The organism is Streptomyces sp. NPDC102283, assembly GCF_044766265.1.
GTDB lineage: Bacteria > Actinomycetota > Actinomycetes > Streptomycetales > Streptomycetaceae > Streptomyces.
This window is the reverse complement of the sequence record NZ_JBIWLQ010000017.1, coordinates 110,643-165,337: the sequence shown is the minus strand read 5'-3', so window position 1 is coordinate 165,337 and position 54,695 is coordinate 110,643. Positions and strand designations below refer to the sequence as shown.

Genomic DNA, 54,695 nt, shown 5'->3' with positions numbered 1-54,695 from the left:
TTGATGCTGTGAGTGATCCGGTGGGTGTGCGCGGACCTGGTCGCGCGCTGCTGACCCGGCCTCGGGGCCGGCGGGGCGGGTGAGCATCAGGTTCTGTCCAGGCCGCCGTGCAGCGGGAACTCCCGATGTGGGCCGACCCGACCGGCGCGCAGCTGACCTTCTCCTCGCCCGGAACGGACCCGAGTCGTCTCTCGGTCCCGCTGCGCGAGAAGTGATCACCGACTGCTGCCGGGCGGGCAGGACCCGGCTACTGCCCTCCCGGCAGCAGCGTCCCCGGTTCGGCCGGGGCCACCCCCACCGCCCTCGTCCTCGGATTGCGCCGCTGACGACGGGCCACCCACGTGGCGAACCACGAGAGCAGCATGCACATCCCGATGTAGATCGGAGAGATCACCATCACGACGGGGATGAAGGGAAGATCGTAGTCGAGATTCGACGCGATCAGCTTTCCGGCGTGGAGGAATTCCTCGTAGGTGATCAGATAGCCCAGTGAGGTGTCCTTGAGCGCGACCACCAGCTGACTGATGATGGTCGGCAGCATCGCGCGTACGGCCTGGGGAGCCAGGACGAACGTGGTGACCTGTGTCTTGCGCATCCCGAGCGCGTACGCCGCCTCGCGCTGGCCCCGGTCCACGGAGTTGATCCCGGTGCGGAACACCTCCGCGAGGACGGAGCCGTTGTAGAGCGTCAGCCCGGCGACCAGGGCGGGCAGCGGCTGGACCTTCAGCGCCACGAAGATGAAGAAGATCATCACCAGCACCGGCATGGCCCGGAAGAACTCGACGAGCAGCGTGGAGATCCAGCGCAGCACCCGGTGTTCGGAGAGCCGGCCCACCGCGAGGATCGCGCCCAGGACGAGTGAGAGGACCGCGGCGTACGCGAACGCCTTGAGGGTGTTGCCGAGGCCGCGCAGCAGCAGTTCCTGGATGCCCTTGTACGCGAAGGGCGTCCACTTCTCGGCGGTGAACTGGTCGGTGTCGAAGAGCAGATAGACGATCCAGCCGAACAGCGCCAGGATCACCACCGTCGAGGCGATCCCGTACATCAGGTGCCGCTTGCGGGTCACCGGGCCGGGGACGTCGTAGAGCGCGGTGGCGGCGGGCAGTGTGGGCCTGCGGTTGAGGGTCTTGGTCATCGTGCCACTCCCCAGCGTTTCTCCATCACGTTGAACACCGCGCTGATGGTCAGGGTGATGATCAGGTAGCCGACGGCGATCCAGATGAAGGACCAGATGATGCTGTAGCCCAACTCGTTGAGCGTCTTGTAGGTGCCGAGGAGTTCGGTGACGCTGAACGCCCCGGCGATCGCGGAGTTCTTCGCCAGCGCGATGAGTGTCGAGCCGACCGGCGGGATCACCGACCGGAACGCCTGCGGCAGCACCACGGTGCTCAGGGTCTGGCCGAAGTTCATGCCGAGGCTGCGCGCGGCCTCGCCCTGTCCCCTGGGCACGGTGTTGATGCCGGAGCGCAGCACCTCGCAGATGAAGGCCGAGGTGTAGCAGCCGAGCGCCAGCACGGCGAAGACCTGGAACGGCAGGACGAGCCCGAAGCGGGGCAGGCCGAGCAGGACCGCGAAGAACAGCAGCGTCAGCGGGGTGTTGCGGAGCACGGTGACCCAGACCGTGCCCAGCACCCGGAAGGAGCCGACGGGCGCGACCCGGAAGGACGCCATCAGGAAGCCGAGGACGAGCGCCAGCGCGGAGGCGTAGACGGTCAGCTCGACGGTGCCGAGGAAGCCCTTGCCGTAGAGGGAGAAGTTCTCTGTCAGTACGTCCATGGGTGGGGCCGTCCCCTCAGTTCGCCGGGTAGCGGTCGATGGGCGGCGGGGTAGGCGCGGGTGCTCCGGAGAGGCCCAGCGTCGCTTCGTACGCCTTCTTCCAGTTGCCGTCCTTCTCGTTGGCCTCCAGTGCGTCGTTGAGCGCGTCGCGCAGCGCGTTGTCGCTACGCGGCACTCCGATGCCGTACGGCTCCTCGGAGAAGGGCTTGCCGACGACCTTCATCTCGTCGGGCGCCTTGGCCGCGAAGCCCAGCAGGATCGCGTCGTCGGTGGTGACGGCGTCGACCTGGAAGGTGAGGAGGTTGTCGACGCAGATCGAGTAGGTGTCGTACGCGACGAGCGTCGCCTTGGGGTAGTCGGCGGCGATGCGCTGGTAGGGCGTGGAGCCGGCCGCCGAGCAGACCGTCCTGCCCGCCAGGTCCTGCGGCCCGTCGACGTCGTTCTCGTCGGTGCGCACCAGCAGGCCCTGGCCCGCCATGTAGTACGGGCCGGCGAAGCCGACGAGCTTCTTGCGCATGTCGTTGATGGTGTAGGTGCCGACGTAGTAGTCGATCTGGCCGTTCTGCAGGGCAGTCTCGCGGTTGGCGGAGGCGATCGTGCGGAAGCGGATCGTCTTCGGGTCGAAGCCGAGCGAGGCCGACATCATGCGGGCGATCTCGATGTCGAACCCGGAGTAGATCCCGCTCGCCGGGTCCTTCTCCCCCAGGTACGGCTGGTCCTCCTTGGCGCCGACCACCAGATAGCCGCGCTTCTTCGCCTTGGTCCAGGTGCGGGAGTCGGGCAGTTCGAAGCCGGTGTCGACCTGGTACACCGGCAGCGCCTCGGCCTTCGGCCCCTTGACCGGCGGGCTGCCCTCCTTGCCGCAGCCCGCGGCGAGCGCGGCGAGCAGGAGACCGGCCACGAGGGCGACCGCCCCGCCCGTACGCGTGTTCCTCGTACGCAACATGGAATGCCTCCCCTCAGTGCTTGAGGATCTTGGACAGGAAGTCCTTGGCGCGGTCGCTCGAAGGGTTCGTGAAGAAGTCCTCCGGGGTGCGGTCCTCGACGACGCAGCCGTCGGACATGAACACGACGCGGTTGGCCGCGGAGCGGGCGAAGCCCATCTCATGGGTGACCACGACCATGGTCATGCCGTCCCGGGCCAGCTGCTGCATGACCTCCAGGACCTCGTTGATCATCTCCGGGTCGAGCGCCGAGGTGGGCTCGTCGAAGAGGAGCGCCTTGGGGTCCATGGCCAGGGCGCGGGCGATGGCCACGCGCTGCTGCTGGCCGCCGGAGAGCTGGGCGGGGAACTTGTCGGCGTGGGCGACCAGGCCGACGCGCTCCAGCAGTTCGCGGGAGCGCCGGTCGGCCTCGTCCTTCTTGCGCTTGCGGACCTTGAGCTGGGCCAGCGAGACGTTGTCCAGCACGGTCTTGTGGGCGAAGAGGTTGAACGACTGGAAGACCATGCCGACTTCGGCACGGAGCTGGGCCAGGCCCTTGCCCTCCTCGGGGAGGGGTCTGCCGTCGATCGTGATGCTGCCGGACTCGATCGTCTCCAGCCGGTTGATCGCCCGGCACAGGGTGGATTTCCCTGAGCCGGAGGGGCCGATGACCACCACCACCTCCCCGCGGCCGACGGTGAGATTGATGTCCTGAAGTACGTGCAACTCTCCGAAGTGTTTGTTGACGTCCCTCAGTTCGATCAACGGATCGACGGCCATGCGCTGCCCTACCCACTTGTCGCTGTGTCGAGGTCAGCGCAAACTATCCATCGCGAAAAGGGACTTCGCACCCGACACGCGTAAATGGCGCATAAGGCTTTTTAACTGGATTAGGTGAGGAGAGCGGGCTCCCGCGGGGTTCCCGGCTCAGTTTTCCGCGGACTCCGCGTACACCTGGGAGAGCTCGGGGCTGCCCGCCATCGCCCAGTCGAGTCCGGCCGCGACGACGTCGATCTCCCGCCCGGACTCCAGCCGCACCACGGGCTGACCGCTCGGCCAGACGTCCCAGGCGGCGCCCGGAACGGTCCGCACGATCACGGTGCCGAGGTAGAGACCGGCGTCGTTGCCGAGCCAGGGAAGCTCCTCGGGGTCGTCGCGCCAGCGGGGCGGCAGCTGGTCGAGCGCGGCCAACGAGGCGGGTGTGTCGTCGAGTTCGAGTCCGTGCTGCCCCGCCCTGACGCGCAGCAGTTCGCATTCGGCGAGCAGTTCGGCCACGCCGTCGGGGTCTGCCTCGACGGCGGCGGCGAGTGCGCCTGAACGCGTACCACCCTGACGCTTACGCCAGTTGTCCAAGAAAGGGATGTTCATACCACTAGGGTCCCATCCCGGCCGGGTTCCGCACCACAGGGCGCGCGGCGTTCACCGATCCCCCACCCCGCCCCGGCCGGGATCCGAGCAGATATCTAAAGTACGCACATGAGTGCACACGCCTACGTTTCGGAACTGTTCTCGCTGGAAGGCCGGGTGGCGGTGGTCACCGGTGGCAGCTCCGGCATCGGCCGGGCGATCACCGGCGCCCTGGCCCGGGCCGGCGCGGGCGTCGTCGTGGTGGCCCGCCGGGAGGCCGAGCTGAGCGCGACCGTGGACGAGCTGACCGCCGAGGGCTGCCGGGCCACCTGGGTGAGCGCGGACCTGAGCACCGCCGAGGGAGTGCGCGTGGGTGCGGACGAGGCCGTGCGGGCGTTCGGGGAGCCGGACATCCTGGTGAACTGCGCCGGGATCAATCTGCGCCCGCCGATGACCGAGCTCGGCGAGGACGTCTGGGACGCCACGATGGCGGTGAACCTGAAGGCGCCGTTCCTGCTGGGGCAGCGCTTCGGGCCCGGCATGGCCGAGCGCGGCCACGGGCGGATCATTCACGTCACCTCGCAGCAGGCGCACCGGGCCTTCGTGAACAGCGGCGCCTACGGGGTGTCCAAGGGTGGTCTGGAGTCCCTGGCCCGCTCCCAGGCCGAGGCGTGGTCCCCGCACGGCGTCACCGTGAACACCCTGGTGCCCGGGTTCGTGCTGACGCCGCTGAACGAGCGGCTCGCCTCGGACCCGGAGAAGGTGGCGTCGCTCGCCGCGCGGACCCTGGTCGGCCGCAACGGCCTCGCGGAGGACTTCGCGGGGGCCGCGGTGTTCCTGGCGGGGCGCTCCTCGGCGTACGTCACCGGGCAGTCGGTGTTCGTGGACGGCGGGTTCTCGGTGCACTGAGGACCCGCCGCCCACACCCCGGGGCCTGTCAGGTCAGGACTCCTGCCGCCACAGGGCGGCGGCCGCTTCGGTCACCGCCGCCTCGACGGACGCCGAGGCGGCGTCCTTCTCCACGCCGAGGCCGCTCAGCACGCCGGAGCCGTCCTCGAACTCCAGCAGGGCCAACAGGATGTGCTCGGTGCCGACGTAGTTGTGCCCGAGCCGGAGCGCCTCACGGAAGGTCAGCTCCAGGACCTTGCGGGAGTCGGCGTCGTACGGGATCAGCTCGGGCACCTCTTCGGATGCCGGCGGCAGCGCGGCGGTCGCCGCCGTACGGAGGGCGTCCGGGGTGACCTCCGGGCCGAGGAGGACCCCGGCCGCGATGGATTCGGGCTCGGCGAGCAGGCCGAGCACCAGGTGAGCCGGGAGGATCTCGGCGTGCCGGCCGGCCTGGGCCTCGTTGTGGGCGGCCATGACGACGTTACGGGCGCGCTGGGTGAAGCGGCCGAAGCCCTGGCTCGGGTCGAGGTCGGAGGCGCTGTCGCCCTTCTTGGGCACGAAGCGCTTCTGGGCCGCCTGGCGGGTGACCCCCATGCTCCGGCCGATGTCCGTCCAGGAGGCGCCGGAGCGGCGCGCCTGGTCCACGAAGTGGCCGATCAGATGGTCGGCCACGTCGCCGAGGTGGTCGGCGGCGATGACCGCGCCGGAGAGCTGCTCCAGGGCATCGGTGTTGGACTTCTTGATGGCCTCGATCAGGTCGTCGAGGCGCACGGACGGCGTGGCGGGAAGGGGCTGCGTCATACGTCAACCTTAGGTTGACATCCACGGGGTGTCAACCTTGGGTTGTCAGTGCGACGCGGCCTCCACCCCGTGGAACGCGGCTCAGAGGTCGAGGTCGACGACCACCGGGGCGTGGTCCGAGGCGCCCTTGCCCTTGCGCTCCTCGCGGTCGACGTAGCTGTCCTTGACGGCGGCGGTGAACGGGGCGTTGCCGAAGGTGAGGTCGATCCGCATGCCCTTGTTCTTGGGGAACCTCAGCTCGCGGTAGTCCCAGAAGGTGTAGGCGCGGTCGTACTTGAGGGGGCGGGGCAGGACCTCGCTCAGGCCCTCCGCCTCCAGGGCCGCGAGGGCGGCCCGCTCGGCGGGCGTCACATGCGTGGCGCCGGCGAACAGCGCCGGGTCCCAGACGTCCTCGTCGGTCGGGGCCACGTTGAAGTCGCCGAGGACCGCGAACGGCAGGGCCTTCGCGGCGTCCGCCGCCACGGCCTTCCGCAGTGCCTCCAGCCAGCGCAGCTTGTACGCGTAGTGCTCGTGCGCGACCTCGCGGCCGTTGGGCACGTACACCGACCAGAGGCGCAGCGGGCCGCACGTCGCCGAGATCGCGCGCGGCTCCTGCACCCCCTCGTAGTCGGGGCCGTCGGGCAGCCCGGTGACGACGTCGCAGAGGCCGACGCGGGAGAGCAGCGCGACCCCGTTCCACCGGCCGGTGGCGTTGACCGCGGACTCGTAACCCAGCTCGGCGAGCGCGGCGGTGGGGAACTGCTCCGCCGTGCACTTGGTCTCCTGGATGCACAGCACATCGGTGCCGCTGCTCTCCAGCCAGGCCAGAAGCCTCGGCAGCCGGGCGGTGATCGAATTGACGTTATAGGTGGCGATGCGCATGGCAGCCAACCTAGCGGCTCCCGCTGACAGTCGCCGGAGGGCTCACAGCTCGGTGACGCCGCCCGGGGCCAGCCGAGAGTGGTCCGCGCCGCCCAGGGCCCCGATCTGGTTGTCGTAGATCGGCCGGGCCAGATCGGTCAGCAGGGCGTCGTGGACGTCGATGGCGCGTCGCGGCTTGACCTCGCGCACGTAGTCGATGACCTCGGAGATCTTGTTCCAGGGGGCCATGACCGGCAGCAGGAGGGTGTCGACGGGACGGTCGGGAACGGTGAGCGCGTCGCCGGGGTGGAAGACCGAGCCGTCGACCAGGAAGCCGACGTTGGTGACCCTCGGGATGTCGGGGTGGATCACCGCGTGCAGCTCGCCGTGCACGGTGACCTCGAATCCGGCGGCGGCGAACGCGTCCCCGTCGCCCACGGTGTGCACCCGCCCGGGGAACGCGGCCGAGAGCTGCTCGGCCACGCTGCGCAGCGTCCAGATCTCGGCTGCGGGATTCGCCTCCAGGCCCGCCCGCAGCCGCGCCTCGTTGAAGTGGTCCGGGTGCTCGTGCGTCACCAGGACGACGTCGGCGCCGAGTGCCGCGTCGTCCTCGGAGAAGCCGCCGGGGTCGATGACCAGGACCCGGCCGTCCTTCTCGACGCGGACGCAGGAGTGGGTCTTCTTGGTGAGGGTGAGAGCCCCGGGCGATGCGTTCATGGCCCCATCCTGCTACGCGGGCGGCGTGGTTTCCTCCTGGATCACCTTCTGCGCGACGGCGAAGGCGGCGCCGGCGGCCGGGAGTCCGCAGTAGACGGCGGTCTGGAGCAGGACTTCCTTGATCTCAGCGGGCGTCAGGCCGTTGCGCAGAGCGGCGCGGGTGTGCGCGGCCAGGCCCTCCAGATGGCCGGAGGCGACGAGCGCGGTGAGCGTGATGCAGCTGCGGGTACGGCGGTCGAGGCCGTCCCGGCTCCAGACCTCGCCCCAGGCGTACCGGGTGACCAGCTCCTGGAAGTCCTCGGTGAAGCCGTCGGCCGAGGCGTTCACCGCGTCGACATGGGCGTCCCCCAGCACCTCCCGGCGTACCTTCGTGCCCTGCTCGTGCCGGGCGTCCGGTGTCGGAGCGGACGTCTCGGGCGTCGGGGCGGCCGGGGCGATCTCGGCCACCGGGGCGAACGGGGCGGCGGGCGTCGCGGGCCCGGGGACGATCGGCAGCACGGGGATCGCGGCCGAGGTGTCCTGCTGCCAGGCGGTGGAGAAGTGCATCAGCAGCAGGTCGCTGACGGCGGCGGGCTGCTCGACCGGCGCGAGGTGCGAGGCCCCGGGAACGAGCGCCAGGCGGGCGTCCGGTATGCCGGCGACCAGTGTGCGGGCCTCGGCGGGCCCGGTGACCTGGTCCTCCGCCCCGACCAGCACCAGGGTGGGAGCCCCGATCCGGCCCAGCGCGCCGCGGATGTCGAACGCCGCGAGCGCCTCGCAGGCGGCGATGTAGCACCCGGGATCGGTGGTGCGGACCATTTGTACGGCCCATTCGACGATGGCGGGCTGCGCGGCGGCGAAGCCGGGAGTGAACCAGCGCTCCGGCGCGGTGCGGGCGATCGGCTCCAGGCCGTTGGTGCGGACGATCACGCCGCGCTGGCGGAACTCGTCCGCCGTGCCGAACCGGGGCGAGGAGGCGACGAGCGCCAGCGAGGCGACCCGGTGCGGATGTCTCAGCGCCAGGTCCGCGCCGATCGCCCCGCCGATCGAACAGCCCGCGTAGCCGAAACGCTGGATGCCGAGCCCGTCCAGCGTCGCGAGCAGCCGGTCGGCCAGATCGGCGACGGAGGCGGCGGCGTGCGCGGGCGCGCCACCGTGGCCGGGCAGGTCGTAGCGGAAGACTCGCCAGTGCTGGGACAGCTCGGGTATCTGGCGGTCCCACATGTGCCAGGTCGTGCCCAGCGAAGGACCTATGACCAGGACCGGAGCGTCTTCCGGCCCGTCGACGCAGTATTTGAGGGTGTTCCGTGGTGTCTCGCTCACCCGCTCGACCCTCTCATCCCGCGACCGCCTCCCCCAACTCAGGGCGTCGCCGCGTCGGGGAGCCGGCCGTCCCGGTGACGGGAGGAGCGGTGGTGCGGCGGGGCACACCGTGACGCTTCACACGACGGTGAGGACGTCGGCGACCGGCCTGCCCGGCGCGGAGCCGGTCGGCGGGGCCGTCCGTCTCCGTGCCGAGCACCGCCCGCCGAGGGTGCTGGCCGGCCATGGGCCGGGCGCTGTCAGACGCGGTCGGCGGCGATGAGGAGGTACTGGAAGGACCCGTCCCGGTAGGAGTTGATGAACGCGTCCTCGATCCCCGTGACCAGCGAGGACGTGGCCCGCAGCTCCCAGTAGGGCAGGGTGTCCGGGGTGAGGTCGATGACGGCCTGCGGCACGAGGCGGTTGTCGGCCATGGCCCGCAGATACTCCCGGCGCGAGTGGATGTTGCACTCGAAGTGCGCGTTGATCTGCGAGACCCACTTCGAGGGCTGTCCGTAGCGCGGGTTCCAGCAGCCGGTGATGGTCACGTAGCGGCCGCCCACCTTCAGGACGCGGGAGTGCTCGGCGAAGAGGTCGTCCAGGTCCACGTACATGCTCGACTCGTTGTTCCACGACGCCGCGGCGGAACCGGTCGCGAAGGGCGTGGAGAGCATGTTGCAGACGCGGGCACGGACGTGGTCCCCGATGCCCAGCTCCGCGGCGCGCCCATTGGCGAAGTCGGCCTGCTTGGCCGACAGGGTCACGCCTTCCACCGAGCAGCCGAAGCGCTGGTGCGCCATCACCATCGAGCCGCCCCGGCCACAACCCGCGTCCACCAGGGTGTCGTCGCGACCGATGTCACCGAGGTGCCCCAGCAGGAAATCGGCCTGCGCCGACTCCAGCCGGTGGAGCTCGGTGATGAGCTTCTTCTCGCTCTCGCTGTCCTCGGCGGTGCCGAGCGAGGCGGTGTCGACCTCACCGATGCCGTAGTGGTGGTGGTAGAGGCCGTCGACGTCACCGAGGCGCAGATTCACGGGCCGGGCCTCCCCGTCCCAGTAGCGGGCGATGTCTGACTGGTAGGGAGTCGCGGGGCCGGGGATGCGCAGGGCGGGGGCGGTGGTGAGTTCAGCGTTGGTCACGGACGATTCCCATCTCTTGCCGGAAGTCGGGGCCTACCAGAAGTCGGGCAGGCTGTAGCGGTAGGTGTTCGATTGGTGCCAGTGGTGATTGCCGTCGACCCAGGCGGCGACGCCCCGCAGGAAGCGCTGCACGGCGGGGACGGGGCAGGCGACGGCCAGTGCCGCGGCCTCGGTCTCGAAGGCGTGCATCAGCTCGTTGTGGATCTCGACCGATTTCAGGTAGGCGTCCTGGTCGGACAGCCCCTCGCGTTCGGCGATCACGACGGGCAGGTTCAGGTGCCGGCCCGGAGCGGCGAGCTCCTTGGTGTACGAGTAGAGGTCGTTCACGATCGTCGTGGCGTTGGAGGCGAGGGCGATGACCTTCTGCATGTCGGCCCGGGCGTGCAGGTCCGCCGGGAGTTCGTAGCCGCCCACGGTGTCGGTGATGGTGGGGCAGGGCCGGAAGTTGTTGAACTGGCGCATCGCCAGGTACTCCCAGACCTCCGGGACCTGGTCCTGCTGGGCCCAGGCCGCTTCGGCCAGATACCCCAGGTGCAGTCGCGCCATGTCGTGGCGGAGCCGGTCCGCCTGGGAGGGGCCGGCCGCGCGGACGAAGTAGTCCATGGCGGAGCGGTAGGCGCGCCGGGGGGCGTCCTCGTGGAGCGAGGCCGCCCACCCCGGCTGGTACTCCCGCGCGGTGTACAGGGGGTCGAGCGCGGTGTGCGCGAGCAGAAGCCGCTCTCCGAGGCCGATGGGCGAGCCGCCGTGGTCCTCGCAGTAGCAGTCGTCCACCGCGTTCTCGGCGACCATCAGGCGGGTGGCGAGCATCAGGTGGTCGACGGTGGGCGCGTCCGGATGGCATCCGACCATGTAGCGGCCCACGGAGAAGCCGTCGAACTGCTCCTCCCACTCCTCGGGATACAGGGAGACCTCGTCCAGCGCCCAGGCCTTGATCCTTCGGCTGACCTCGTCGACGCGCCCCTCGTCGGGCTCGGGGACGGGGTGGTGGTACAGCCCCGGAATCGGCCGGCCTTCCTGGGTGGCCGCCGGTACGGGCCGCTCCTCCAGGAGTGTCAGCCGCAGGCCGTCCGTGCCCAGGCCGTGAGGCCCGCCCAGCAGCCGTGCCGGCCCGACACCCTGCCCCGGCACGTCGGGCACCGGTACGGCGGCCGGCAAAATCGCGGGCGACGGCCGGCGGAAGGACAGCCCGGTGGGCGGTGACGGCAGGAGACGCCCGCCGTACGGTCCGCCGACGGCTGTTTCGCTGTCATGGGCGCGAGCCGCGACCGCGCCGTACGCGGTCGCCCCGAAGCGGGTGACGGCCTCCGGCAGGCTCGACCGCGGAGGTGGCAGCTCGGGCACGGGCATGCGTGGCTCCTTGATGGGGTGTGGGGGTGTTCGACGGCGTCCGGGCACGGCGGCCTGCCACGCGGGGCCGGGCGGCGGCGGCTACCTGGGCCAGTGGGCGATCTGCACGTTCTCCAGCACGCCGACCGCGTCGGGCACGAGGATCGCGGCGGAGTAGTAGGTGCTGACGAGGTAGGAGATGATCGCCTTCTCGTCGATGTTCATGAAGCGGACCGAGAGGCCCGGTTCGTACTCGTCCGGCAGGCCGGTCTGCCGCAGACCGATGACGCCCTGGTTCTCCTCACCCGTACGCAGGGCGAGGATCGAGCTGGTCCTCTCCGGAGTGATGGGGATCTTGCCGCAGGGCAGGATCGGCACACCGCGCCAGGCGGGAACCTGCTGGCCACCGAGGTCGGTGTGGTCCGGGTAGAGGCCGCGCGCGTTGAACTCGCGCCCCATCGCCGCGATCGCCCGGGGGTGCGCGAGGAAGAACTTGGTACCCCGGCGGCGGCTGAGCAGCTCGTCCAGGTCGTCCGGGGTCGGCGGGCCGGAATGCGTCTGGATGCGCTGCTTGAAGTCGGCGTTGTGGAGCAGGCCGAACTCCCGGTTGTTGATCAGCTCGTGCTCCTGGCGCTCCCGCAGCGCCTCGATGGTGAGCCTGAGCTGTTCCTCGGTCTGGTTCATCGGGCCGTTGTAGAGGTCGGCGACCCTGGTGTGGACCCGCAGAATGGTCTGGGCGACCGAGAGTTCGTATTCGCGCGGCTTCGGTTCGTAGTCGGCGAACGCCCCGGGCAGCTCGTGCTCGCCGACGTGGCCGGCCGACATCGCGATCTCCGCCTCACCGCGGTGGTTCTGCCGCTGCTCGGAGCGCGCGGTGAACGCGGCGAGGTGGGCCCGGAGGGCTGCCGAGTTCGACACGATGGACGCGAAGTCGGCGCGGGACAGGGTGAGCAGCGTGCCGGCGGTCTCGGCGGTGGCGGTCCGCGTCCATCGGGCGTCGTCGTCCAGCAGGGCGTGCTCGCCGAAGCGGTCGCCGTCAGCCAGGACCTCCAGGGTGGCCTCGTCGCCGTAGTTGCCGGCGGAGGTCTGACCGATCCGGCCGTGCGCGATCAGATGGAGCTGGTCCGCGGCCGTGCCCCGCTCGACCAGCGTCTCCCCCGCCCGGAAGTCACGCTGGACGCACCGGTCGGCGATGGCCGTCAGCACCTCGGCGTCGTCGAAGTCCCGCAGCAGGGCCAGTTCGCCCAGCTCCTGAGGGATGACCCGGACCGCGGCCCCGTCCTGAACGAACTCCACCCGCCCGTCGCCCACCGTGAAGGTCAGCCGCCGGTTGACCCGGTAGGCGCCGCCCTTGGTCTCGACCCAGGGAAGCATCCGCAGCAGCCAGCGGGAGGTGATCTCCTGCATCTGCGGGGCGGACTTCGTCGTGCTGGCGAGGTTGCGGGCGGCGGCCGTCCCCAGGCTGGACTGCCGGGGCACTTCCAGCCGCGCTTCCGAGCTCGAGTCAACAGTCATCGGGCAGGCTCTCCTTGGTCGGGGCGGGGCGCGCATAACAGATGTGAACGCCCGAAAGCATGAAATAAAGCAGGTAAAGGAGTGATATGGAGGGGAACCCCTTCCAGATCCAGGGGAACACTAAGGGCCCCTTCGCCCCCCGGACCAAGGAAATCTGCCGACATTAGCTCGATACGATGATCGCGCCCGCGGGATGTTTGCCCCCGCGCCGATGGATTTCAGCCATGATCGGGCAGGGCGTTCGGCAGTCTTCCGGGGCTCATACGGCTCGGAGCCGCGGAAGCGCGGCGAAATCCGGCCGGTCGAGGCAGGCGGACGGTGCTATTGACGCGCGGCACGCGGTAGAGCGCCCGCGAACGGCACAGCACGCGGACACACGTCGGCCCCGGCGGTGGGTCACCGCCGGGGCCGACACGCGCGCCGGCCACCGGGTCGATGCGCTCGGTGGCGGTGCGGCGTACCCGGTGCGCCGGGCCGACGTACTCAGAGGCTCCCGGTCACGGGGTCGCCGCCGATACGACATAGACGACCGGAGCCGCCGGGTCGGTCATATTGACCGTGATGTTCTGGGTGGGGCGCGGCTTCTTGTTGCTGTGCGTGGTGCTGGCCCAGTCCTCGCCCGGCCCGAAGGACCAGCCGGTGATCTTGATGTCCCGGGGGTTGATGTCGATCGTGTCGGGCTCCAGCGCCGCGCGTCCGGTGCCCACCCCGGTCAGGAAGCGGTCGAGACCGGCGGAGGTCGTCCGGAACTTCGCGTACATCCGGCTGGCTTTCCAGTTGTTCGTCTCGTAGTACTGGACGCCGAGCCCGTTGCCAGGGATCGGGATCTCGAAGATGCGGCGCTGCATCTTGGAGGGCCAGCCCTCCCGGAGGCCCACGGCGGCCGCCTCGGCCTCCTTGTCCTGGCCCGAGCGGCGGCTCTGGCCGGCCGAGATCAGCAGGTAGCCGGCCGGGATGCCGATCAGCAGCACGATGGTCGTCGCGGTGATGAATCGCCGCTTGAACACATGCCGCGGGTCCTCGGGCGGCTTGCCCTCGCCGTCGCCCGGAGACTCCGACTGGTGCGGCACCACGGGGTGCTCGGCTGCGATCATGATCAGGTGGTCCCTAAGGTGCTGCGGTGACGGCGTACTGAAGGGTGGACGCCGGAACGGGCGGCTGCGGTTCAGTCAGCGGTGCGGGTGGACCGCGTGTTGCGGATGGTGCTCGCCGCCTGGTCGTAGATCTGGGCGTACCGCTCGTACCGCTCGACGCGCCGCCGGTTGGCCCGGCGGAATCGGCGGGCGACCAGCCGGGCCAGGTCCGCGGCGCCGACCATACCCGCCTCGGGGCCGAGCTGCGCCTTCGCGATCCGGGCCTCGGGGCGGTAGCCGCGGCCGGTGAGGTGACGCTTGAAGGCGTCCCTGGCGGGGTTGATCAGCAGGTCGTCGGCGGCGCTGACGCCGCCTCCGATCACGAAGCAGGAGGGGTCGAGCGCCGCGGCCAGATTGGCGATGCCGATGCCGAGCCACTGGCCGATGTCCTGGAGCAGCTCGATGCACATCGCGTCGCCCTCGCGGGCCAGTTCGGTGATGAGGGGCCCGGTGATGTCGGCGACGTTCCCCTTCACCCGGTCCAGCAGGTAGTGCGCCACCGGGGAGTCGGCGGCGGCCAGCTCCCTGGCCTCGCGGACCAGGGCGTTGCCGGAGCTGTACTGCTCCCAGCAGCCCCGGTTGCCGCAGGGGCAGCGGTGGCCCGAGGGCACGACCTGCATGTGGCCGAACTCACCGGCCACGCCGTACTTGCCGCGCTTGACCTGGCCGTCCTCCAGGATCGCGCCGCCGATGCCCGTACCGAGGGTGATCATGACGAGGTGGTCCTCGCCGCGGCCCGCTCCGAAGCGCCATTCCGCCCAGGCGGCGGTGTTGGCGTCGTTGTCGACCATGACGGGGACGACGAGGCGGGAGGCGATCGCGTCGCGCAGGGGTTCGTCGCGCCAGGCGAGGTGCGGGGCGAACAGCACCTTGGAGCGGTCGGCGTCCACCCAGCCCGCCGCGCCGATGCCCACGGCGTGGACGTCGTGGCGGTCGGAGAGGTCCAGGACCAGCTCGACGATGGTGTCCTCGACGACCTTGGGGCTCTTGGACTTGTCGGGCGTCTCGGTGCGGAGCTGTTCCAGGATGTTGCCGTCGGCGTCGACGACGCCCGCCATCACCTTGGTGCCGCCGATGTCGATCCCGACCGTGGGGACCCGGGGGGCGGTGAGGTGCGAGCGGCGTTCCTTGGTGCCGACGGTCTTGAGGACGGTGGCGCGGGCGGAGCCGCGGTGTGCGAAGTCGCGGTACGTGCTCATCGTCCCTGCGGGGTCTGGGGGGCCGGGCCGCTGTCGCGGCCGGCGGCGGACGGCGCCCGCCGGGCTCGATTCTGCCACTGCCCGGCCCCGGGGGGCCGGTGGGCGGGGTCGGCCGCGCCGGGGCGGTCGCCGCTCAGGGGGTCCAGGGGCGGGACAGCCCTCAGTCCTTCGTGCCGTGGACGCCCGGGAGGGTGGGGGTCGGGGTGCGTTCCAGCTCGTGGCTGAGCTCCTCCAGCTCACTGCCGCCCGCCATCTGCCGGGTCAGCTCGTCCAGCGTGACGTCGTCCTTGGTGTGGCTGCCGGACATCGCGCCGCGCTTGAGGAGGATGAAGCGGTCTCCGACGAGGTGGGCGTGGTGCGGGTTGTGCGTGATGAGGACCACGCCGAGGCCCGCGTCGCGGGCGGCCGCCACGTACTTGAGGACCACGCCGGACTGCTTGACGCCGAGGGCGGCGGTCGGCTCGTCCAGGACCAGGACCTTCGCGCCGAAGTAGACGGCGCGGGCGATGGCCACGCACTGGCGCTCGCCGCCGGACAGGGTGCCGATGGGCTGGTCGACGTCGCGCAGGTCGATGCCCATGCGCAGCAGTTCGGTACGGGTGCTCTCGCGCATCCTGCGGACGTCGAGGCGCTTGAAGGGGCCGAAGCCGACGGTGGGCTCGGAGCCGAGGAAGAAGTTGCGCCAGACCGGCATCAGCGGGACGACGGCGAGGTCCTGGTAGACGGTGGCGATGCCCCGGTCCAGGGCGTCGCGCGGGTTGGCGAGGGTCGTCTCCTCGCCGTCGATCAGGAAGCGTCCGGCGTCGTGCCGGTGCAGCCCCGCGATGATCTTGATGAGGGTGGACTTGCCGGCGCCGTTGTCCCCGAGCACGCAGGTGATCCCGCCAGCGTGGACCTCCAGCGAGACATGCTCCAGGGCCTTGATGTTGCCGTAGAACTTGGACACGTCGTCCAGCTCGACCAGCGGTCCCGCGGCCGCTCCAGCGGTGTCTTCAGGGGTGGCCGTCATGACGTCGCCTCCGCGCGCTTGCGCACCCACGCGTTGAGCAGGGTGGCCAGGAGCAGCATCGCTCCCAGGAAGAATTTGAACCAGTCCGGGTTCCACTCGGCGTACACGATGCCCTTGCTGGTCATGCCGAAGATGAAGGCGCCGACGGCCGAGCCGATCGCGGAGCCGTAGCCGCCGGTGATCAGGCAGCCGCCGATGACGGCCGCGATGATGTACGTCAGCTCGTTGCCGACGCCCTCGCCGGACTGGACGACGTCGTAGCTGAACAGCAGGTGCTGGCCGGAGACCCAGGCGGCGAAGGCGACGCCCAGATAGAGCCCGATCTTGGTGCGGATGACGGGGACGCCGACCGCGCGGGCCGCGTCGGCCTCGCCGCCGACGGCGAAGATCCAGTTTCCGAAGCGGGTACGGAGGAGGATCCAGGTGGCCACGCCGACGAGCGCCGCCCACCACAGGATCGTCACCTTGAACTCGACGCCGCCGAGGGTGAGCGTCGAGGCGAACAGCGCGCGGGCCGAGTCGAAGCCCTCCATGTCGCCGATGGCCTTGGTCGAGACGGTGCCGCTGATGAGCTTGGTGAAGCCGAGGTTCAGACCGGTCAGCATCAGGAACGTGCCGAGCGTGATGATGAAGCTCGGCAGTTTGGTGCGGGTCAGCATGAAGCCGTTGAACGCGCCGATAGCGAGCGTGACCAGCAGCGACACGAGGACGCCGACCCAGACGTTGGCCGTCATCTGGTAGCTGAACATCGAGGAGATCAGCGCGGAGCTGGTCACCATGACCCCGGCGGAGAGGTCGAACTCGCCGCCGATCATCAGCAGCGCGACCGGCGCGGCCATGATGCCGAGGACCGAGGCCGCGTACAGCACGGTGCCGAGGCTGGAGGCCTGGAGGAAGCTGTCGGCGACGATCGCGAAGAAGAGGAAGACGGCCGCCGCGCCGACGACCGAGCCGAGCTCGGGGCGGCCGAGCAGCTTGCGCAGCGGTGAGGTGCGTACCAGCCGCTCGTCCGCCTTCGCCGGCGTCCGGGGCGCGGCGGTGGAGCCGCTCATCGGGTTCCCCGCTTGGTGAAGTCGGCCAGGGCGTCGGCGTCGTCCTTGGTGATGATCTGCGGGCCGGTGAGGACGGGCAGGCCGCCGCCGAGGACGTTGCGGTTGTAGCGGTAGAGCCAGAGCAGGTCGACGGCCTCATAGCCCTGGAGGTAGGGCTGCTGGTCGACGGCGAAGCCGAGCTTGTCGCTCTGGAGGCCGGTGGCGACCTTGGCGTTGAGGTCGAAGGTGTCGATCTCGGCCTTGCTGCCGGCCGTCTGCTTGGCCTGGACGGCCGCGTCGGCGAAGGGGGCGCCGAGGGTGACGACCGCGTCGATGCTCTTGTCCGACTGGAGCTTGGCCTCGATGGACGCGGTGACGTCGGGCATGTTGGTGCCGTCGACGTACAGGTTCTGCATCGTGCCGTCGAAGCTCTTCTTCGCCCCGGCGCAGCGCTGCTCGTGGCCCACGTTGCCCTGTTCGTGCAGGACGCAGAGGGCCTTCTTGCGGTCCCGGCCGTTCAGCTCGTCGCCGACGGCCTCGCCGGCGATCGACTCGTCCTGGCCGATGTGGGTCAGCGCGCCGAACTCCTTGGACTCCGCGGAGCCCGAGTTCACGGTGACGACCGGGATGCCGGCCTTGACGGCCTTGGCGACCACGGCCTTCATCGCGTCCGGCTTGGCCAGCGAGACGATCAGCCCGTCGACCTTCTTGTCGATCGCGGTCTGGACGAGCTGGGCCTGCTGGTTGGCCTCGTCGTTGTGCGAGTAGAGGAAGTTGATGTTGTCCTTGACGGCCGCCTGCTCGGCGCCCTTCTGGACGATGTCCCAGAAGGTGTCGCCGTCGCCCGAGTGGGTGACCATGGCGAAGGTCCAGCGCGGTGTGTTCACCGCGGCCCGTCCCTCGGCCGCGGCGGCCGCGCGCTCCTCGGCGCGCTTGCCGCCGGTGCTGCTGCATCCCGCGAGGGAGGCGCCCAGCACCACTGCCAGCACGGCGCCCATAGCGCGTACCCCTGTCCGAACCCTTGCCACGACGCCGTGCCCTTCTACCGCTGCTCGCTGTGCTGCTTGACGGGGCCGGGGACTGTACGGTCCCGGCCCGGCTGCCCAAGTATCCCCGAGCCCCGCCCGCTCCCGCCCGGCAGGGCCGGTGGGGGCGCGTCCTTCGGTGCAGCGAGTTCTAGTCGTGCTACATGTCCACGTCAACCGTTTGTCCGAACATGCCTACGCGGCGGCCGGTGCGGTACCCACCCGCTCAGCCCGTCCGGGGGCCGGCTGCCGCGCGCACCTCTCAGGGTGGCTCAGGCGCGCACCAGGAGCTGGAACTCGAAGGCGTACCGCTCCGCCCGGTAGACGTGCGAGCCGAACTCGACCACCCGGCCGGTGTCGTCGTACGTCGTGCGCTCCATCGTCAGCAGCGGCGCGCCCACGGGCTCCAGGAGGACCCGCGCCTGCCGGTCGTCCGCGGCGCGGGCGCCGACGGTCTGGCGGGCGCTGTGCAGGGTGACGCCGGAGGCCCGCATCAGCCGGTAGAGGCCGGTGGCCTCCAGTTCCTCGGTGAGCAGGGGCAGCAGGCCCGGGGGCAGGTGGTTGCGCAGGAGGGCCATCGGTTCGCCGTGGGCGCTGCGGAGCCGCTCCACGAGGTGGACCTCGCTGCCCTCGGCGACGCCGAGCGCGGCGGCGACCTCGGCGGTGGCCGGTTCCGTGGTGTTGCGCAGGACGCCGGTGGCGGGGCGCTGACCGGCCGCCTCCAGGTCGTCGTAGAGCGAGCTGAGCTCCAGCGGGCGGCGGACCTTGCTGTGGACGACCTGGGTGCCGACTCCCCGGCGGCGGACCATCAGGCCCTTGTCGACGAGCGACTGGATGGCCTGGCGGACGGTCGGCCGGGACAGGCCGAGGCGGGCGGCGAGGTCGATCTCGTTCCCGAGGAGGGCGCCGGGGGCCAGCCGGCCCTGCTCCACGGCGGCCTCCAGCTGCTGTGCCAGCTGGAAGTAGAGCGGCACCGGGCTGGTGCGGTCCACGCTCAGCGGCAGCGGCCGGTCGGATCCATGTGCGGTCACGGGGCGAGCGTAGTTCGCTTGTCCGGACAAAGCCATGGCGTACCGGGGCGGGGAGCGGCCGGTCGATGCGGCGGCCATTTGTCAGGACAAACGCTTGACATGACGACCGGGCGAACGCCACCTTGGGGATCATGCGCATCGGACTGATCGGAACGGGACGGATCGGCACATTCCATGCGGAGGCGCTGAGCCGTCACCCCGTCGTGGACGCCCTGCTGCTGGCGGACGCGGACCCGGAGCGGGCGGCCGGAGCCGCGGCGCGGACCGGGGCGGCGGCCGTCCCGGTGGATGGCCTGTTCACCGGGGAGGGCGCGGCCGGGGGCCCGCCCGACGCCGTGGTGATCTGTTCCGCGACCTCGGCCCACGCCGGCCTCATCGCACGGGCCGCCCGCGCCGGGCTGCCCGTCTTCTGCGAGAAGCCGATCGCCCTGGACCTGCCGGGCACGCTCGCCGCGCTCGCGGAGGTCGAGGCGGCGGGCAGCGTCCTCCAGCTCGGCTTCATGCGGCGCTTCGACGCCGGGTACGGCGAGGCCAGGGCCGCCGTACGCGAGGGCAGGCTCGGCCGGCTGCACACCGTGCGGGCGGTCACCTCCGACCCGGCCCCGCCGCCCGCCGCCTACCTCCCGCTCTCCGGCGGGCTGTACCGCGACTGCCTGGTCCACGACTTCGACATCCTGCGCTGGGTGACGGGCCGCGAGGTGAGCGAGGTGTACGCCATCGGCTCGGACGCCGGACCCGCGATGTTCCGGGAGGCCGGGGACGTGGACACGGCCGCCGCTCTGCTCACGCTCGACGACGGCACGCTCGCCACCGCCACCGCGACCCGCTGCAACGGCGCCGGGTACGACGTACGGATGGAGCTGGCCGGCGAACGGGACCAGATCGCCGTCGGCCTGGACGACCGTACGCCGCTGACGTCGGCCGAGCCCGCTGGTTCGGGCGCTCCGGCGAAGCCCTGGCCGGGATTCCTGGAACGGTTCGCCCCGGCGTACGAGGCGGAACTGGACGCGTTCCTGCGGGTGGCCCGCGGTGAGCTGGCCAATCCGTGCGACGGGCGGGAGGCCCTGCACGCCCTGCGGATCGCCGAGGCGTGCGAGGTCTCCCGCCGCGAACGCCGGCCGGTGGCGATGACGGAGATCCCCGGAGGCTGAACCGGGTCCGGGCCTCTCGGCCGCTACCAGGCGACCGGGAGGCTCAGCGGCCCCCGCATCAGCATCCCGGTACGCCAGGCGAGCGTCGCCGGGTCCGCGGTCAGCCGCAGGTCCGGGCAGCGCTCCAGCAGCGACCGGATGGCGATCCTGGCCTCGATGCGGGCCAGCGGCGCGCCCAGGCAGTAGTGGATGCCGTGCCCGAACGCGATGTGGCCCCGGGCGTCGCGGGTGATGTCGAAGCGGGACCCGTCGGGGTAGCGGACGGGGTCGCGGTTGGCGTCCGACATCGCGACGAGAACCAGCTCGCCGCCGCCCGGGATCACCGTCCCGCCGACCTCGATCGGATCGACCGTGAAGCGGTAGGTGGGGGTCTCCACCGGCCCCTCGAAGCGCAGGATCTCCTCGACCGCGTTGTCGATCAGCGTGAAGTCGTTCCGCAGGGCCGCCAGTTGATCGGGGTGCGCGAGGAGGTTGTGCACGCCGTTGGTGATGAGGTTGACGGTGGTCTCGTGTCCGGCGACCAGCAGCAGCCAGGCCATGCCGACGAGTTCGTCGCCGGAGAGCCGGTCGCCGTCCTCGTCGGAGGTGTGGATCAGCGCGCTCAGCAGGTCCTCGCCCGGTTGCTCGCGCTTGTCGGCGAGCAGGCCTGCGATGTACGCGGTCATCGCCTGCGTGGAGGAGGCGCGCAGGGACGGGTCGACGGAGGAGACCGCTTGGCCGGACCAGGTGCGGAAGGCCTCGCGGTCCAGGGACGGGACGCCGAGCAGTTCGCAGATCACCGACATGGGCAGCGGGAAGGACAGCGCCTCGACCAGGTCCGCCGCACGGTCCGGGGCCGCGAGCATCGCGTTCAGCAGCTCGTCGGTCATCTCCTGGACGCGAGGGGCCAGTTGCTCCATGCGGCGCGGGGTGAACTCCCGGGCGACCAGCTTGCGCATCCGGGTGTGGTCGGGAGCGTCGGAGCCGAGCATCGAGGACCCGGCGGACACCTTGCTGACGCCGAGCGACGGCGAGGCCCGGCTCCAGTGCTTGGAGAGCCGCTGGTCGGCGAGGAGGGCGCGGCCCGCCTCGTATCCGACGACGAGCCAGGCGTCCGCGCCCTCGGGGATCCGCACCCGGTGGACCGGGCCCTTCGCGCGCAGGGCGGCGTAGGCGGGATAGGGGTCACGGGTGAACTGTTCGCCGAGCGCGGCGAGATCGACCAGGGGTTCGGTGGTCAACTCGGTTCCCTTCGAGGGGGGTTCACTGTGCGGAAGATGGGGCCGGGTGCGGAGGAGGGGTTGAGTGCGGAAGGAGGGGCCGGGTGCGGAAAGAGGGGTCGGGTGTGGGTGAGAGGTTGAGTGCGGGTGAGAGGTTGAGTGCGGACGAGGGGTCGGTGCGGACGAAGGGTCGGGGGCGGGCCGGGCCTCACCAGCGCACCGGCAGCCCCCGCGCGCCGCGCATCAGCAGACCGGGCAGCCAGTCCAGCTCGCCGCCGGACGGGTCGCGGGCGAGGTCGGGACAGCGTTCCAGCAGGGCGGCTATCGCGATGCGGGCCTCCATCCGGGCGAGCGGCGCGCCCAGGCAGTAGTGCGCGCCGTGGCCGAAGCCCAGGTGCCCCTGGGGATCGCGGCGGATGTCGAAGGTGTCCGGTTCGGAGAAGCGGCCGGGGTCGCGGTCGGCGGAGGCCAGGGCGACGAGGACCGGCTCGTCGGCCGGGATCACGGTGTCGCCGATCGTCACCGGCTCGCGGGTGAAGCGGAAGGTCGCGGTCTCCACCGGTCCGTCGTAGCGCAGCATCTCCTCGACCGCATTGTCGAGCAGCCCCGGATCGGCGCGCAACAGGGCGAGCTGGTCGGGGTGGTCGAGCAGGGCCCGGACCCCGTTGGCGATCAGGTTGACGGTGGTCTCATGGCCGGCGACCAGCAACAGGAATGCCATGCCGACCAGTTCGGCGGAGGAGAGCGAGTCGCCGCCCTCGTCCCGGGTCCGGATCAGCGCGCTCAGCAGGTCGTCGCCGGGCGAACGGCGTTTGTCCTCGATCAGTTGGACGAGGTAGGCGCCCATCGCACCGGCCGGGTCGGCTTCCCGTTGCTCCGGGGTGGGGGTGACGATGCCGCTGGAGAGCGTCCGGAAGGTGTCCCGGTCGATGTCCGGGACGCCGAGGAGTTCGCAGATCACGGTCATCGGCAGCGGGAAGGCCAGCGCGTCCACCAGGTCCGCGGAGCCCAGGGGCACCATGGCGTCGAGCAGGGCGTCGGTGATCTCGGTGACACGGGGGCGCAGCGCCTCGATGCGCCGGGCGGTGAACTCACGGATGACCAGCCGGCGCAGCCGGGTGTGGTGCGGGGCGTCCAGCTCCAGCATGTTGGCGCTCAGCATCGCTTCGGACGCCTCCCAGCGTCCGGTGGTCCGCCATTCCTTGCCGAGCCGCTGGTCGGCGAGAGCGGCGCGGGCCTCCTCGTAACCGACGACCAGCCAGGTCCGCTCCATCTCCTCGGTGCGCACGGCGTGCACCGGTCCCTCGGCCCGCAGCTTCGCGTAGTACGGATAGGGATCCGCGGTGAAGTCCGGCAGGTCGCGCAGATCGAGCACAGCCATCGTGGTCAGCCCCTCTTCCGTTCCGGCCTGTTCCGGCCCGTTCCGGTCAGCGTAGGCCGCCCCCGTCCTCCCCGTCCGTGTCGAGGAGTCCCGCGTCATGGACCAACAGCGCGATCTGGACGCGGTTGTTGAGTTCGAGTTTGGCGAGAATCCGTGAGACGTGCGTCTTGACGGTCGCGACGCTGAGGTAGAGGGAGCCCGCGATCTCCGCGTTGGACCCGCCGCGCCCGACGGCGACGGCGACTTCCCTCTCCCGCTCGGCGAGTTGGTCGAAACGCCTGCGTGCGCGGTCGGCCCGGCCGGCCCGGTCGTCGCCCGTGCCGCCGGCGGCACGGGCCATCAACTGGCGTGTGACGGCGGGCGAGAGCACCGGGTCCCCCGCGGCGACCCGGCGGACCGAATCGACGATCCGGGCCGGCGGGGTGTCTTTCAGGACGAATCCGGCTGCCCCGGCCCGGATGGCCCGGAGCACCTGTTCGTCCGCGTGGAAGGTGGTGAGGACGACGACTTCGGGAGCCCCGGGCCGGCGGCGCAGTCGTTCGGTCGCGGTGAGTCCGTCCATGACCGGCATCCGGATGTCCATCAGGACGACGTCGGGGCGCAGCCGTTCGACCAGTTCCTCGACCTCGTCGCCGTCCGCGCCCTCCCCCACGATGTCGATGCCCTCGTCGCCGCCGAGCATCAGGGTCAGCCCGGCCCGGACCAGCGGGTCGTCGTCGACGATCAGCAGCCGGACGGGCGGGGGCGTGGGTGAGGCCGGGGGTGTCGGGGGCGCCGGGGTGTTCATGACGGCCACCGTAGCCAGCCGGTGAGCGGGCCCCGTACGGCGGGCGTCGCGGTCCCGGTCCTCCGGGCGGGCGTCGTCGCGGTCCCTGTCCTCCTGCCAGGGCCCGTCGCGGTCCCTGTCCCGGTTCTCGTGCGGGGCGTCGCGCCCCGGAACGTCACGCGGCGGGCCACGGCAGCCGGGCCCGGACCACGAAGCCACCGTCCTTCGTCGGACCGTGCTCCAGCCCGCCGCCGGCGAGCGTGGCGCGTTCGGTGAGGCCGATGAGCCCTTGGCCCGAGCCGGGGACCCGCTCGAAGGGTTCGGTGGGGGCGGGGTTCTCCACCTCGATGGTGAGCCCGTCGCCGGGGCCGCCCGTCACCGTGAGGGAGACCTCGGTGCCGGGCGCGTGCTTGCGGGCGTTGGTCAGGCACTCCTGGGCGATCCGGTAGACCGTGCGGCCGGTGGCGGCGGGAGCGTCCTGAGGGTCCGTGACCCGGTTGTCGACGGCGACCTTCATGCCCGCGAGCCGGGACTCGGCGATGAGGGCGTCCAGGGTGGCGAGGGTGGGCTGCGGCCGGTCGCCCTCGTCGGTGTCGCCGGGCCCGCGCAGGACGCCGATGATCTCGCGGAGGTCCTGGAGGGCCTCGTGGGCGCTGTCCCGGATGACCCCGGCGGCCCGGCCGACCTCGGCGGCGGGGGCGTCCGGCCGGAATTCGAGGGCCCCGGCGTGCACGCTGAGCAGCGTCAGCCGGTGGGCCAGGACGTCGTGCATCTCGCGGGCGATGGCCTCCCGGGCCAGCCGCTGGGCCTGTTCGGCACGCAGCTCCGCCTCGGCCTCGGCACGGCGGGCCCGTTCGCGGAGGCTGAGGACGAGCTGCCGCCGCGAACGTACGACCATGCCCCAGCTGAGCACGAGCAGGACGAGCAGGATCCCGAAGATGACCGAGGCGAGGAAGGTCGTCGCGGGGTCGGGGCGCAGGAGGGGTTGCAGGGGGGCCACGATCAGCGCGCCCGCGCCAACGATCGCCACCGGCTTGAAGGGGCGGTGCACGGCCAGGCTGAAGAGGGCCACCATCAGCGCCCCGGCGGCCACCGGTTCGACGATGCAGAGGACGGTCAGCGCGGCGGCGAGCCCCACGGGCCAGCGCCGCCGGAGCCAGAGCGCGCAGCAGGCCACCGCGCCGATCACCGAGTCGACGAGGACGAAGACGTCCGCCGTGGTGTCGTCGGCGTCGATCGCGGCGAGCGCCAGCAGGCCGATGCCCGCGGCGCAGAGGAAGACCGTGATGTCGACGGCCCAGTCCCGCACGGTGCGCCTCGTCCGGGCCCGGTCGCCGGGCAGCTCGGGATCGGCCATCGCCGAGGGGAGCAGCCAGCGGTACTCGGTGCGCGTCATATCGACAAAGTTACGCAGCCGGGCGGCCCGAGAGGCCCCGCGCGGCGAGGGAGCGACCAAAGTCGCGGGAGCGGCTACTTTCGGCGCGGCGGACGGGACCGGTGGCCGACGCGGCGGGCACGGGGCGGGCGGGAGGCTCGGCCCATGAAGAAAATCGTCGAGACGATCGGGTTCCTCGTCTTCGCCCAGGGCGCCGGCGGGCTGCTGTACGAGTGGACTGGCTGGTTCCGGCTGTGGACGGTGGTGCGGCGGATCGACTTCCTCAGCGACCGCGGGCTGTTCGTCAACATCGTGCTGATCGTGGTGGGGGCGGCCGTGATGATCGCCGCGGACTCGATCAAGTCCTGACAGCGGCGATCGAGTCCTGACGGTGGCGATCAAGTCCTTGCGGCGGTGAAGCAAGTCACCCCTGCGGCGGTGGACAAGTCCTTGCGGCGGCGATCAGACCCGGTCCGCGCCGCGCCGCCCCCAAGCGGTGCCCGCCAGGACGAGGACCGCGCCCGCCGCGCCGAGCAGCCCGAGCCGTTCCCCGCCGAGGCTGACGCCGACGGCGGCGGCCCACAGCGGTTCCGTGCCGAGCAGCAGGCTGACCCGGGACGGCGAGGTGCGGCGTACGGACCACATCTGCACGAAGAACGCGAACAGCGTGCAGAAGACCGAGAGGAAGACCAGGCCCGCCCACTCCCGGGCGCCGAAGTCCGCCGCCGCGCTCCACGGCGAGGCGCCGGTGCCGGGGACGGCGGCGAGCACGGCGAAGACGGCGACCGCGGCCCCGAGCTGGACGGTCGTCAAAGAGAGCGAGTCGGCGTCCCGGACCGCCTTGATCCTGGCCATCGCCAGGACGTGGACGGTCCGGGCGAGAGCGGCGAGGAGCATCAGGAGGTCGCCGCCCGAGGGGCTGGTGAACCCGCCGCCCTGGGTCAGCAGGATCACTCCGGCGACGGAGAGCCCGGCCGCCGCGACGAATCCGGCCGACGGGCGCACGCGGGTCACCGCGGCCTCGGCCAGCGGCGTGAAGATCATGGTGAGGCTGATGATCAGCCCCGCGTTGGTGGCGGAGGTGTGCACCACCCCGTACGTCTCCAGCAGGAAGATCCCGCTCAGCACCAGGCCCAGCATCCCGGCGCCCCGCCACTGCGCTCCGGTCAGCGCCCGCAGCCTGCGCCATCCGGTCGCGACGAGCACCGGCAGCACGATCGCGAAGCGCAGGACGAGGACGGCGATGACGGTGTGGGCGGTGGTGATGCCCTTGGCCGCGAGGTAGCTGGCACCCCAGACGACGGCGACCGCCAGCACGGGAAGATCGGTGGCCCAGGCGCGGCGCGGGGGTGCGAGGGCGGGCACGACGGCAGCGGACAACGGGTTCTCCTGGATCTCCACGAAATGCGTTGTGGAGACCTCACCGGCTCGCACGCGGAGCGATCACGCTATCCGCCGGGCCCCTGAAAAAGGAACACCTGTCTCACCGCTCGGATCGTCCCGGGGCATCGCCCGTGGTCAGCGGCGGTCGGGCCGTTCTGCCGGGCGGCCGAGGGTCCGTCGGCCGCGCCGCCGCTCCCTAGACTGACGCCTCGATAACTCTGAGGCACGGAGTGGTCACATGACGTCGTTGAGAGCGGACGGGCGAGTCGAGCGGGGGAACCAGACCCGGCAGTTGATCCTGGGGCGGGCGGTGCAGATCGCCTCGGTCGAAGGGCTGGAGGGCCTGTCGCTGGGGCGGCTGGCCACCGAGCTCGGGCTGAGCAAGAGCGGGGTGTTCGCCCTGTTCGGCTCGAAGGAGGGACTCCAGTTGGCCACCGTGCGAGGGGCGGTGGCCATATACGTCGACCATGTGCTGCGCCCCACCCGTTCGGTGCCGCCGGGGCTCGGGCGGGTGTGGCGGCTGTGCGAGGCCTGGATCGCGTACTCCCGCGAGCGCGTGTTCCGGGGCGGTTGCTTCTTCTACGCCGCCACCGCCGAGTTCGACGCGCGCGGTGGCAGGGTGCACGACGCCCTGGCGTCCGCGCAGACGGGCTGGGTCACCTTCGTGGAGCAGACGATCGAGGAGGCCAGGACCGCCGGGGAGCTGGCCGGGGACACCGACGTGTGCCAGCTGGCGTTCGAAGTGATCGCCCTGCTGGAGCTGGCCAACGCCGAGTCGGTGCTCCAGAACAACAACCTCGGATACGACAAGGCGGCGCGCGCCATCCTGGTCCGGCTGCGCGCCGCGGCGACGGATTCCGCGCTGCTGCCTTCGCGGTAGACGGCCCCCTGCGGCGGCGGGCGTCCGATACCCGCCGGTGCGAGGGCCCCGGTGCGCGTTTGCTGGGGGATGTCGTCGGAGCGACGGCGTCCTCCAGCAAAGGAACCGGCCATGTCCAGCACCCTGTCCACCACTGCGCCCACCCCCCTTCCCGCCGGCCTCCCGGCCCGGACCGCCCTGGTCACCGGGGGCAGCCGGGGCATCGGCGCCGCGATCGCGCTGCGGCTCGCCCAGGAGGGCGCGGACGTCGCCGTCACCTATGTCCAGGACGAGGCGGCGGCCCGTGCGGTCGTCGCGAAGATCGAGGGCTTCGGCCGCCGTGGCGTCGCCCTGCGCTGCGACGCGGCGGACGCCGACGCGGCCGCCGACGCCGTGCACCGGGCCGCGGACGCGCTCGGCCGGCTCGACATCCTGGTCAACAACGCGGGCATCGGCGTGCTCGGCCCGATCTCCGGGCTCGCCGGGCCGGAGGTGGACCGGACGCTGGCGGTGAACGTGCGGGCGGTCTTCCTCGCCTGCCGCGCGGCGGCGGAGCGGCTGGCCGACGGTGGCCGTGTCATCTCCGTGGGCTCCGCCCTGAGCCGGTACGCGGGCGGGCCCGGCTCCACCCTCTACGGGCTCAGCAAGTCCGCGCTGACCGGGCTGACCAAGCCGCTCGCCCGGGAGTTGGGGCCACGCGGCATCACGGTGAACGTGATCCAGCCGGGGGCCGTGGACACCGATCTCAACCCGGCCGACGGCCCGTTCGCCGAGGGCCAGCGCGCGGCGAACGCGCTGGGCCGCTTCGGCACGACGGAGGAGATCGCCTCGCTCGTCGCGTACCTGGTGAGCCCGGAGGCGGGCTTCATCACGGGCACGGAGGTCGTCGTGGACGGCGGCCACGCGGCCTGAGCGACCCTCGGGCCCGCGCCCCCCACCGCCCGGCGTGCTTGCCTCCCGTCCGCCGACCGGAGTGCCCGCCCGCCGCTCCCCGGGGCCGCCTCCCGGCGCGCTACCCCGTCGGCCCCGTCCGGCTGCCCCCGTCCCGGCCGCGCCCCTACGCTGGCCGGGACGGGGGCAGCGACGGGAAGGACGGGACCAGCACATGTCCGGCACACCGGTTCAGGCGCTCAACGACGGCACGCGACTCCCCGCGGTGGGGCTCGGCACCTACCCGCTGGACGACGCGGCGGCCGAGGAGGCCGTCGCCGGGGCCCTGGAGCTCGGCTACCGGCTCATCGACACGGCCCTCAACTACGGCAACGAGACCGGCACCGGCCGGGGCATCGCCCGCAGCGGCGTACCCCGCGAGGAGGTCCGCCTCACCACGAAGGTGCCCGGCCGGCACCACGGGTACGAGGAGACGCTCGCCTCGTTCGAGGAGTCGCGGGCCCGCCTGGGCGTCGAGTACGTCGATCTCTATCTGATCCACTGGCCGCTCCCCCGCGTCGACAAGTACGTGGACACCTGGAAGGCGATGATCCGGCTCCGCGAGGACGGTCTCGTCCGCTCGATCGGCGTCTCCAACTTCACCGCAGCGCATCTGGAGCGGCTGGAGCGGGAGACGGGCGTGCTGCCCTCGGTGAACCAGATCGAGATGCATCCGCTGCTCCCGCAGGAGGAACTGCGGGCGGTGCACGCGGCGAAGGGCATCGTCACGGAGAGCTGGAGCCCGCTGGCCCGGGGACGTGAGGTGCTGGAGGATCCCTCGACCGTGGCGATCGCGGAGGACCACGGGGTGAACCCCGGACAGGTGGTACTGCGCTGGCACACCCAGCTGGGCGCGGTACCGATCCCGAAGTCGGCGGACCCGGGCCGGCAGGCCGAGAACCTCGATCTGTTCGGGTTCGAGCTGACGGCGCAGGAGCTGACGACGATCGGGGCCGGGCGGCAGCGGCGGTTCGGCGGCGACCCGGAGTCCCACGAGGAGTTCTAGCGGGACGTGCCGGTGGCTCCGGCGGGACGTCCCGGTCAGCGGTTGCGCGGGGTTACCTCCGCCATCCGGGACCAGCCGGTGCCCTCCACCTCGACGTTGATGATCTCGGGGACCTCGGCCACCAGCTCCGACATCGTCGCGATCGCCGCCTTGAAGTGGTCGGAGTTCACGTGCGCCTCGCCCGCCGCCGCGTCGGCGAAGGCCTCCAGCAGGACGAACTGGTCGGGGTTCTCCACACTGTGCGACCAGTCGAAGAAGAGGTTGCCGGGCTCACGGCGGGTGGCGACGGTGAAGTCGTCCAGCCGGGTGAGCCACTCCTCGGGGTCGAGGGCGGTGAACCTGACGGCGATGAAGATCATGGGGGGGCTCCTGGTCGAGGCGTCGGAAAGTGCGGCTCGCGCGGCCTTCAGGGCCTGCTCACCGCACCTCGACCAGGGTGACACACCCTCACGTAACGGGATCGGCCGGGCGCCCCGCGATCCCCCTGCGACCGCGGTGCGCCAGGTTCCGGGCGCCTTCGTGGATCAGCCGCCGAGCTCCCGGTGACGGGCCGCCAGGGCGGCGGCGCCCTCGTCGGTGAGCGATCCGTACAGCCGGAGCCGGGAGATGCCGCCGTCCGGGTAGATGTCGACGCGTACGTGCGTGGCCCGGACGTTCCCGTCCAGGACGAAGCGGTGGTTGGTGTCGGGCTGGAGCCGGGTCCGGGGAAGGACCTCGGCCCAGTCGCCGTCCTCGCCGTCCCGTACCGAGAGGCTCGCCCAGCCCGCAGAGTTGCCCTTGAGGTAGGCGGTGTCGATCTCGACGGCCCGGATACCGGACTGCGCGGCGAGACGGTAGCTGATCCAGTCGTTGCCCCTGTCGCGCCGGCGGCGGGTCTCCCAGCCGTCGTCCATCTTCCGCGAGCGGCCCGGCTGGATGGTGTTGGTGGCCGGGGAGTAGAAGCGGTCGGAGGCGTCCTCGACCTGCCCGCCGTTCTCCAGCGCCGCGAGGTCGAACGTACCGAGCGCGCCGAGCCAGGCGGGATCGGGGGCGACCTCTCCGTACACGCGGAGCCGGGCGATCCCGCCGTCCGGGTGCTGGTTGACCCGCAGGTGGGTGAAGCGCTGCTCGGCGTCGACGGCGAAGCCGTTGGCCGCGTGGCCGCCGACCGCCGTACGGGGGACGAGCGTCGTCCACTTCACGTCGGGGGCGAGGAGGTCCTCGGGGGACGGCGAGCCGGGCAGCGCGACCGCCTCGACGGAGACCGCCTGCGGGTAGTTGCCGCGGAAGTGGGCGGTGTCCAGGACGATGCCCCGGATGACGCCGGGCGCGCCGAGCCGGACGAGGGCCCAGTCGTGGTCGTCGGCGGTGGGGTGCGGTTCGGCAGCGCTGACACCGCGTCGGCGGCGGGTCTCCCAGCCGTCCATGATCTTGCCCTTGTGCCCGAAGTGCTCCGGGTCGAAGACGGCGGGCCCGGGCTTGAGGAGGTTCTCGCGCTCGGCGAAGAACTCGTCGTTGGCGGCGATGACGCCCGCCCCGAGACGGCGGTCGGCCAGGTCGACGAGGTGGGTGAAGGGGAAGTCGGCGGTGCGGTGGTCGGCGTACGGGTCGCCGCCCGCGTAGGGGCGTGCGTCGCCGGTGAAGCGCGGTATCGCGGCGTCCGTCATGGTCAGGAGTTCCTTTCGGGCACGGTCAGGGGTCGCGTTCGAGGAGCGGACCGGTCAGCTCGGTCGGGGGTGGCGTTCGGGGGCGGCCGGCGAGCGCGTCACCGGTCGCGTTGGAGAAGGCGGCCCGCGGCCTCGGCGAGAACGCCCTCGGAGGCGATGCGGACGCCGCGCAGCCAGCTGGAGCGGACCACGCCGTGCAGGGTCTTCCCGGCGTAGGCGGTGACCTGGTTGCGGTGGAACAGCTCGGCGGGGTCGACGGTGAAGGTCGCGTCGGGGGCGAGGACCGCGAAGTCGGCGTCGCGTCCGGCCTCGATGGCGCCCTTGCGGGTCAGCCCGGCCAGCGCCGCGGGGGCGGCGGACATCCAGCGGGCGACCTCGTCGAGGGAGTGGCCGCGCCTGCGGGCCTCGGTCCAGATGGCGGGCAGGCCGAGTTGGAGGGAGGAGATGCCGCCCCAGGCGGAGGCGAAGTCCGGGGTCTTCAGGTCGGTGGTGCACGGCGAGTGGTCGCTGACGATGCAGTCGATGGTGCCGTCCGCGAGCCCTGCCCAGAGCGCGTCCTGGTTGGCGGCCTCGCGGATCGGCGGGCAGCACTTGAACTCCGTCGCCCCGTCCGGCACCTCCTCGGCGGTGAGCGTCAGGAAGTGCGGGCAGGACTCGACGGTGACGCGGACGCCCTCGCGCTTGGCGGCGGCGATCAGCGGCAGGGCGTCGCCGGAGGAGAGGTGCAGGACGTGGACGCGGGCGTTCAGCCGCTTGGCGTGGGCGATGAGCCCTTCGATCGCGGTGTTCTCGGCGTCGCGCGGGCGGGAGGCGAGGAAGTCGGCGTAGGCGGGCCCGGAGCGCTGCGGGGCCTCGGCCAGGTGGTGCGGGTCCTCGGCGTGCACGATGAGCAGCCCGCCGAATCCGGCGATCTCCGCCATGGAGCGGGCCAGCTGCTCCTGGTCCAGCTCCGGGAACTCCTCGACGCCGGAGGGCGACAGGAAGCACTTGAAGCCGAAGACCCCGGCTTCGTACAGCGGGCGCAGGTCCTTGACGTTGGACGGGACCGCCCCGCCCCAGAAGCCGGTGTCGACGTGCGCCTTGGGGGCCGCTACCTGCTGCTTGATCCGCAGGTGTTCGACGGTGGTGGTCGGCGGGAGGGAGTTGAGGGGCATGTCCAGGAGCGTGGTGATCCCGCCGGCGGCGGCCGCGCGGGTGGCGGTGTAGAAGCCTTCCCACTCGGTGCGGCCGGGATCGTTCACATGGACGTGGGTGTCGACCAGGCCGGGCAGCAGGACGTCGTCGCCGAAGTCCTCCAGGCGGGCGCCCACGGGCGTCCCGGTGTCGTACGGCAGGACCGCGTCGATCGTCCCGCCCGCGACGGCGACCGCCGCCGGGCGGGTCCCCTCGGGGGTGACGACGCGCGTCGAGCGCAGTATCAGGTTCACGTCCGGACCGGACACCTGTGCTCCTTCACTCCAGCAATGACCACAACAGGAATTCAACGAACTGTTGAAACTTTCGATGGAGTCTTCACTCGGGAATCGCCCTCGTCAAGACCCCACCTTCCGCCACGGGAGCCCGGCCGGCCACCCCCACCGCTCGACTGGAGGTTTCCACAAAGTAAAAGTCATATTTCGAACTGCGGAACGTAGCATGGGCCAGGAGAGGCGGCGCCGAGCCGCCCGCACCGACCGTCGGCACCCGGACAAAACAGCCCCTGACCGGCACGGACGCCGACCGGGGAGCTGTGGGCCGATCAGGAACCGCCCGGTAGGCTGCTGCCTTGCCTTCCGCTTCGAAAGGACCGTTGACGTGCCGCCGTCCCACGCCAGCACAGCCGACTCCAAGCCCTCCGGTTCCAGCGGTGGGGTGCAGTCCCTTGAGCGCGCCTTCGATCTGCTGGAGCGGATGGCCGACGCCGGGGGCGAGGTCGGACTGAGCGAGCTGTCCGCGAGCAGCGGTCTGCCCCTGCCGACCATCCACCGGCTGATGCGCACCCTGGTCGTCTGCGGATACGTGCGCCAGCAGCCCAACCGCCGCTACGCGCTGGGCCCCCGGCTGATCCGCCTCGGCGAGTCCGCCTCCCGGCTGCTGGGCACCTGGGCCCGCCCCTACCTCAGCCGACTGGTGGAGGAGACCGGCGAGACGGCGAACATGGCGCTGCTGGACGGGGACGAGATCGTGTACGTCGCCCAGGTGCCGTCCAAGCACTCCATGCGGATGTTCACCGAGGTCGGCCGCCGGGTCCTGCCGCACTCCACCGGTGTGGGCAAGGCACTCCTCGCGCACACCCCCGCCGACGAGGTCCGCGCGCTCCTGGCCCGTACCGGCATGCCCGCCGCCACGGAGAAGACGATCACCACCCCCGAGGGCTTCCTCGACGCCCTGGAGCTGGTGCGCCGCGCCGGGTACGCGGTGGACGACAACGAGCAGGAGATCGGCGTGCGGTGCCTAGCGGTCCCCGTGCCGAACTCCCCCACCTCGGCCGCGATCTCCATCTCGGGCCCGGCCGGACGGGTGACGGAGGCGGCGACGGAGCGGATCGTGCCGATCCTCCAGCAGGTCGCGGGGGAGCTGTCCGAGGCCCTGGCGAGCAACGGCACGAACGGCGGCTGAGCCCGCACGGCCCGGCCGCCCACCGTCAGGGCCGGGGTCGGGCGGGCCGGGGGCAGAGCCTCCGGCCCGGGCCCCGGATCAGACCCCGGCCGGCACGGTCAGGCGCCCGTCGTCCATCGTCACCGTGCGATCCATCCGCTCCAGGTGCGCCAGGTCGTGCGTGACCAGCACCGTGGCGGTGGCACGCTCCCGGGTCAGGGTGACCAGCAGGTCGAGCACGGCCGCGCCGCGCTCGTGGTCGAGCGCGCTGGTCGGCTCGTCGACGAGCAGGACCGCCGGCTCGTTCATCAGGGCCCGAGCGATGTTGATCCGCTGGCGCTGCCCGCCGGAGAGCTGGTGCGGCCGCCGGTCGGCGCGGTCGGCCAGACCGACCGCGTCCAGCAGCTCCAGCGCCCGGCGGCGCGCGCCCCGGGCGGACCCCCCGGACAGGTGGCACATCACCTGGAGCTGTTCGGCTGCGGTCAGCGAGGGCAGCAGGTTGGGCTGCTGGAAGACGATGCCGATGTGTTCCCGGCGCAGGGCCGCCCGTCCGGCCCGGCCGAGTCCGGCCACTGGCGCCCCGGCCACCACCACCTCGCCGGAGTCCGGGGTGACCAGGGTGGCGGCGGCCGCGAGGAGGCTCGACTTGCCCGAGCCGGACGGCCCGACGACGGCGGTGAGCGTGCCCGGGGGAACGTCCAGCGAGACCCGGTCCAGGGCGGTGAGCCGCCCCTCGCCGTCCGGGTAGGTGAGGGTGACGTCGGTCAGGGTGAGCGTCATCGGGCACTCCCGAGTGCGGTGAGCGGGTCGACGGCGGTGATCCGCCGGATGGACAGGGCCGCCCCGAGCGCGCCGAGGGCGATCATCACGGCGGCCGGGACGAGGACGGTCGCCGCGTCCAGGACGAACGGCACGGCTCCCTGGCCGATCAGGGCTCCGGCGCCGGCGGCCAGGGCGGTGCCCAGCCCCGTACCGAGGGCGAGCATCACGACGGCCTGTCCCAGCGCGTCGCGCAGGAGGTACGGGGTCGACGCGCCGAGCGCCTTCAGCACGGCGACGTCGCCGCTGCGCTGGATCGTCCAGACGGTGAAGAACGCCCCGATGACGAGGGCGGAGATCGCGAAGAGGAAGCCGCGCATCAGTTGCAGCGAACCGTTCTCCGACTGGTAGGAGCCGATGGCCGTGAGGGAGTCGTCGAGCGTGAGCGTGCTGGTGCCCGCCGCCTCGTCCCCCGCCGTGAGGTCGACGCCTCCGGTGGTGGTCAGGGCGATCACGGTCGCCTGTTCGGCGGGCCCGGCACCGTCGTGGCCGATCTGCTGCCAGTCGTCGAGCGAGGTCCAGACGACGGGGGTGTGGCTGTACGAGACGTCCGTGGCGACGGCGGCGACCGTGCGCTCGGTCCGGCCGAGCGCGACCCTGTCGCCCGCCGAGGCGTCGAGTTCCGCCGCCGCCTTCTCGGAGAGCACGACCTGCCCCGGGCCGATCCCCTCCGGCCCGAGGGTGCCGTCCGGTTCGACGCCGAAGGCCGAGACGGCGGCGCTCCGGTCACCTGCGGCGGTGGCGTTCAGGGTCCGGATGCCGACCGGCTGCGCGGCCTCGACCCCGGGCCGCCCGGCCCAGGTCCGCCAGTCGTCCTCCCGGACGGTCGAGTTGGTGAACGACTCCGCCTGCCCGTCGGGTGGCGCGGCGAAGGCCAGGTGGTCGGCGTCCAGACCGGTGACGGCCGAGATGTTCTCCCGGGCCAGGCCGGCGGTCAGGCCGGACAGCAGGCCCACGAGCAGCGTGATCAGCACCACGACCGAGCCCATGAGCGCGAACCGGCCCTTGGCGAAGCGGAGGTCTCTCCATGCGACGAACATGGCTCCAGCGTCGTGCGGCGCGGGCGGGAAAACATCGCGCGGCGGACGGGCCCGGGATCAACCTTTCGATTGACTGGGTCCGGGGAGCCCGCGGCTACGCTGGACGGACCATGGATTCGCGTTCGCACACCCACGTCACGGCAGCCCTGCGGCTCTGTCTGCACGCCCTGCTGATGGGGCTGCTGGTCCTGGTGGTGGTCCGCGCGGTGAGCGAGGACGTGCCGCACACAGCGGCGGTCGTGGTGGTGGCGGCGCTGATGGCGGCCCTGTACGCGGCGGGGCCGCTCGCCTCCTCCGTACAGCCGGGAAGCCGGGCGGGGGCCGTGTGGCTGGCGGGGCTCGGCGTCCTGTGGGCCGCGCTGCTGGTCCTGTCGCCGGATGCCCTGTGGGTGGCGTTCCCGCTCTACTTCCTCCAGCTCCACATCCTGCCGATGCGCTGGGCGCTGCCCGCCGTCGTGGTCACCGCGGGCGCCGCGATCACCGGCTTCGTCGTGCACCGGCAGGAGATCGAGCCCGGCGCGTTCATCGGGCCGCTGATCGGCGCGGCGGTCGCCGTCGCCACCGTCCTCGGGTACGACGCGCTCTTCCGGGAGAGCGAACGGAGGCGCGAGCTGATCGTGGAGCTGGTCGCCACCCGCGCGGAGCTGGCCGAGGCCGAACGCACGGCCGGGACCCTCGCCGAGCGCGAGCGCCTCGCCCGGGAGATCCACGACACGCTGGCCCAGGGCCTGTCCAGCATCCAGCTGCTGCTGCGCGCCGCCGAGCGCTCACTGCCCGAGGACGCGCCGGCAGCCGAGCACGTGCGGGCCGCCCGCGAGGCCGCGCAGGCCAATCTCGCCGAGGCCCGGTCCTTCGTCCGCGCGCTGACGCCGCCGGACCTGGAGCACGGTTCGCTGGCCGCGGCGCTGGAGCGGCTCTGCGCCCGGACGACCGCACCGGAGCTGACCGTACGGTTCGCGGTGAGCGGCACCCCGGTGGAGCTGCCGACGCCGTACGAGGTGGCACTGCTGCGGACCGCGCAGTCGGCGCTGGCCAACACGGTGCGCCATGCGCGGGCCGGGCGGGCGGAGATCACCCTGAGCTTCATGGACACCTCGGTGGCGCTGGACGTCGTGGACGACGGGCGGGGCTTCGACCCGTCGGGGGCGCCGGTCCACGAGCGCGGCGACGGCGGCTTCGGACTGCCGGCGATGCGGGCGCGCGCCGGGTCGCTCGGCGGTGCGCTGAGCGTGGAGTCGGCGCCGGGGCAGGGCACGGCGGTGGCCCTCACGCTGCCGCTGCCCGTCGCGGAAGCGGAGCGTGCGGCATGAGCGGGGACGCGATCCGGCTGCTGCTGGCGGACGACCATCCGGTCGTCCGGGCGGGGCTGCGCGCGGTCCTGGACACCGAGCCGGACTTCCGGGTCGCCGGTGAGGCCGCCACCGCGGAGGAGGCCGTCGCCCTGGCCGCGGCGGGCGGCTTCGACGTGGTCCTGATGGACCTCCAGTTCGGCGCGGGCCTGCACGGCTCCGAGGCCACGGCGACGATCACCGCCGCACCGGACGGCCCCCGGGTCCTGATCCTCACCACCTACGACTCCGACGCGGACATCCTGGCGGCGGTCGAGGCGGGGGCGAGCGGCTATCTGCTCAAGGACGCGCCGCCGCAGGAGCTGGCGGCGGCGGTGCGCACGGCGGCGGCGGGCCGCTCCGCGCTCGCGCCGTCGGTGGCGCACCGGCTGATGGACCGGATGCGCACACCGGCGGAGGCGCTGACCCGGCGGGAGCTGGAGGTGCTCCAGCTGGTCGGGGAGGGCCTGTCGAACCTGCAGATCAGCAAGCGGCTGTTCCTGAGCCAGGCGACGGTCAAGTCACACCTGGTGCACATCTACGCCAAGCTGGGCGTCGACTCCCGTACGTCGGCGGTCGCGGCGGCCACGGCCCGCAGGCTCATCCGTCGCTGAAGCCGGGCTCGCGCACCGCGGGTCAGCCGCGCGGGGGGCTCCGCTCCGCGTTTCACGCGCGCGGGGGCTCCCCGAAGAGGTCGACCGCGTTGCGCACCTCGCGCAGGGCTGCCGCCACCGCGCTCACCGAGCCGATCGCCCCCGCGATCAGCAGCAGGGAGCGGCGCATACGGGGAATCTCCGGCACACCGCTGACGGCCATCGAGGCCAGGGCCGCCAGCTCGTCCTCGGCGATCGGCCGGTCCGGGAATTCGGTCCGGAGCCCGGCCAGTTCACGGCGGAGCCGGGAGACGGCCATCCGCAGCTCGGCCACCCTCGGGTCCTCGTCGCTGCCGGTCAGGCGCTTCTGCCCCACGCTTCGCAACACAGCACTCCCCCTCGCACGTCCCTGTGCCGGTGTGACCCCCGTACCCGGGCTGTGGCCAAGTCTCCGGGTGTGCCCGCAAGTTAACGCCATGACAGGCAGTGCGCGCCAGCCCACGGAAAGAAATCGGGGTGACCCCTGAGGGTGACATGCGTGTCGCGTGTGCGAAGCGCTCAGTGGTATCCAGGCCCCATGGTCACGGACACGAGGACAGGCACGGCTACGGAGAGGACCGCGGACATGGCTTCCGCCGCGAAGAACCCCGAGGTCGCGGGGGTACTGCTGGCCGCCGGCGGAGGCCGCCGGCTCGGCGGCCGGCCGAAGGCGCTGCTGGAGCACCGGGGCCGCCCGCTGATCGAGCACGCGGTGCGCTCCCTGCGCGACGGCGGCTGCGGCCCGCTGCACGTGGTGCTGGGCGCGGCGGCGGACCAGGTGCGGGCCCGCGCGGACCTCGCGGGCTGCGCGGTGACGGTGAACCCGGACTGGGAGGAGGGCATGGGCTCCTCCCTCCGGTCGGGCCTGGCCGCCCTGGGCGCGACGGACGCGGACGCGGCGCTCGTCCTTCTGGTCGATCAGCCCGGGATCGGGGCGGAGGCGGTGGCGCGGGTGCGTCGCGCGTACCGCTCGCGGACCAGTCTGGCGGCCGCCTCGTACGGCGGGGAGCGGGGCCATCCGGTGCTGTTCGGGGTGGACCGGTGGGCGGACATCGCGGCGGGGGCGGTGGGCGACCGGGGTGCGCGGGCGTATCTGCGGGAGCACCGCGATGCGATCACGCTCGTGGAGTGTTCGGATGTGGCCGAGGCGTACGACATCGACACCTCGCAGGACCTGAAGCACCTGGAGTGACCGTGCGGACCCGCTCGTCGTCCACCGTGCGTGGCCGCGCTGGCACGCTGCGCCGCCATCGGACCGTTTCTGTCGACCCGGAGAATCTCGACATCAACAAACCATTGAACTTCCACCATGAGGAAACTACTATCCACTGGTCAGAAGCCCTCTGAACCTCAGACGGCACCCACGGCCGTATCTCGGAGCCATGGCACGCCGTGCCGTCTCAGGCGACCCGGCGGCCATGAGACGCCGCCGCCCGCTGAAGGAGTGACAGCTCATGTCCGCACCAGCGCCGTCCACGCTGGCCATCGTCGATGCCGAGCCCCTGCCCCGGCAGGAAGAGGTCCTGACCGACGCGGCCCTCGCGTTCGTGGCCGAACTGCACCGGCAGTTCACCCCGCGCCGCAATGAGCTGCTCGCCCGGCGCGGTGAGCGCCGCGCCGAGATCGCCCGCACCTCCACGCTGGACTTCCTGCCCGAGACGGCGGCGGTCCGCGCGGACGACTCCTGGAAGGTCGCGCCCGCCCCGGCGGCGCTGAACGACCGCCGGGTGGAGATCACCGGTCCGACCGACCGCAAGATGACCATCAACGCCTTGAACTCGGGCGCGAAGGTCTGGCTCGCCGACTTCGAGGACGCGTCCGCCCCCACGTGGGAGAACGTCGTCCTCGGCCAGCTCAACCTCACCGACGCCTACGAGCGCCGCATCGACTTCACCGACCCGAGGTCGGGCAAGTCGTACGCGCTGAAGTCCGCCGACGAACTCGCCACCGTCGTCATGCGCCCGCGCGGCTGGCACCTGGAGGAGCGCCACCTCCAGCTGGACGGGGTCTCCGTGCCGGGCGCGCTCGTCGACTTCGGCCTCTACTTCTTCCACAACGCGCAGCGCCTGATCGACCTCGGCAAGGGCCCGTACTTCTACCTGCCGAAGACGGAGTCGCACCTGGAGGCCCGCCTCTGGAACGACATCTTCGTCTTCGCCCAGGACTACGTCGGCATCCCGCAGGGCACGGTCCGCGCGACGGTGCTGATCGAGACGATCACCGCCGCCTACGAGATGGAGGAGATCCTCCACGAGCTGCGCGACCACGCCTCCGGGCTGAACGCCGGCCGCTGGGACTACCTCTTCTCCATCGTCAAGAACTTCCGTGACGGCGGGTCCAAGTTCGTCCTCCCGGACCGCAACGCGGTGACGATGACCGCCCCGTTCATGCGGGCGTACACCGAACTCCTGGTCCGCACCTGCCACAAGCGCGGCGCGCACGCGATCGGCGGCATGGCCGCCTTCATCCCCTCGCGCCGCGACGCCGAGGTCAACAAGGTGGCCTTCGAGAAGGTCAAGGCGGACAAGGACCGCGAGGCGCACGACGGCTTCGACGGCTCCTGGGTCGCCCACCCCGACCTGGTCCCGATCGCCCTGGCCTCCTTCGACGCCGTCCTCGGCGAGAAGCCCCACCAGAAGGACCGCCTCCGCGAGGACGTCTCGGTGGCCCCGGGCGACCTGATCGCCATCGACACCCTCGACGCCGGCCCGACCTACGACGGCCTGCGCAACGCCGTCGCGGTCGGCATCCGCTACATCGAGGCCTGGCTGCGCGGCCTGGGGGCGGTCGCCATCTTCAACCTGATGGAGGACGCCGCCACCGCGGAGATCTCCCGCTCGCAGATCTGGCAGTGGATCAACGCCGACGTGGTCTTCGAGAACGGCGAACACGCCACCGCGGACCTGGCCCGCAAGGTCGCCGCCGAGGAACTGACCGCGATCCGCGAGGAGATCGGCGAGGAGACCTTCACCGCAGGCAAGTGGCAGCAGGCCCACGACCTCCTGCTCCAGGTCTCCCTGGACCAGGACTACGCGGACTTCCTGACGCTGCCCGCGTACGAGCAGCTGCGCTGACCTCACGGCACAGCAGCGTCACCGCCCCCGGCACCGCACAGCGCCGGGGGCGGTGGCGTGTGCCTGAGGCTGCGCGGCCCGGGCTCGCCCGCGGGGCGCCCACCCTCCGGCCCCTCAGGTCCACACCGCCCCCAGCGCCACGAACCCGCAGATGAGGGCGAACAGGATCGCCAGCAGCGGCCAGACGAACCGCAGGTACTTGTCGTAACCGATCTTCGCCAGGGCCACCCCGCCGATGGTGACCGCCGTCGTCGGGACCCAGAGGTTCATCCAGCCGCTCGCCGCCTGCCACGCCGTGACGACCACGGCGCGGGAGACACCGGCGAAGTCGGCGAGGGGGGCCAGGATCGGCATCGCCAGGGTGGCGTGGCCGGAGGTGGAGGGGATGAGGAAGGCGAGCGGCAGGTTGACGAGGAAGACGAAGACCGCGAACAGCGCCGACGAGGTGCCCGAGACCACGCCCTCGATGGAGTGCAGCACGGTGTCGGTGATCCGCGAGTTGTTCATGATGACCGTGACGCCGCGCGCGAGGACGATGACCAGGGCCGGGGAGATGAAGTCCGCCGCGCCCTGGATGATCGTCGCGCTGAGCCTCTGCTCGCCGAACCGGGCGACGACGCCGACCAAGACCGCCGCGACCAGGAACAGGGCGGCCAGCCGGGGGAAGGACCAGCCGAGTTCGAAGCCGTACGGGGTGGCGTCGGCGTCGCCCGTGAGGGCGCTGGACCACGGGACGACCGAGAAGATCATGAAGCTGAAGACCAGGGCGACCAGGACGAGGACGGTCCGGTGGAGCCCGGTCAGCTCCGGGGGCTCCCCCGCGTCCGCCGCGTTGTGCTCGCGGTCACCGGGCAGGAAGCCGGAGAGCGAGCGGTCGGGGTTCTCGCGGACACGGACCGCGTACCGGATGACGTAGCCGATCGTCACCGCCGTCAAAACCACCCACATGATCGCGCGCAAGACGATGCCGTCGCCGAGCGAGATGTCGGCGGCGGAGGACGCGACTCCGGTGGCGAAGGGGTTCACCGTGGAGCAGAGCACCCCGATGCCCGCGCCGAGGATGATCGTGCCGGTGGCCACCATGCGGTCGTAGCCGAGGGCCAGCATCAGCGGGATGATCAGGCCGTAGAAGCCGAGCGTCTCCTCCGCGAACCCCTCGACGGTGCCGAGGAGGGAGAAGACCAGCATCACTCCGGCGATGAGCAGCGCTCCCCGGTCGCGCAGCCGGTGCGCGAGGCGGCCGATGCCCCGGTCCAGGGCGCCGGTCGCGAACACCACGGTGATGAACGCGCCGATGGCGAGCACGAAGAGGAACACGCCCGCGCTGCCGTACAGTTCGCCGGCCAGGTCCGGGCCGACCTCGCCCGTCTTCGCGTCCTGGACGCCGTAGAGGCCGTTGACCGGGGAGAGGAAGAGGTCGTTCAGGCGGTCCACGAAGCTCTGGTCGGAGTCGACGCGATGGTACGTGCCCTGGACCGGGGCTCCCTCCGCGTCGCGGTCGTACGCCCCGGGCGGGATCAGGAAGGCAAGCGCCCAGACGGCCAGCGTGACGACCGCGAGGATCGTGAGGGCGCTGGGGAAGGTGAACTTCCCCTTGGCCGGGGGCTCCTCCTCCGGAGCCGGTTTCGTGTCGGCCGCGCTGCTCATGCCGTGCTCCCGTACGTCGTGCCCCCGCCCGTCGTGCTTTCGTACGTCTTCGCGTACTCGCGCAGGAACGCGGCCTCCGCGATCACCGCCGACCGCAGCTCCGAGAAGAGGACGCGCTCGTTCGGGGCGTGCAGGTTGCACATGCCGTCCTGGGCACCGAAGAGGAGGACCTCGGCGTCGGGGACCGCCTTGGCCAGACCGTTGACCAGGGGGATCGATCCGCCGCTCGCGACGAGGGCCGGTTCGCTTCCCCAGCCTTCCCGGAGCGCGGTACGAGCGGCACGGTACGCCGGACCCTCGGTCGCGGGTTCGTATCCGGGGCCCGTGTCGCCCGCCGTGACGGTGAGCGGGATACCGAACGGGAGCAGGGACTCCAGATGGGTGACGAGGTGGTCCTGGGCTTCCCTCGGGTCCTGCTCGGGGTGGAACCGCAGATTCAGTTCGGCGCGGGCGTACGGGACGACGGCGGAGGCCGCGTGGTCGACGCTCGGGGCGTCGATGCCGATGACGGTGACCGCCGGGCCGCTCCGGAGGCGCTCGCCGAGGCCACCGGAGCCGATGAGGGGCATGCCCTCCTGGACACCGGCGAGGGACCGGAACTCGTCCTCCGTACAGATGGCACCGGTCCATTCCTCCCGGCGCAGGCCCTCCACCGCCACGTCGCCGTGGACGTCGTGGAGGGTGGCCAGGGCCTTGAGGAGGGCGAGCAGGGCGTCGGGGGCCGCACCCCCGAACTCGCCGCTGTGCCGGGGTTCGGCGAGGGTGCGGACCTCCACGAAGACCTCCGCCGCGCCGCGCAGCCCCGTGGTGAGGGTGGGGCTGCCGGGACGGAGGTTGCCCATGTCCGCGATGACCATCGCGTCGCGGGCGAACCGGCCCGGGTCGGTGGGCGGGTAGTCGTCGAAGGCGCTTCCGTACTCCTCCTGGCCCTCCAGGACGATCTTCACCCCGACCGGGGGGCGGCCTTCGCAAGCACGGAGGACCCCCAGGTGGACGATGATGCTGGACTTGTCGTCGGCGATGCCCCGGGCCCTCAGCCCGCCCTCGACGCGGGTGGGTTCGAAGGGCGGCGAGAGCCACAGCGCCTCGTCGCCGGGCGGCTGGACGTCGTAGTGGCCGTAGAGCAGGACGGTCGGCGCGCCCGGGGCCGGCGGCGGGATCTCCGCGACGATGACCGGTGCGGTGTCGGGAAGGTCCAGCCGCTCCACCCGCTCCACGCCCGCGCCGCGCAACAGGTCCACGAGGAGGTCGTGGGCCTCGCGCACGGGCTCGGGCGGGAAGCCGGGGAAGGCGATGGACGGAATGGCCGTCAGCCTCTCCAGGTCGGCGACGAGACCGTCCATCAGCGCGTCGACCCGCGTGCTCAGGTCGTCTCCCAGGTCCATGGTTCAGCCCCTTCGGTCCTCTGGCCCTCTGGGACCAATGGACCATGGTGGGCTGCGCGCCGCTCGCCTGGAGAACGGCGGCCGAGTGGGCCTCAGCCCGTCAGGACGACCGTTCGCTGGGCCGAGAAGTCACCCCACTTGCCGTCCGGAAGCTTGGCCCTGAGCTTCAGCGAATAGCGGGTGCCCGCCGGATCGGAAATGTCCAGCCGGTAGGTGGCGCGCCCCTTGGGAGGCGTACCGCCCCAGACGATCGTGGTGGTCAGCTTGCCGTTCAGATAGAGCTCGTAGGCAGGGATGACTCCGCCCGTCTCGGGTTGGTCCCAGGAGAGGTCGAGGACGAAGTCGCTGCCCTCCTTGCCCACCTCGGCGCGCAGACCGGTGGGAGCGGTGCTGGCGGGGGCTCCGGGGGCGGACTCGGTGGTGAGGTCGAGCACGTTGCTGTCGGCCGAGGACTTGTCGGAGGCGTCCCGGGCCCGCACGGTGAAGGTGTAGACGGTCCCCGGGCGCAGCCCCGTGAGCTTCGCCGTGGTCTCGGAGGCCGGAACGCTGTGGATCCGGGAGTCCTCCTGGTAGATGTCGTACGAGGTGACGCCGACGTCGTCCTTGGCCGCGCCCCAGGTGAGGGTGGCGGCACGTTTTCCGTCGGCGCTGCCCGTCAGCTTCGCCGGAACGGTGGGGGGCGTGTCGTCCTTGGGCGGGGTGGCCTGGGTGGTGACGGGGACGGCCTTGCTGGGCGCGGAGAGGTTCCCCGCCGTGTCCTTGGTCCGGACGCTGAAGGTGTAGTCCGTCGAGGCCGTCAGCCCGTCGACGTCGATCATGGTCTTCGTCGCCGGGACGCTCTTGACCTTGGCCTTTCCACGGTAGATCTCGTATCCGGCGACCTTCTTGTTGTCGGAGGCGCCTTCCCACATGACGTGCACCGAGGTGGAGCTGCTGGCCTGGGCGGTCACGCCCTTGGGGGTGCCGGGAGGCTGCGTGTCGGCTTCGGCGGTGCCACCGCAGGCGGAGAGGAGGGGTGCGAGAAGCAGGGCGGAACAGGTCAACGCGGCAGAGATGTGGGGGCGTTGCACGGTGGTGCCTTCCATCCGGACAGCAATGGTCCAGACCTGTATGCCATGGAGCGGGGGTCGCCGACAAGAGGACGGCGAGGAACCATCCGCTATGTGACGGTGTGCGCCGCCCTACCGCGGTCCGGACAGGCCATGGGACAGGATCTCGGGACGATGAGTTTTCGGCGGTCGAAGGGTCTTCCCTGTATGGACGCACAGGAGAACCCCGTGTCGGATGCCGCCGCTCCTCCCGACCTGGAGCCGGCCGCCCGGCGGATCGCCGCGCTGCTCGGTCCGGTCGATGACAGCCGGCTGGACAGTCCCACACCCTGCCCCGACTATGCCGTGCGGGAGCTGCTCGGCCATCTCACCGGGCTGGCCACCGCCTTCCGCGACGCCGCCCGCAAGGATCTCGGGGCGAGCACGGCGGTCTCCCCGGACGCCGCCCTTCCCGTCCTCGACGACGACTGGCGCGAGGTGCTGCCCCGACGACTGGACGAGATGGCGGCGGCCTGGCGCTCGCCCGACGCCTGGACGGGCATGACCCGGGCGGGCGGGGTGGAACTGCCCGGCGAGGTGGCCGGGGCCGTCGCGCTCAACGAACTCGTCGTCCACGGCTGGGACCTGGCCCGGTCGACCGGGCAGCCGTACGCGGCGGGCGAGGCAGAACTGCGGTCCTGCGAGGCCCTGCTCGCCCCGGCGGAGGAGGACGGCCCGGACGGTGTCCCTGTCGCTGCCGCTGATACGGCTGGCGGCTCCGACGGCTCCGACGGCTCCGACGGCTCCGACGGCTCCGACGGCTCCGACGGCTCCGACGGCAACAGCCTCTTCGGGGTGCCTGTTCCGGTGCCGGACGAAGCCGCGCTGCTGGACCGGGTGATCGCTCTCAGCGGCCGCCGTCCGGACTGGCGGCCGGGCAGCTGAGAGGAGACGGACCCCAGCACCACTTCCGGGGCCGGCGGTCGGACCTGGCGGCTCCCCCACCGGTGAGGGACTCCGTGGCGGCAGCCCGGTCAGCTGGTGAAGAACTCCGTGACGTGCGCGGCCACCTGGTCCGCCCGGGTCTCGTGCATCCGGTGTCCGCCCGGGACCGTGATCAGCCGGCAGTCCGGGATCAGGGAGGCCACGTCGGCCTGGCGGTGCTGTTCCATCGTGCTCTCCGGGCCGCCGGTGATGATCATCGTCGGGGAGACGATGTCGCCGAGGGCCTCGTCGGCGTCCGGGCCGGGGTCGGCGAGCTGGTCGCGTACGGCGGGCACCGCGTTCTCGTCGTAGTCCACCGGGCCCTCGGCCCGGCCCGCCGGGCCCGGGTCGCCGGGGAACGGGGCCGGGGTCTCCACCAGCACGAGGCGCTCCACCCGGTCGGAGTGCTCCTGGGCCACCAGCCGGGCGACGACCCCGCCCATGCCGTGGCCGACGAGGCCGACCCGGTCCAGCTCCAGCTCGTCGAGGAAGCCCACCACGTCCTCGGCCATCAGGTCCAGGGCGTAGTCGTCGGGCCAGTCGCTCTCGCCGTGGCCGCGCAGGTCCAGGGCGAAGACCCGCCACTCCTGGCCCAGCAGGGGGCCGGCCGCCTCCCAGTTCGCGGCCGAACCGCCGAGGCCGTGCAGCAGCACGACGGGCGAGCCGAACGCGTCGCCCCAGGTCCGGTACGCGAGGCGCACATCGCCGACATCCACAACAGACTGATCTTCCATGCCCCTGACGCTACAGCCGACGAACGCCGGACGGCCGCCGGGGCCCCGCGTCGCGCGGGGCCCCGGATGCTCCGGTCAGGATCCGCCGGGGTCAGTGGACTCCGACCCCGGCCGCGGCCGGCACCACATGCTCGCCCGGCGCCTGCTCCTCGTCCGCCGCGTCGGGCTTGCGGCCGAAGTGGTTGAAGGCGAGGTTCAGCACGATCGCCACCACACAGCCGGTGGAGATGCCCGAGTCGAGGACGACCAGCAGGCTCTCCGGGAAAGCGTGGTAGAACTGCGGCGCCGCGATCGGGATCAGGCCGATACCGAGGGCCGCCGCCACGATCAGCGCGTTCTCGCCCTTCTCCATGGCGGCGGTGGCCAGGGTCTGGATGCCGCTGGCCGCGACGGTGCCGAACAGGACGATCCCCGCGCCACCGAGCACCGGCAGCGGTACGAGGGCGATGACGGAGGCGGCGACGGGGACCAGGCCGAGCACGATGAGGATGCCGCCGCCCGCCGCGACGACGTAACGGCTGCGGATCTTCGTCATGGCGACCAGGCCGACGTTCTGGGCGAAGGCACTGCACATGAACCCGTTGAAGAGCGGGCTGATGGCGCTGCCGAGGGTGTCGGCGCGCAGGCCGCCCTCGATGATCTTCTCGTCGGCCGGACGGCCGACGATCTTGCCGAGGGCCAGCATGTCCGCGGTGGACTCGGTCATGCAGACCAGCATCACGATGCACATCGAGATGATGGCGGCGATCTCGAACTGCGGGGCGCCGAAGGCGAAGGGCGTCGGGAAGCCGACCACGTCGGCTTCCTTGATGGCGCCGAAGTCGGTGATGCCGGCGGGAATGGCGATGAGCGTGCCGATGACCAGGCCGAGCAGGATCGCGATCTGCTGGAGGAAGCCGCGCAGGAGTTTGCGCAGGGCCAGCACGATGACCAGGGTCACGGCGGCCATGGTGATGTTGGTCATCGAACCGTAGTCGTCGGCCGCGGCGTTGCCGCCCTGGGACCAGTTGAAGGCGACCGGGAGGAGGGAGACGCCGATCAGGGTGATCACGGTGCCGGTGACGACGGGTGGGAAGAAGCGGACCAGTTTGCAGAAGTACGGGGCGAGGACGAAGCCGAGGATGCTCGCGACGATGATCGCCCCGAATATGACGGCTATCCCGTCGTGTCCCCGGTCCTTGCCTATCGCGATCATCGGGGCGACCCCGGCGAACGAGACGCCGTTGACGAAGGGCAGCCGGGCGCCGACCTTCCAGAAGCCGATCGTCTGGAGCAGGGTGGCGATCCCCGCGGTGAACAGGCTCGCCCCCATCAGGAAGGCGGTCTCCTTGGCGGTGAGGCCGACGGCCGGCCCCACGATGAGCGGCGGGGCCACCACACCCGCGTACATGGCGGCCACGTGCTGGAGGCCGCTGGTGAACATCTTCAATGGGGGGAGGGTCTCGTCGACCGGGTGTTTCCGGTCGTCTCCCGTTTCCGCGGCGTTGTCGGCCGTCGTGTCGGGGGCGGCTGCATCTGCGTCTTTGCGAAACCTGGGCTTGGCGGCCACGGCGGTTCCTCCGGTCGGTTACACGTCGTCGGCGACGTGGGATTCAGGGAGGTGGTGCGTAAGTGGTGCGGCGGTGCGGCTCTCTCAGGTGGTGCAGGTCGTGCAGGTCGTACAGAGGGGGGTGCGGATGGGCGCGCACGGCGGGAGCGTGCGGGCAGCGTTCATCACCGGTCCGGCGGGCGCGCACCATGCGCGCGTCCGCCGGACCGGCTGCCGTGGACCCCGCTCGGGTCCACGGCGGCCGGTCTCGGGCCGTCCCCCTCGACCGGCCGGTCGGGGATACCGCGCGGAGCCTGCTCCGCGGGGATGCCGCACGGAGTCGGACTCCGGCGGGGTACCGCTCGGAATCAGGCTCCGGCGGCGATCTGCGCGAGGCGGCGGGCCTCGTCGCGGGTGACCCGGGCGATGGCGTCCTCGTCCACCGTGGTGAGGTGGTTGCCCTCGACGACCGGCTTGCCGTCGACGAGGGAGAGGGTCACCGGGGCGGCCGCGCCGAAGATGAGCGCGGTCACCGGGTCGGCGATCGAGGAGTGGGCCAGGGTGTCCAGCTTCCACAGGACGAGGTCGGCGAGCTTGCCGGCCTCCAGGGAGCCGATCTGGTCGGCGCGGCCCAGCACCTGGGCCCCGCCGAAGGTCCCGAGGCGCAGGGCCTGACGGGCGTTCAGGGCGGCCTCGCGGTGGGCGCCGAGGCGGTTGATGAGCAGCGCGTTGCGCAGCTCGGTGTGGAGCTCGCCGGACTCGTTGGAGGCGGTGCCGTCCACGCCGAGGCCGACGGGGACGCCGGCGGCGAGCATGTCGGGGACCCGGGCGATGCCGGCGGCGAGGCGCGCGTTGGAGGACGGGCAGTGGGCGACGCCGGTTCCCGTACGGGCGAAGGCGGCGATGTCGGAGTCGTTCATGTGGACGCAGTGGGCCATCCACACGTCGTCGCCGAGCCAGCCGGTCGACTCGAAGTAGTCGGTCGGGCCCATCCCGAACAGCTCCTTGCAGAACTGCTCCTCCTCGACGGTCTCCGAACCGTGGGTATGCAGCCGTACGCCCTTGCGGCGGGCCAACTCGGCACCCTGGCGCATCAGTTCGGTGGAGACGGAGAACGGAGAGCAGGGCGCGACGGCTACCTGGGTCATGGCGTCGAAGGAGGCGTCGTGGTGGGCCTCGACGGTGGCCTCGGTGGCGGCGAGGGCGCCTTCGAGGGTCTCGACGGCGAAGTCCGGGGGCAGGCCGCCGTCCTTCTCGCTGCGGTCCATGGAGCCCCGGGCGAGGGTGAACCGTACGCCCATCTCGCGGGCCGCGCCGATGATCGCGCCGGAGAGGTCGCCGGAGCCCTTCGGGAAGACGTAGTGGTGGTCCATGGCGGTGGTGACGCCGCCGCGGGCCATCATGGCGAGCGAGCCCTGCGCGGCGGCGCGGGCCATCGGCTCGTCGATGCGCGCCCAGGTCGGGTAGAGGGCGACCAGCCAGTTGAAGAGGTTGTGGTCGGTGGCCAGTCCCCGGGTGATCCACTGGTAGAAGTGGTGGTGGGTGTTGACCAGGCCGGGTGTGGCGAGGTGCCCGGTGCCGTCGATCCGCCGGACGACTCCGGTCAGGCCCTCCGGAGCCTTGCCGGCGCCGATGGACTCGATGCGGTTGCCCGCCACGACGATGTACCCGGACGCGTACTCCGTGTCGTGGGCGTCGACGGTGGCGATCGAACAGTTCTCGATGATGATGCGCTGAGGGTCTGCCGAAGCTGCCATGGCGCTTCCTTCTTCTCTCTGTGGCGATGTGGGCACGGCAGGACCCTAGGAGGATTTGAGTGCCACAGCGGTGCGGCTGTGGGTGCCGAGATGATGGAAGAACAGGTTGAGCACGACCGCGACCAGCGCTCCCGCGCTGATCCCGGAGCCGAGGACCGTCTGCGCCCAGGCCGGGAATCCGGCGTAGAAGGTGGGCGCGGCGAGCGGGATGATGCCCGCGCCGAGCGCGACGGCGACCAGGATGATGTTGGAGCTGTCGTCCAGGCCCGCTTCGGAGAGCGTACGGATGCCGCTCACCGCGATGGAGCCGAAGAGGACGATGCCGGCGCCGCCGAGCACGGGCATCGGGACGAGTGAGACGACCGCGCCGAGCACCGGGAAGGCGCCGAGGACCAGGAGCGCTCCGCCGGCCGCCGCGACGACGTACCGGCTGCGTACGCGGGTCAGCGAGACGACGCCGACGTTCTGGGCGAAGGCGCTGGTGGGAAAGCCTCCGAAGACCGGACCGAGGAGGGTGGCGATGCCGTCGGTCCGCAGGCCCCGGGTGATCGTGCGGCCGTCGGTGCGGCGGTCGCAGATCTCGCCGAGGGCGAGCATTCCGGCGGAGGACTCCGTCATCAGGACGAGCATGACGATGCAGAGCGACAGGATCGCGGCGGGCTGGAACTCCGGCGCGCCGAAGGCGAAGGGGGTCGGCAGGGCGGCGAGAGGTGCGGACTTCAGCGCGGAGAAGTCGGCGAGTCCGAACGGGATCGCTGCCAGCGTACCGACGAACATGCCCATGAGCAGAGCCACTTGCTTGAGGAAGCCGCGGCCGAAGCGCTGGATGAGCAGGATGACGACGAGTGTGAAGGCGGCCAGCGCCAGGTACTTCATGGCGCCGAAGTCGGCGGCGGTGGCGTCTCCGCCCTGCGCCCAGGCGACCGGCACGGGCATGAGGGTGACGCCGATGAGGGTGATGACCACGCCGGTGACGAGCGGCGGGAAGAAGCGCAGCAGCCTGCCGAAGAAAGGTCCGACGGCCAGGCAGAAGACTCCGGCGACGAGCACCGCCCCGTAGATCGCGGGGAGTTGGTGACCGGGTGCGCTGGTCTCGGCGATGGCGAGCATCGGCGCGATCCCGGCGGAGGAGGCGGCGTTGACGAAGGGCAGCCGGTTGCCGGCGAAGCAGCCGAGACCGACGGTCTGCAGGATGGTGGCGAGCCCGGCGATCAGGAGGCTCGCCGCGATGAGCCGGGTCATGCCGGCGGTGTCCAGGCCCACGGCCTGGCCGATGATCAGCGGAGGGGTGACGACGCCCGCGTACATGGCGGCGATGTGCTGGAGCGCGGCGGGGACGAGCCGCGCGGGAGGAAGCTTCTCGTCGACCGGGTGAACCGCCGTGTCGGCAGCGGTGGTCGGTGAGGTGGTGCATGGGCCTTCTGCCGGCCCCGTTGCAGGCTGTGCCATGGGTGTTCCCTCCGGGATGACCGGCCGCCGTCCGGCTGTGGACGGACGGCGGCCGGTTCAGTGCCGCGTCAGAGGTTGGTCATGTCGACCGGGATCTTCGGCTCGACGCCGTCCCGGAGCACGGTGGCCTCGATCAGACCGTAGGGACGGTCGGCCGCGAAGTAGACAGCACCATCGGCGGTGTCGTTCTTCAGTCCGAACGGTTCGAGGTCCACCAGGAAGTGGTGGTTGTTCGGCAGCGAGAAGCGGATCTCGTCGATCTCGCTGCGGCTGTTGATGATGCGCGAACCCATCTGGTACAGGGTCTGCTGGAGCGAGAGGGAGTACGTCTCGGCGAAGGCCTGGAGCATGTGCTTGCGCGCCTGCTCGTAGGACTTCTCCCAGTTCGGCATGCGCTGCTCGTCGCTGGTCCAGTTGTAGCGCCAGCGGGCGGAGACGTCCGTCGCGAGGATGCGGTCGTACGCCTCCTTGAGCGTCGTGTACTTGTCCTTGACGTAGCCCCAGAACTCGGAGTTGGTCGAGTTCATCACGGTCAGGTCCTTGAGGCCCGAGATGACCTCCCAGGTGTCGCCGTCGTAGGTGACCTGGGAGACGCGGGTCTCCATGCCCTTGCGGGCGAAGGAGTGCCTGACCTCGTCGGCGCCGATGAAGCGGGAGTTGCCGTCGGAGGTCGCGATGCGCTCCCAGCTGTACTCCTCGATCCGGATCCGGGCGCGGTGGATCGGCTCCTGGGAGGAGACGAAGTGCCGCGCGAGGTGGATGCCGAACTGCTCGGCGGACTCGATCCCGTGCTCCTTGGCGAACGCGAACACCGTGTTCTTGGTGGTGTCGGTCGGCAGGACGTTGGCGTTGGAGCCGGAGTAGTGGACGTCGTCCATGTCGCCGGAGAGGGCGACCGAGACGTTCAGGTCCTTGATGTGGTGGGTGTCGCCGTCCCGCGTGATCTTTACGACGCGGTTCTCTGCTTTGCCGTACTGGTTCTGGCCGAGAATCGTGGGCATGTCGGTGCTAGCTCCCTCGGTAAACGGAGTAGCCGAACGGGTTGAGCAGCAGCGGTACGTGATAGTGCTCGCCCGGGGCGACCGCGAACGCGATGGTCACCTCCGGGAAGAACGCGCCGCTGTCCCTTACGCGGGGGGCGTCCTGCTGCGCCTCGGCTTGCTTCTTGGAAAAATACGCCTCGGTGTCGAATTCGAGACGCACATGGCTTGTCCCCTCCGGCAGTGCCGGGAGGTCCTTGCAGCGCCCGTCCGCATCGGTCGCGGACGCTCCGAGCGTCACGTACGGCGCGTCGCTTCCGCTGCGGGCGGCGAGCGAGACGGCGACGGACGCGGCGGGGCGGCCGATGCTGGTGTCCAGGATGTGGGTGGACACCGATGCGGTCGTGTCGGTACTCAAGACCGTCACTCTCCTAGATCTCAAGAGTCCTGTGCGGAAGTGCCCTCTGCGAGGGTCTCCTTCACGAGACGGGTCAGCCGGACGCGGTTGATCTTGCCCAGTTCGGTGCGCACGATCTCCTGCTCCTGCTCGGGCGAGTTCCCGATCCGGGACTTCACCGCGTCGCGCATCTGCTCACCGGTGGCGCCGGTGGCGCAGATCAGGAAGACATGTCCGAACCGCTCCTGGTAGGCCAGGTTCAGTTCGAGCATCTCGGTCTTGAGCTCCTCGGAGGCGCCGGCCATCCCCCGCTGTTCGCGGGAGGAGGTCGGGTCGCCGGGCTTCGGGCGGCCGATCGGCGGGTGGCCCGCCATCGCTTGGGCCAGGTCCTCCGCGGCGAGCGTCGCCATGGCGGCGTCGCTCGCGGTGAGCAGGGCTTCTTCGGTGGCGTACGGGCGCCCGGCGAGGATGGTGTTTCCCCAGGTCGCACTGGCACACACCTCGTGCAGTGCGGGAGTGGCCTCGCCGTCCGCCAGGGTGTTGAACCGGGTGAGGCCCGGTGTGGAGCTCGAAGTCACGGGAGCCTCCGTGGCTGTTTTTCGCTGTGCGTTGTTCGGGCTGCGGATAGCTAACGCCCTCCACAACACGACGTCAACACTTTGTTGAAATCTCGCGAACGAAGAAAGCCGCCGTCCCGACATGCGGACGGCGGCTTTCCTGTGCGTTCGGCGGGTTCGGCCAACTACTCACCCTTGGCCGTATGTTCCCGGTTCAGATAGTTGTACACGGTGAACCTGGAGACGCCCAGGGCGCCGGCCACCGTTTCCACCCCGTGCCGTACGGAGAAGGCACCGCGTGCCTCCAGCGTCCGGACCACGCCCTGCTTGGCCTTGCGGTCCAGGTCGGCGAGCGGCATCCCGTGCCGTCGCTCCATCGCGGCGAGGATGTGATCGAGCGAGTCGGAGAGCTGCGGAAGGCGTACGGCTATGACGTCCAGCCCCTCCCAGGCGAGCACGACGTCGTCCGGCTGGGCCTGATCCGGGCCCAGCAGCTGCGCGCCCATCGCGTCGACGAGCGGCTTGACCGCGGAGACCAGGGGATGGTCGAGCGTTGCCGAAGGGTTGTCGGACGCGGCGGAGATATCGGCGGCGGCCGGGGGGTGATCGACGGATTCGGTCACGACGCGTCCCCCTCGATCACGTTCACCTGGAGCGAGACCCGGGTGGCGCCCGAGGCCAGGGCCCGCCGCAGCAGGGAGTCCACGGCGGTGAGCACCTCGTCCGCGCCCCCTTCCGCGGTGTTGCCGAAGGGGCCGACGTCGACGGCGTCCAGTCCGGCGCCCTGGATCACCTCGCGGGCCACCACCGCGTGGGTGGGCGCCTCGTCGAGATCGAACGGCTCGGTGGTGAATTCCACCCTCAAGCGCACTGTGCCTCCATGATGTCCTCGCCCCGGGTGCGGGCTCCCGGGGCTCGGCCACGACTGTAGCCGCTGGACGGGGCCCCGTTCCGGTGCGCGCGGGGCCCCGAGCGCAGGGCCTACGGGAGCGGCAGGACGCAGACCGCGACCGGCGCCGGGAAGGGGGCGCCCGCACCGGTCAGGGAGCCGTCGGGGCCGACCGCGAACACGGTGACGGTCGAGGAGCGCTGGTTCGCGGCGAAGAGCAGGGAGCTGTCCGGCGACAGGGCGAGCTGGCGGGGCCAGTCACCGCCGACGGGCACGGTGTCCAGCAGCCGCAGGGCGGCGCCCCCGCCCTCCACGGCGTAACGGGTGAGGCTGTTGTGGCCCCGGTTGGCGAGGTAGACGTACGCCCCGTCCCCGGTGACCACCGGCTGGGCGGGGTAGCTGGTGCCTGACCCCGTGCCGGTGGACTGGGCGGGCCCCGGGGTGAGGACGCCGGTGGCGGGGTCGTACGCGCAGACGACCATGGTGTTGTCCAGCTCGCAGGCCAGGTACGCGAAGCGTCCACCGGGGTGGAAGGCCAGGTGGCGGGGGCCGGAGCCGGGTGCCAGAGCGGCCCGGGAGACCTCGGTGAGGGTCCCGGCCGACTCGTCGAGCCGGTAGGTGTACACGGTGTCGGTGCCCAGGTCGACGGCGAGGACGTGACCGCCGTCCGGCGAGGTGACGACCTGGTGGGCGTGCGGCCCGCCCTGCCCGGGTCCGGGCGGCGGCGAGCTGTGGGCGACCAGGTCGGTGCGCTCCCCCAGCGAGCCGTCCTCCGCGATCGGGTGCACGACGACGCTGCCGGAGGTGTAGTTGGCGCTCAGCAGCCAGCGTCCGGACGGGTGGACGGAGAGATGGGTCGGGCCGGAGCCGCCGGTGGCGCGGCTGCCGAGCACCTCGTACGCCCCGTCCGGCCCGATCGCGACGGCGGTGACCGCGCCCGCCGCCTGCTCGGCGACCGCGTAGACGGTGGCGCCGGAGGGGTGCGTGGCGAGGTAGGAGGGGTTCTCGACACCGGTGATCACCGGTCGGGGGGTGATCGCGCCGGTGCCGGTGTCGTACGAGGCGGTGCCGATGCCGGTGCCGCCTCCCCCTTCGGAGGTGTACGTGCCGAGCAGCAGCGGCCGGGTGGCGCGCGGACCGGCGGGCGTGGCGGGCGCGGGAGACGGGCCCCCCTCCGCGCGGGCGGGAGCGGCGAGGGCGGGGACGGCGGCCA

At 71.6% G+C, this 54,695-nt stretch carries 54 protein-coding genes (1 of these 54 only partly in view); 12 read left to right on the top strand and 42 right to left on the bottom strand.

Annotated features, from left to right (window positions below; translation table 11 throughout):
- Window positions 1–247: 247 nt before the first annotated feature.
- The 5 genes from ACIRJT_RS29395 to ACIRJT_RS29375 form a co-directional block, all read right to left on the bottom strand.
- Window positions 248–1,135 (bottom strand): amino acid ABC transporter permease, encoded by an 888-nt coding sequence (locus tag ACIRJT_RS29395; RefSeq protein WP_403914882.1) that lies wholly within the window; start codon window positions 1,133–1,135, stop codon window positions 248–250.
- Window positions 1,132–1,776 (bottom strand): amino acid ABC transporter permease, encoded by a 645-nt coding sequence (locus ACIRJT_RS29390; RefSeq protein WP_003965158.1) that lies wholly within the window; start codon window positions 1,774–1,776, stop codon window positions 1,132–1,134. The genes ACIRJT_RS29395 and ACIRJT_RS29390 overlap by 4 nt, the downstream gene beginning before the upstream one ends.
- A gap of 16 nt (window positions 1,777–1,792) precedes the next feature.
- Window positions 1,793–2,722: a glutamate ABC transporter substrate-binding protein gene (locus ACIRJT_RS29385; RefSeq protein ID WP_403914879.1), complete on the bottom strand. Its 930-nt coding sequence runs from the start codon at window positions 2,720–2,722 to the stop codon at window positions 1,793–1,795.
- Between the two features lie 13 nt (window positions 2,723–2,735).
- Window positions 2,736–3,479 carry an amino acid ABC transporter ATP-binding protein gene (locus tag ACIRJT_RS29380; protein WP_403914876.1) on the bottom strand — a complete coding sequence of 248 codons (744 nt, stop codon included), beginning with the start codon at window positions 3,477–3,479 and terminating at the stop codon, window positions 2,736–2,738.
- A 147-nt stretch (window positions 3,480–3,626) separates the two neighbouring features.
- Window positions 3,627–4,067, bottom strand: coding sequence for a DUF6278 family protein (locus ACIRJT_RS29375; RefSeq protein ID WP_047179583.1), 441 nt, complete (start codon window positions 4,065–4,067; stop codon window positions 3,627–3,629).
- A 108-nt stretch (window positions 4,068–4,175) separates the two neighbouring features.
- On the opposite strand from ACIRJT_RS29375, the gene ACIRJT_RS29370 reads away from it, so the two are divergent.
- Entirely contained in the window at window positions 4,176–4,955 is a 780-nt protein-coding gene (locus ACIRJT_RS29370; protein WP_403914873.1) for an SDR family NAD(P)-dependent oxidoreductase, read from the top strand.
- Window positions 4,956–4,988: 33 nt separating this feature from the next.
- Here the strand turns inward: ACIRJT_RS29370 and ACIRJT_RS29365 are convergent, their stop codons facing one another.
- From ACIRJT_RS29365 to ACIRJT_RS29305, 13 genes are all read right to left on the bottom strand, one after another.
- Window positions 4,989–5,735, bottom strand: coding sequence for a Clp protease N-terminal domain-containing protein (locus ACIRJT_RS29365; protein ID WP_403914870.1), 747 nt, complete (start codon window positions 5,733–5,735; stop codon window positions 4,989–4,991).
- An 81-nt stretch (window positions 5,736–5,816) separates the two neighbouring features.
- On the bottom strand, window positions 5,817–6,596 hold the full coding sequence (locus ACIRJT_RS29360) for an exodeoxyribonuclease III (protein ID WP_403914867.1): 780 nt from the start codon (window positions 6,594–6,596) through the stop codon (window positions 5,817–5,819).
- Window positions 6,597–6,638: 42 nt separating this feature from the next.
- Complete coding sequence (locus ACIRJT_RS29355; RefSeq protein WP_403914864.1) at window positions 6,639–7,292, bottom strand: MBL fold metallo-hydrolase; 654 nt, start codon at window positions 7,290–7,292, stop codon at window positions 6,639–6,641.
- 12 nt (window positions 7,293–7,304) lie between these two features.
- Entirely contained in the window at window positions 7,305–8,495 is a 1,191-nt protein-coding gene (locus tag ACIRJT_RS29350) for an alpha/beta fold hydrolase (RefSeq protein ID WP_403914910.1), read from the bottom strand.
- 338 nt (window positions 8,496–8,833) lie between these two features.
- Window positions 8,834–9,712 carry a geranyl diphosphate 2-C-methyltransferase gene (locus ACIRJT_RS29345; protein ID WP_403914861.1) on the bottom strand — a complete coding sequence of 293 codons (879 nt, stop codon included), beginning with the start codon at window positions 9,710–9,712 and terminating at the stop codon, window positions 8,834–8,836.
- A gap of 33 nt (window positions 9,713–9,745) precedes the next feature.
- The gene (locus ACIRJT_RS29340) at window positions 9,746–11,059 is read right to left on the bottom strand and encodes a family 2 encapsulin nanocompartment cargo protein terpene cyclase (RefSeq protein WP_403914858.1); all 1,314 of its coding nucleotides are present in this window, start codon (window positions 11,057–11,059) and stop codon (window positions 9,746–9,748) included.
- Window positions 11,060–11,140: 81 nt separating this feature from the next.
- On the bottom strand, window positions 11,141–12,553 hold the full coding sequence (locus ACIRJT_RS29335; protein ID WP_403914856.1) for a family 2B encapsulin nanocompartment shell protein: 1,413 nt from the start codon (window positions 12,551–12,553) through the stop codon (window positions 11,141–11,143).
- A 497-nt stretch (window positions 12,554–13,050) separates the two neighbouring features.
- Window positions 13,051–13,647, bottom strand: a complete 597-nt coding sequence (locus ACIRJT_RS29330) for a hypothetical protein (RefSeq protein WP_403914853.1) — start codon at window positions 13,645–13,647, stop codon at window positions 13,051–13,053.
- Window positions 13,648–13,718: 71 nt separating this feature from the next.
- Window positions 13,719–14,885: an ROK family glucokinase gene (locus ACIRJT_RS29325; RefSeq protein WP_003965308.1), complete on the bottom strand. Its 1,167-nt coding sequence runs from the start codon at window positions 14,883–14,885 to the stop codon at window positions 13,719–13,721.
- Between the two features lie 160 nt (window positions 14,886–15,045).
- Entirely contained in the window at window positions 15,046–15,894 is an 849-nt protein-coding gene (locus ACIRJT_RS29320) for an ATP-binding cassette domain-containing protein (protein WP_403914850.1), read from the bottom strand.
- Window positions 15,891–16,946, bottom strand: coding sequence for an ABC transporter permease (locus ACIRJT_RS29315; protein ID WP_403914847.1), 1,056 nt, complete (start codon window positions 16,944–16,946; stop codon window positions 15,891–15,893). The genes ACIRJT_RS29320 and ACIRJT_RS29315 overlap by 4 nt, the downstream gene beginning before the upstream one ends.
- Window positions 16,943–17,923 (bottom strand): sugar ABC transporter substrate-binding protein, encoded by a 981-nt coding sequence (locus tag ACIRJT_RS29310; RefSeq protein WP_403914845.1) that lies wholly within the window; start codon window positions 17,921–17,923, stop codon window positions 16,943–16,945. Before ACIRJT_RS29310 ends, ACIRJT_RS29315 begins: the two co-directional genes overlap by 4 nt.
- A 299-nt stretch (window positions 17,924–18,222) precedes the next feature.
- Window positions 18,223–18,981, bottom strand: coding sequence for a GntR family transcriptional regulator (locus tag ACIRJT_RS29305; RefSeq protein ID WP_403914843.1), 759 nt, complete (start codon window positions 18,979–18,981; stop codon window positions 18,223–18,225).
- A gap of 131 nt (window positions 18,982–19,112) precedes the next feature.
- On the opposite strand from ACIRJT_RS29305, the gene ACIRJT_RS29300 reads away from it, so the two are divergent.
- Window positions 19,113–20,132: a Gfo/Idh/MocA family oxidoreductase gene (locus ACIRJT_RS29300; RefSeq protein WP_403914840.1), complete on the top strand. Its 1,020-nt coding sequence runs from the start codon at window positions 19,113–19,115 to the stop codon at window positions 20,130–20,132.
- A 23-nt stretch (window positions 20,133–20,155) separates the two neighbouring features.
- On the opposite strand, the gene ACIRJT_RS29295 is transcribed toward ACIRJT_RS29300, so the two are convergent.
- The 4 genes from ACIRJT_RS29295 to ACIRJT_RS29280 form a co-directional block, all read right to left on the bottom strand.
- Window positions 20,156–21,352 (bottom strand): cytochrome P450, encoded by a 1,197-nt coding sequence (locus ACIRJT_RS29295; RefSeq protein ID WP_403914837.1) that lies wholly within the window; start codon window positions 21,350–21,352, stop codon window positions 20,156–20,158.
- A 187-nt stretch (window positions 21,353–21,539) separates the two neighbouring features.
- Window positions 21,540–22,712 (bottom strand): cytochrome P450, encoded by a 1,173-nt coding sequence (locus ACIRJT_RS29290; protein ID WP_403914834.1) that lies wholly within the window; start codon window positions 22,710–22,712, stop codon window positions 21,540–21,542.
- Between the two features lie 46 nt (window positions 22,713–22,758).
- Window positions 22,759–23,499 (bottom strand): response regulator, encoded by a 741-nt coding sequence (locus ACIRJT_RS29285; protein ID WP_403914832.1) that lies wholly within the window; start codon window positions 23,497–23,499, stop codon window positions 22,759–22,761.
- 154 nt (window positions 23,500–23,653) lie between these two features.
- Window positions 23,654–24,874 carry a sensor histidine kinase gene (locus ACIRJT_RS29280; RefSeq protein ID WP_403914829.1) on the bottom strand — a complete coding sequence of 407 codons (1,221 nt, stop codon included), beginning with the start codon at window positions 24,872–24,874 and terminating at the stop codon, window positions 23,654–23,656.
- Between the two features lie 144 nt (window positions 24,875–25,018).
- Here ACIRJT_RS29280 and ACIRJT_RS29275 point away from each other — a divergent pair, with 144 nt between their 5' ends.
- The gene (locus tag ACIRJT_RS29275) at window positions 25,019–25,222 is read left to right on the top strand and encodes a hypothetical protein (protein ID WP_403914826.1); all 204 of its coding nucleotides are present in this window, start codon (window positions 25,019–25,021) and stop codon (window positions 25,220–25,222) included.
- A 93-nt stretch (window positions 25,223–25,315) separates the two neighbouring features.
- Here the strand turns inward: ACIRJT_RS29275 and ACIRJT_RS29270 are convergent, their stop codons facing one another.
- Entirely contained in the window at window positions 25,316–26,233 is a 918-nt protein-coding gene (locus ACIRJT_RS29270) for a DMT family transporter (RefSeq protein WP_403914907.1), read from the bottom strand.
- Between the two features lie 241 nt (window positions 26,234–26,474).
- Here ACIRJT_RS29270 and ACIRJT_RS29265 point away from each other — a divergent pair, with 241 nt between their 5' ends.
- The 3 genes from ACIRJT_RS29265 to ACIRJT_RS29255 all read left to right on the top strand — a co-directional run bounded on the left by ACIRJT_RS29265 (window position 26,475) and on the right by ACIRJT_RS29255 (window position 29,031).
- On the top strand, window positions 26,475–27,116 hold the full coding sequence (locus tag ACIRJT_RS29265) for a TetR/AcrR family transcriptional regulator (RefSeq protein WP_403914823.1): 642 nt from the start codon (window positions 26,475–26,477) through the stop codon (window positions 27,114–27,116).
- Between the two features lie 111 nt (window positions 27,117–27,227).
- Window positions 27,228–28,007 carry an SDR family NAD(P)-dependent oxidoreductase gene (locus ACIRJT_RS29260; protein WP_403914821.1) on the top strand — a complete coding sequence of 260 codons (780 nt, stop codon included), beginning with the start codon at window positions 27,228–27,230 and terminating at the stop codon, window positions 28,005–28,007.
- A 193-nt stretch (window positions 28,008–28,200) separates the two neighbouring features.
- Window positions 28,201–29,031, top strand: coding sequence for an aldo/keto reductase (locus tag ACIRJT_RS29255; RefSeq protein ID WP_403914818.1), 831 nt, complete (start codon window positions 28,201–28,203; stop codon window positions 29,029–29,031).
- A gap of 35 nt (window positions 29,032–29,066) precedes the next feature.
- Here the strand turns inward: ACIRJT_RS29255 and ACIRJT_RS29250 are convergent, their stop codons facing one another.
- From ACIRJT_RS29250 to allB, 3 genes are all read right to left on the bottom strand, one after another.
- Entirely contained in the window at window positions 29,067–29,390 is a 324-nt protein-coding gene (locus tag ACIRJT_RS29250; RefSeq protein ID WP_403914815.1) for a putative quinol monooxygenase, read from the bottom strand.
- Between the two features lie 165 nt (window positions 29,391–29,555).
- Window positions 29,556–30,677 carry an allantoicase gene (gene alc, locus ACIRJT_RS29245; protein WP_403914812.1) on the bottom strand — a complete coding sequence of 374 codons (1,122 nt, stop codon included), beginning with the start codon at window positions 30,675–30,677 and terminating at the stop codon, window positions 29,556–29,558.
- 98 nt (window positions 30,678–30,775) lie between these two features.
- Window positions 30,776–32,119 carry an allantoinase AllB gene (gene allB / locus ACIRJT_RS29240; RefSeq protein ID WP_403914809.1) on the bottom strand — a complete coding sequence of 448 codons (1,344 nt, stop codon included), beginning with the start codon at window positions 32,117–32,119 and terminating at the stop codon, window positions 30,776–30,778.
- Window positions 32,120–32,471: 352 nt separating this feature from the next.
- Between allB and ACIRJT_RS29235 the strand changes: the two genes are divergently transcribed.
- Entirely contained in the window at window positions 32,472–33,275 is an 804-nt protein-coding gene (locus ACIRJT_RS29235; protein ID WP_403914807.1) for an IclR family transcriptional regulator, read from the top strand.
- Window positions 33,276–33,353: 78 nt separating this feature from the next.
- Here the strand turns inward: ACIRJT_RS29235 and ACIRJT_RS29230 are convergent, their stop codons facing one another.
- Window positions 33,354–34,034 (bottom strand): ABC transporter ATP-binding protein, encoded by a 681-nt coding sequence (locus tag ACIRJT_RS29230; RefSeq protein WP_403914804.1) that lies wholly within the window; start codon window positions 34,032–34,034, stop codon window positions 33,354–33,356.
- Complete coding sequence (locus ACIRJT_RS29225; protein WP_403914801.1) at window positions 34,031–35,113, bottom strand: ABC transporter permease; 1,083 nt, start codon at window positions 35,111–35,113, stop codon at window positions 34,031–34,033. The genes ACIRJT_RS29230 and ACIRJT_RS29225 overlap by 4 nt, the downstream gene beginning before the upstream one ends.
- A gap of 110 nt (window positions 35,114–35,223) precedes the next feature.
- Between ACIRJT_RS29225 and ACIRJT_RS29220 the strand changes: the two genes are divergently transcribed.
- Complete coding sequence (locus ACIRJT_RS29220) at window positions 35,224–36,423, top strand: sensor histidine kinase (RefSeq protein ID WP_403914798.1); 1,200 nt, start codon at window positions 35,224–35,226, stop codon at window positions 36,421–36,423.
- The gene (locus ACIRJT_RS29215; protein WP_403914796.1) at window positions 36,420–37,055 is read left to right on the top strand and encodes a response regulator; all 636 of its coding nucleotides are present in this window, start codon (window positions 36,420–36,422) and stop codon (window positions 37,053–37,055) included. Before ACIRJT_RS29220 ends, ACIRJT_RS29215 begins: the two co-directional genes overlap by 4 nt.
- Before the next feature lie 52 nt (window positions 37,056–37,107).
- Here ACIRJT_RS29215 and ACIRJT_RS29210 read toward each other — a convergent pair whose 3' ends face one another.
- Window positions 37,108–37,410 (bottom strand): DUF5955 family protein, encoded by a 303-nt coding sequence (locus tag ACIRJT_RS29210; RefSeq protein WP_403914794.1) that lies wholly within the window; start codon window positions 37,408–37,410, stop codon window positions 37,108–37,110.
- A gap of 249 nt (window positions 37,411–37,659) precedes the next feature.
- Here ACIRJT_RS29210 and ACIRJT_RS29205 point away from each other — a divergent pair, with 249 nt between their 5' ends.
- Window positions 37,660–38,265, top strand: a complete 606-nt coding sequence (locus tag ACIRJT_RS29205) for an NTP transferase domain-containing protein (protein ID WP_403914791.1) — start codon at window positions 37,660–37,662, stop codon at window positions 38,263–38,265.
- A gap of 262 nt (window positions 38,266–38,527) precedes the next feature.
- Window positions 38,528–40,147 (top strand): malate synthase A, encoded by a 1,620-nt coding sequence (aceB, locus tag ACIRJT_RS29200; RefSeq protein ID WP_403914789.1) that lies wholly within the window; start codon window positions 38,528–38,530, stop codon window positions 40,145–40,147.
- 114 nt (window positions 40,148–40,261) lie between these two features.
- On the opposite strand, the gene ACIRJT_RS29195 is transcribed toward aceB, so the two are convergent.
- From ACIRJT_RS29195 to ACIRJT_RS29185, 3 genes are all read right to left on the bottom strand, one after another.
- Window positions 40,262–41,794: a YfcC family protein gene (locus ACIRJT_RS29195; protein WP_403914786.1), complete on the bottom strand. Its 1,533-nt coding sequence runs from the start codon at window positions 41,792–41,794 to the stop codon at window positions 40,262–40,264.
- Complete coding sequence (locus tag ACIRJT_RS29190; RefSeq protein WP_403914784.1) at window positions 41,791–43,179, bottom strand: M20/M25/M40 family metallo-hydrolase; 1,389 nt, start codon at window positions 43,177–43,179, stop codon at window positions 41,791–41,793. Before ACIRJT_RS29190 ends, ACIRJT_RS29195 begins: the two co-directional genes overlap by 4 nt.
- A gap of 92 nt (window positions 43,180–43,271) precedes the next feature.
- Complete coding sequence (locus tag ACIRJT_RS29185) at window positions 43,272–44,264, bottom strand: fibronectin type III domain-containing protein (protein ID WP_403914782.1); 993 nt, start codon at window positions 44,262–44,264, stop codon at window positions 43,272–43,274.
- A 171-nt stretch (window positions 44,265–44,435) separates the two neighbouring features.
- Between ACIRJT_RS29185 and ACIRJT_RS29180 the strand changes: the two genes are divergently transcribed.
- Complete coding sequence (locus ACIRJT_RS29180) at window positions 44,436–45,152, top strand: TIGR03086 family metal-binding protein (protein WP_403914779.1); 717 nt, start codon at window positions 44,436–44,438, stop codon at window positions 45,150–45,152.
- An 89-nt stretch (window positions 45,153–45,241) separates the two neighbouring features.
- Here the strand turns inward: ACIRJT_RS29180 and ACIRJT_RS29175 are convergent, their stop codons facing one another.
- From ACIRJT_RS29175 to ACIRJT_RS29130, 10 genes are all read right to left on the bottom strand, one after another.
- Window positions 45,242–45,925, bottom strand: coding sequence for an alpha/beta fold hydrolase (locus ACIRJT_RS29175; RefSeq protein ID WP_403914777.1), 684 nt, complete (start codon window positions 45,923–45,925; stop codon window positions 45,242–45,244).
- 91 nt (window positions 45,926–46,016) lie between these two features.
- Window positions 46,017–47,474 carry a nucleobase:cation symporter-2 family protein gene (locus ACIRJT_RS29170; RefSeq protein ID WP_403914774.1) on the bottom strand — a complete coding sequence of 486 codons (1,458 nt, stop codon included), beginning with the start codon at window positions 47,472–47,474 and terminating at the stop codon, window positions 46,017–46,019.
- Between the two features lie 347 nt (window positions 47,475–47,821).
- Window positions 47,822–49,210 carry an 8-oxoguanine deaminase gene (locus ACIRJT_RS29165; RefSeq protein ID WP_403914772.1) on the bottom strand — a complete coding sequence of 463 codons (1,389 nt, stop codon included), beginning with the start codon at window positions 49,208–49,210 and terminating at the stop codon, window positions 47,822–47,824.
- A gap of 45 nt (window positions 49,211–49,255) precedes the next feature.
- Window positions 49,256–50,659 (bottom strand): nucleobase:cation symporter-2 family protein, encoded by a 1,404-nt coding sequence (locus ACIRJT_RS29160; RefSeq protein WP_403914769.1) that lies wholly within the window; start codon window positions 50,657–50,659, stop codon window positions 49,256–49,258.
- A gap of 68 nt (window positions 50,660–50,727) precedes the next feature.
- The gene (gene pucL / locus ACIRJT_RS29155) at window positions 50,728–51,660 is read right to left on the bottom strand and encodes a factor-independent urate hydroxylase (RefSeq protein WP_403914766.1); all 933 of its coding nucleotides are present in this window, start codon (window positions 51,658–51,660) and stop codon (window positions 50,728–50,730) included.
- A gap of 7 nt (window positions 51,661–51,667) precedes the next feature.
- Window positions 51,668–52,057, bottom strand: a complete 390-nt coding sequence (uraH, locus tag ACIRJT_RS29150) for a hydroxyisourate hydrolase (protein WP_279568069.1) — start codon at window positions 52,055–52,057, stop codon at window positions 51,668–51,670.
- A 20-nt stretch (window positions 52,058–52,077) separates the two neighbouring features.
- On the bottom strand, window positions 52,078–52,614 hold the full coding sequence (uraD, locus tag ACIRJT_RS29145; protein WP_403914762.1) for a 2-oxo-4-hydroxy-4-carboxy-5-ureidoimidazoline decarboxylase: 537 nt from the start codon (window positions 52,612–52,614) through the stop codon (window positions 52,078–52,080).
- Window positions 52,615–52,778: 164 nt separating this feature from the next.
- Window positions 52,779–53,099, bottom strand: a complete 321-nt coding sequence (locus ACIRJT_RS29140; RefSeq protein WP_403914905.1) for a helix-turn-helix domain-containing protein — start codon at window positions 53,097–53,099, stop codon at window positions 52,779–52,781.
- 113 nt (window positions 53,100–53,212) lie between these two features.
- Window positions 53,213–53,464, bottom strand: coding sequence for a hypothetical protein (locus ACIRJT_RS29135; RefSeq protein WP_056698136.1), 252 nt, complete (start codon window positions 53,462–53,464; stop codon window positions 53,213–53,215).
- Window positions 53,465–53,574: 110 nt separating this feature from the next.
- Window positions 53,575–54,695, bottom strand: partial view of a lactonase family protein gene (locus ACIRJT_RS29130; protein ID WP_403914759.1) — the 3' portion only. Its footprint extends 85 nt past the window's final position; 1,121 of the gene's 1,206 nt are visible here — the last part of the coding sequence; its start codon lies beyond the right edge, outside the window; its stop codon occupies window positions 53,575–53,577.

What these genes read in the sequence shown, in the direction of transcription:
- ACIRJT_RS29395 (WP_403914882.1), bottom strand. Translation starts at nt 1,135, where the DNA reads ATGACCAAGACCCTCAACCGCAGGCCCACACTGCCCGCCGCCACCGCG.
- ACIRJT_RS29390 (WP_003965158.1), bottom strand. Translation starts at nt 1,776, where the DNA reads ATGGACGTACTGACAGAGAACTTCTCCCTCTACGGCAAGGGCTTCCTC.
- ACIRJT_RS29385 (WP_403914879.1), bottom strand. Translation starts at nt 2,722, where the DNA reads ATGTTGCGTACGAGGAACACGCGTACGGGCGGGGCGGTCGCCCTCGTG.
- ACIRJT_RS29380 (WP_403914876.1), bottom strand. Translation starts at nt 3,479, where the DNA reads ATGGCCGTCGATCCGTTGATCGAACTGAGGGACGTCAACAAACACTTC.
- ACIRJT_RS29375 (WP_047179583.1), bottom strand. Translation starts at nt 4,067, where the DNA reads ATGAACATCCCTTTCTTGGACAACTGGCGTAAGCGTCAGGGTGGTACG.
- ACIRJT_RS29370 (WP_403914873.1), top strand. Translation starts at nt 4,176, where the DNA reads ATGAGTGCACACGCCTACGTTTCGGAACTGTTCTCGCTGGAAGGCCGG.
- ACIRJT_RS29365 (WP_403914870.1), bottom strand. Translation starts at nt 5,735, where the DNA reads ATGACGCAGCCCCTTCCCGCCACGCCGTCCGTGCGCCTCGACGACCTG.
- ACIRJT_RS29360 (WP_403914867.1), bottom strand. Translation starts at nt 6,596, where the DNA reads ATGCGCATCGCCACCTATAACGTCAATTCGATCACCGCCCGGCTGCCG.
- ACIRJT_RS29355 (WP_403914864.1), bottom strand. Translation starts at nt 7,292, where the DNA reads ATGAACGCATCGCCCGGGGCTCTCACCCTCACCAAGAAGACCCACTCC.
- ACIRJT_RS29350 (WP_403914910.1), bottom strand. Translation starts at nt 8,495, where the DNA reads ATGTGGGACCGCCAGATACCCGAGCTGTCCCAGCACTGGCGAGTCTTC.
- ACIRJT_RS29340 (WP_403914858.1), bottom strand. Translation starts at nt 11,059, where the DNA reads ATGCCCGTGCCCGAGCTGCCACCTCCGCGGTCGAGCCTGCCGGAGGCC.
- ACIRJT_RS29335 (WP_403914856.1), bottom strand. Translation starts at nt 12,553, where the DNA reads ATGACTGTTGACTCGAGCTCGGAAGCGCGGCTGGAAGTGCCCCGGCAG.
- ACIRJT_RS29330 (WP_403914853.1), bottom strand. Translation starts at nt 13,647, where the DNA reads ATGATCGCAGCCGAGCACCCCGTGGTGCCGCACCAGTCGGAGTCTCCG.
- ACIRJT_RS29325 (WP_003965308.1), bottom strand. Translation starts at nt 14,885, where the DNA reads ATGAGCACGTACCGCGACTTCGCACACCGCGGCTCCGCCCGCGCCACC.
- ACIRJT_RS29320 (WP_403914850.1), bottom strand. Translation starts at nt 15,894, where the DNA reads ATGACGGCCACCCCTGAAGACACCGCTGGAGCGGCCGCGGGACCGCTG.
- ACIRJT_RS29315 (WP_403914847.1), bottom strand. Translation starts at nt 16,946, where the DNA reads ATGAGCGGCTCCACCGCCGCGCCCCGGACGCCGGCGAAGGCGGACGAG.
- ACIRJT_RS29310 (WP_403914845.1), bottom strand. Translation starts at nt 17,923, where the DNA reads ATGGGCGCCGTGCTGGCAGTGGTGCTGGGCGCCTCCCTCGCGGGATGC.
- ACIRJT_RS29300 (WP_403914840.1), top strand. Translation starts at nt 19,113, where the DNA reads ATGCGCATCGGACTGATCGGAACGGGACGGATCGGCACATTCCATGCG.
- ACIRJT_RS29290 (WP_403914834.1), bottom strand. Translation starts at nt 22,712, where the DNA reads ATGGCTGTGCTCGATCTGCGCGACCTGCCGGACTTCACCGCGGATCCC.
- ACIRJT_RS29285 (WP_403914832.1), bottom strand. Translation starts at nt 23,499, where the DNA reads ATGAACACCCCGGCGCCCCCGACACCCCCGGCCTCACCCACGCCCCCG.
- ACIRJT_RS29280 (WP_403914829.1), bottom strand. Translation starts at nt 24,874, where the DNA reads ATGACGCGCACCGAGTACCGCTGGCTGCTCCCCTCGGCGATGGCCGAT.
- ACIRJT_RS29275 (WP_403914826.1), top strand. Translation starts at nt 25,019, where the DNA reads ATGAAGAAAATCGTCGAGACGATCGGGTTCCTCGTCTTCGCCCAGGGC.
- ACIRJT_RS29265 (WP_403914823.1), top strand. Translation starts at nt 26,475, where the DNA reads ATGACGTCGTTGAGAGCGGACGGGCGAGTCGAGCGGGGGAACCAGACC.
- ACIRJT_RS29260 (WP_403914821.1), top strand. Translation starts at nt 27,228, where the DNA reads ATGTCCAGCACCCTGTCCACCACTGCGCCCACCCCCCTTCCCGCCGGC.
- ACIRJT_RS29255 (WP_403914818.1), top strand. Translation starts at nt 28,201, where the DNA reads ATGTCCGGCACACCGGTTCAGGCGCTCAACGACGGCACGCGACTCCCC.
- ACIRJT_RS29250 (WP_403914815.1), bottom strand. Translation starts at nt 29,390, where the DNA reads ATGATCTTCATCGCCGTCAGGTTCACCGCCCTCGACCCCGAGGAGTGG.
- alc (WP_403914812.1), bottom strand. Translation starts at nt 30,677, where the DNA reads ATGACGGACGCCGCGATACCGCGCTTCACCGGCGACGCACGCCCCTAC.
- ACIRJT_RS29230 (WP_403914804.1), bottom strand. Translation starts at nt 34,034, where the DNA reads ATGACGCTCACCCTGACCGACGTCACCCTCACCTACCCGGACGGCGAG.
- ACIRJT_RS29225 (WP_403914801.1), bottom strand. Translation starts at nt 35,113, where the DNA reads ATGTTCGTCGCATGGAGAGACCTCCGCTTCGCCAAGGGCCGGTTCGCG.
- ACIRJT_RS29220 (WP_403914798.1), top strand. Translation starts at nt 35,224, where the DNA reads ATGGATTCGCGTTCGCACACCCACGTCACGGCAGCCCTGCGGCTCTGT.
- ACIRJT_RS29215 (WP_403914796.1), top strand. Translation starts at nt 36,420, where the DNA reads ATGAGCGGGGACGCGATCCGGCTGCTGCTGGCGGACGACCATCCGGTC.
- ACIRJT_RS29205 (WP_403914791.1), top strand. Translation starts at nt 37,660, where the DNA reads ATGGCTTCCGCCGCGAAGAACCCCGAGGTCGCGGGGGTACTGCTGGCC.
- aceB (WP_403914789.1), top strand. Translation starts at nt 38,528, where the DNA reads ATGTCCGCACCAGCGCCGTCCACGCTGGCCATCGTCGATGCCGAGCCC.
- ACIRJT_RS29195 (WP_403914786.1), bottom strand. Translation starts at nt 41,794, where the DNA reads ATGAGCAGCGCGGCCGACACGAAACCGGCTCCGGAGGAGGAGCCCCCG.
- ACIRJT_RS29190 (WP_403914784.1), bottom strand. Translation starts at nt 43,179, where the DNA reads ATGGACCTGGGAGACGACCTGAGCACGCGGGTCGACGCGCTGATGGAC.
- ACIRJT_RS29185 (WP_403914782.1), bottom strand. Translation starts at nt 44,264, where the DNA reads ATGGAAGGCACCACCGTGCAACGCCCCCACATCTCTGCCGCGTTGACC.
- ACIRJT_RS29180 (WP_403914779.1), top strand. Translation starts at nt 44,436, where the DNA reads ATGGACGCACAGGAGAACCCCGTGTCGGATGCCGCCGCTCCTCCCGAC.
- ACIRJT_RS29175 (WP_403914777.1), bottom strand. Translation starts at nt 45,925, where the DNA reads ATGGAAGATCAGTCTGTTGTGGATGTCGGCGATGTGCGCCTCGCGTAC.
- ACIRJT_RS29165 (WP_403914772.1), bottom strand. Translation starts at nt 49,210, where the DNA reads ATGGCAGCTTCGGCAGACCCTCAGCGCATCATCATCGAGAACTGTTCG.
- ACIRJT_RS29160 (WP_403914769.1), bottom strand. Translation starts at nt 50,659, where the DNA reads ATGGCACAGCCTGCAACGGGGCCGGCAGAAGGCCCATGCACCACCTCA.
- pucL (WP_403914766.1), bottom strand. Translation starts at nt 51,660, where the DNA reads ATGCCCACGATTCTCGGCCAGAACCAGTACGGCAAAGCAGAGAACCGC.
- ACIRJT_RS29140 (WP_403914905.1), bottom strand. Translation starts at nt 53,099, where the DNA reads ATGGGCGCGCAGCTGCTGGGCCCGGATCAGGCCCAGCCGGACGACGTC.